Source organism: Niveispirillum sp. KHB5.9, from assembly GCF_048066115.1.
Lineage (GTDB): Bacteria > Pseudomonadota > Alphaproteobacteria > Azospirillales > Azospirillaceae > Niveispirillum.
In genome coordinates this window covers 229,920-287,590 of record NZ_JBLTYX010000001.1, presented here as the reverse complement: position 1 = coordinate 287,590, position 57,671 = coordinate 229,920, and the positions used below count along the sequence as shown (strand labels likewise).

The window sequence follows — 57,671 nt, the reverse complement described above, 5'->3', positions numbered from 1 at the left end:
CCAACGCAGCCTGGGCCTGAAACATTACGACCTGCCCATCCTGGCCGGCATCGGTGCGGGGGCCGACATGGCGTTGGCCATTGCCGGCACGGGCACACCCGCTCTCCTGGGCGGGGTGATCGCGGTGGATGAGGGCAAAGGGGCGGCCCCGCCCCGCCCCCTCTGCACCAATCCGCGGGGCAAAGATGTGCCGGTCACACGGCCCACGGGCGGCGGGCGGCCGGGCGAGCGGCTGGTGGCCGAGCTGGCCCGCCGGTCCGATGCGCGGGGCGCGGACGCGTTGTCCGACCTGCCGCTGACCGAACTGCCGGCCGATGCAACGCATGGCGTGCTGGCCATCGTCTATTCCGGCGATGGCGGCTGGCGTGACCTGGACAAGGATATCGCCGAATATCTCCAGGCCCAGGGTGTGCCGACCGTGGGCGTGGACATGCTGCGCTATTACTGGTCCTGGCGATCGCCGGAGGATAGTGCTGCCGACCTGTCGCGCCTGATCGCCCATTACCGCAAGGAATGGGGGATCGAGAAGGTGGTGCTGGTGGGATATTCCTTTGGGGCCGATGTCATGCCCGCGCTCTACAACCTGCTGCCCGCCGATCAGCGGGCCAGCGTCATGCAGGTCTCCCTGCTTGCCCTGTCGGCACAGGCGAATTTCGAGGTGACGGTGGGCGAGATCCTGACCGCCAACAGCGAAAGCACCCAGCCCACCCGCCCCGACCTGGACCGCATCGACCCGAAACTGCTGCAATGTTTCGAGGGCAAGGAGGATGAGGATGGGGTATGCGAGACGCTGGTGGGGACGGGCATCGAGATCGTCACCACCGAAGGTGGCCACCATTTCGACGGCGAATATGACAAGCTGGCCGAAGCCATCCTGGCCGGTATCGACCGCCGCCTGAAAACCACCCCCAACCCGTAACCGGACGCCATGACCCTTCCCGCCTTCACCCCGCCCGCCCCGATGACCCTGCCCATCCGCGGCGGTGATCGTCACTTCCCCGTGGGCCGCCTGTTCTGCGTCGGCCGCAATTACGCCGCCCATGCCCGTGAAATGGGGTCCAGCGGTCGGGAACCGCCGTTCTTCTTCATGAAGCCGGCCAGCGCCGTGCTGCCCCTTGGTGGCGATCTGGCCTATCCGCCCCTGACGGCGGACCTGCATCATGAGGTCGAACTGGTGGTGGCGCTGGGCGAAGGGGCGGCGATTTTCGGGTATGGCGTCGGCCTGGACCTGACACGCCGCGATTTGCAGGGGGCCGCGAAGAAGGAAGGCAAACCCTGGGACATGGGCAAGGTCTTCGACCATGCTGCCCCCGTCTCCGCCCTGGTCCCCGCCTCACAGGTGCCCGGCATCGACAAGGGCCGCATCGCCCTGTCGGTGAATGGCGAGATGCGCCAGGAAGGCGACCTGTCGGAGATGATCTGGACCGTGCCGGAGATCATCACGGAATTGTCGCGCTATCTCACCCTGCTGCCCGGCGACCTGATCTTCACCGGCACCCCGTCCGGCGTCGGCCCCATCCAGCGTGGCGACCGGCTGGACGGCATGGTCGAAGGCGTGGGGGAGCTGTCGGTGCGGGTGGTGTGAGCCAGTGGTCATCAATGACCACTGGAGGCCGGCGACCGCCGGCCCGGCGCACGTGCGCCGTGAGCCAAGCCCGCGGATGCGGGCGCCCGGCGCCTGAGGGAACGCGGATATAATTGGTGCCCGCTGCCGGACTCGAACCGGCACGCCCCGGAGGACAACAGATTTTAAGTCTGTGGCGTCTACCATTCCGCCAAGCGGGCCCCTATAGGGAAGCGGAACCTAGCCGATGGCGGACCCGGATGGCAAGCCCCTGGTTGTCCGTCGCCAAGCATACACACGTAGTTAGGAAGCGAGCATGCTGATCCGTGATGCGGTCGATGATGATGCCGGCGCCATCGCCGCCATCTATAACGACGCCGTGGCCAATACCACCGCCATCTGGAACGAGGTGACGGTGGATGCGGCCAACCGTATCGCCTGGATGGACGACCGGCGGCGGCTGGGCTATCCGGTGCTGGTGGCGGTGGATGAGGGCGATGGCGCCGTGATCGGCTACGCCTCCTTCGGGGATTGGCGGGCCTTCGACGGCTATCGGCACACGGTGGAACATTCCGTCTATGTGCGCGGTGACCGGCGCGGCGGCGGCATCGGCCGGACGCTGCTGGTCACCCTGGCCGACCGCGCCCGCGCGCTGGGCAAGCATGTCATGGTCGGCGCGATCGAGGCGGGCAATGTCGCCTCCATCGGCCTGCATGAAAGCCTGGGCTTCCAGCGCACGGGCCTGATGCCGCAGGTGGGAATGAAGTTCGGCCGCTGGCTGGACCTGGCCTTCCTGCAACTGATCCTGGACGAAAGGCCCAATCCTTGACGGCAAAGTAAAGGGGCGCCGGCCCCGTCCGGACCGGCGCCCCCGCCTTATCGTGGTTTCCCCCTGCCCTCAGGCCGCGGCGGTCGACTTCCGCCCGGCGCGCACCGCATCATTCTCCAGGATGAAGCGACGCACGCGCGGCTCGATATCCTCGCGCCATTTGCGGCCGTTGAAAATACCGTAATGGCCCACGGCCTTCTGAAGATGCGCATGCTTCTTCGCGGCGGGGATGTTCTTGCACAGGTCGTGGGCGGCGATGGTCTGGCCGGGAGCCGAGATATCGTCCAGTTCGCCTTCCACGGTGAGCAGCGCCGTCTTCTCGATCGCGGAGGGGTCCACCGTCATGCCGCGCCACTTCATGCGACCGGTCGGCAGGGCCCGTTCCTGGAACACCTGGTTCACGGTCTGAAGATAGAATTCCGCCGTCAGATCCATGACCGACAGATACTCGTCATAGAACTTGCGGTGGCCCTCGGCACTCTCGCCGTCGCCGCGCACCAGATGCTTGAACAGCTTCAGGTGCTCGCCCACATGCCGGTCCAGGTTCATCGACATGAAGCCCGTCAGCTGCACGAAGCCCGGATAGACCTGGCGCATGGCGCCCGGATAATAGAAGGGCACGCTGGTGATGACATTGCGTTCGAACCAGCCGATATCCTTGTCCTCAGCCAGTTGGGTCACCACGGTGGGGGCGGCGGCGGTGTTGATCGGCCCGCCCATCAGGGTCATCGAGGCGGGCTGGCACGGATCGTCCAGCTGCGCCATCAGCGCCACGGCGGCCAGCGTCGGCACGGCGGGCTGGCACACGGCCATGACATGGGTGTTGGGACCCAGGTGACGGATGAAATCCATCACATAGTCCATGTAGTCTTCCAGGTCGAAGCGACCGCGGGCCAGCGGGATCAGCTTCGCATCGTGCCAGTCGGTGATATAGACGTCATGGTGCTGCATCAGCGCCTGGACCGTGCCGCGCAGCAGCGTGGCGTAATGGCCCGACATCGGCGCCACCAGCAGCACCTTGGGATCGTCGCGCGGGATCGCGCGTTCGAAATTCACCAGATTGCCGAAGGGCTTTTCCAGCACCACGCGTTCGGTCACCGCCACGTCGCGGCCATTGATGCGGGTGGTGGGCAGGCCGAAATCCGGCTTGCCCCAGCGCCGCGTCGTCCGCTCGATCAGTTCGGCCCCGGCGGCCACGGCGCGGCCGACCTTGGTGTAGGAGGCGGGAAGGAACGGGTTCTGGAAGGTCTGCTGCGTCGCTTCCGCCATCAGGCGCAGGGGCGTCAGTGCGGCATGCTGAAGATCATACAGGTGATAGAGCACTTGGAACGCCCCCTTTCAACCAACCGGGCCCTTCCGAACGGATGAGCCCCTACACGACCAAAGCGGTACCCCTGCGGCACCCTGTCTCAGGCGTAACGTAACCACGCCTGACCAGCTTGCAACAGATAAATCTCGAAACAGTTAAGAACACGCCGGTACGACCAAAGTCGGGGTTGGATGGCGACGGTATCCTGACACCGGTCTCACCTGCTGCCAAGACGGCCCGTTATTGCTAAACACACAAGGGCGATATAACGGATCGTCAGGTGATGGGACAAATGGTGCCTGCCGCCCGCGCGCGGGCGTGGGGCCGGCGCTTCCTTCGATATCAGCGATTGCCGTCGCGGGTTTCCCAAAGGGTGGAGCCGACCACTCTCTTCCGGCGCTCCGGATGGAGCGGAAAATCAGGCTCATAAGTCACATGGTCGATGGCCTGCTCATCACGAGGACCGGCATAGACGATCTCGCTGGACGCGGGTGTGGGGATCACATCCTTGATACGGAATTCGAAATCCACGAAGTCACGGCTGTGGATGCGCTGCAGAATCGGGCTGCGGTCGGAAATCCCGCTTGGATGAACCGCCCTGCCAAGGATGGTGATACGGTTCGGATTCGCGATCGTCCTTATCGCCAGCACTTCAAAGCCCAGCAGCTTCATCAACCCGACCAGGGCCGCTTTTGTCGGAACCGAATAGGTATAATGTTCATCGACCATGGCGGTCTCTGAATTCAGGAAAATGGCTGCCCTTTCCTCATCGGGGTAATAGGCCGTCTCCATGAACAGAAGACCGCCCTCCTTGATGATTTTCCGGGCGGCGATGAAGGCGCTCACCGGATTCAACATGTGATAGATGACGCCCGCGCAGAGGATGAGGTCGAATGTGCCGCTCTCGAATATCCCGCCGAAATCCTTTATCTGCGTCCGGGGATGGTAATTCACATCCAGTTCCAGAACCTCCGCACATCGCCTGAAGGTCTTGTGGTCGCTGGAATCGGTCGCATGGACGGTTTCGGCCCCCATTTTCTTCATGCCGAAGCTTGCCAGGCCGTTGATCGCCCCGATATCGAGAACCGTCATGCCCGACAGATCGATATGCCTCACCATGTCCATGAAGCCGAAAAGGGTGACATTCTGCGCGGAGCCCGGTGGGAAACGACCACTTGTGGCAAAATCCCCCATATCGATCGAATGGAACCAGCGATATTCCGCGAATTCTGTCTCAAGCGCCTGCATTCGGGTCTCCAGTTTCTACGCCAGCCAGGTAGCCTGATGGGAAACGGCCCTGCAGGCGAACAACGCACCCGGCCTTCGCACGACGATAGGCAATCGCTTCCGGCTTCGTCCAGTCCTGATCGTCAGAGGCTGCGGCGCGAGCGGAGTGCCGCCGTCAAGGTGCCGTCGTCCAGATAGTCCAATTCGCCGCCGACGGGCACGCCATGGGCCAGCCGTGACAATTTCACGTCGCACGGCGCCAGACGGTCCGAAAGATAGTGCGCCGTGGTCTGTCCACCCACCGTGGCATTCAGCGCCAGGATCACTTCCCCCACTTCCGGCCGGCTGGCGCGTTCCAGCAGACCGGGGATGGACAGATCGTCCGGCCCGATGCCATCCAGGGCGGACAGGGTGCCACCCAGCACATGATAGCGGCCCTTGAAGGCACCCGTGCGTTCCAGCGCCCAGAGATCGCCCACATCCTCCACCACGCACAGCAGACCGGCATCGCGGCCGCCATCGGCGCAGATATGGCAGGGATCGTGGCTGTCCAGATTGCCGCAGACCGAACAGGTGCGGATGGAGGCGGCGGCGGCGGCCAGCGCATCGCCCAGGGACGCCATCAGGCTTTCGCGCCGCTTGATCAGGTGCAGGGCCACGCGCCGCGCCGACCGGGGGCCAAGGCCCGGCAGCTTGGCCAGCAACTGGATCAGGCGGTCGATATCGGGTCCGATCATGGCCGCGACGCTACAGGATGTTCGCCGAATGTTCCAGAGGAATTGCTTGCGCCCTTAGGGCCGGGCGCCGGCATCACAGCGCCGTGCGCCGCGCCAGTTCGCTGCGCCGTGCCGCCACTTCCGACTGGGCGCGCTGCACCGCCTCCAGTTCCGTGGCAATCAGCAGGTTCTCGATCACCGTGCCCAGATGGTGGTGCATGGCGGCGCGGGCCTTGCGCGGGTCGCGGGTCTTCAGCGCCTCCAGGATCTCGACATGGTCGTCGACCAGGGGACGCACGCCCACGGCCCGGCCGCGGGCCAGCATGTTGCGGCACAGGGGCGATTTGTAGCGCAGGTCCCACAGCGTCTCCACCACCAGCACAATGGCACTGTTGCGGGTGGCACGGGCGATGGCGACATGGAAGCGGCGGTCGGCCTGGTCGCCCGCGATGTCGCGCTCGTTCTCGTCCACCATGTCCTTGAGGATGTCGGACAGTTCCGCCAGTTCCGGCTCCGTGATGGTGGTGGCGGCCAGTGCCACCGCCTCACCCTCGAACATGCGCCGGGCCTCGGTCAGCTCGAACGCGCCGATATCCAGGTCGTCGGGCTGTTCGGCGGGCTTGGAATGGGTGACATAGATGCCCGATCCCTGCCGTGCCTCCACCAGCCCCATGATGTCCAGCGCGATCATCGCCTCGCGGATGGTGGGCCGGCTGACATTGAACTCTTCGGCCAATTCGCGCTCCGGCGGCAGCCGCTGGCCGGGCTGGTAGGTCCCGGCGCGGATGGCCTTGGATATGGCGTTGGCGATCTGCTGATAGAGTTTGCGGCCTTCGGGGACGGTCATCATGTCTGCTGGCGAGGGGGAGGAAGGCGGTTGCACCGGCCGGCCGGGCGGCAGGCGCGACCTGGCCGATGCCATATCCGCCGGGTTGCCTGACCAGGGTGGGTAGTCTAGCACCGACGGCGCCGCTCGCCATATGGAATTGGTCAAGCCTTTGCGTTCTCAGGGGCCGGCAACGCCACTTTGGTGACCAGTGCCGGGTCGCCGATCATGTCCTTCACATATTGGGCCATCGGGTCCCCCTTGGCCATGGCCTGGCGGACCAATGCCATGGCGCCGTCCGCGTCGCGGTCCATCCGCCATTGCAGCTCGGCCAGGATGGTGATGGCCTCCGTCACGCCCGCCATGGCCTGCAGCCGCAGCCGCTCCCGCCACTTCTCCAGCGCCGCACGGTCGTCGGGCCGGTGTTTCAGCAGCATGCGCGCCAGATTGACCTGGGCAGCCACATGGTCCTGCTCGGCGGCGGCGGTGAACAGGTCGATGGCGCGCACCGGATCCTCCGGCACTTCCCGTCCCAGCGTATGGGCATGGGCCATGCGGAACTGGCCCGACGCGCTGCCCAGGTCCGCCGCGGCACCGTAGAAGCACAAGGCCGCGTGCCGGTCCTGGGCCACGCCGTTGCCATGATAGAGCAGCGCACCATAATTATAGGTGGCGTCGGGATGCTTCTGCGCCGCCGCCTTCAGCATATGCTGCGCCGCCAGCTCGGCATTCACCGCCACGCCCCTGCCGTGCAGGTGGCACAGCGCCAGCTGGAACCGGGCCTCCGGATGCTCATCGGCGGCGCGCTCGAAGAAATCGACGGCGCGGGTCGGGTCCCTCACCACGCCCTTGCCGGCCAGATGTGCCAGACCCAGGGCCGTCCTGGCCGGGGCATGCCCCTTGTCCGACGCGGCGACGTACCAGACGATGGCCTCCGCCTGGTTGGGCACGTTGGCCTTGCCGGACGAATGCAGGTCGGCAAGCAATGCCATGCTTTCCGTATCGCCCTTGATCGCCGCGCGTCGGAACCAGGTTTCGGCCTGGCCCATATCCACGGGGACACCGCCCAAACCGCGCAAATGGATCAGGCCCAGGGACCGCATGGCACCCGCCACCCCTTCCTCCGCGGCGCGCAGCAGCCATTTGCAGGCTTCGGCGGGGTCCGGCGCGACCCCGACGCCCTGCTGCAGGCTCACGCCCAGATAATAGAAGGCGGTCTTGTTGTTCAGCACCGCAGCCCGCCGGTACAGTTCATAGGCGTCTTCGGGGCCCTGGCCCGGCACTTCCCCCGCACTGATCAGGCCGGCCAGGCCGACCATGGCCGGGGCGCTGCCCTTCTCCGCGGCGCGGCTGTACCAATCGATAGCCAGACTGATATCCCGCCCCTCCTCCTCCAGGCTGAGCAGCCAGCCCAGCAGGACCTGGGCTTCCATATGCTCCTGCTCGGCCGCCTTCGTTGCCCAGAGGCGGGCCTTGGCCCGGTCGCGCGGCACCACCAGCCGGCTTTCATCCGGCTGTTCGGCCCTCTGCTGATCGGCCGCATCACCGATACCGATGGCGTGAAGGCCGGCAAGCCGCGCCTGTGCGGTCGCCAGGCCGGCGTCGGCCGCCTGCTCGTACCAGCGCATGGCACTTCGCGGATCGCGCAGGACACCCGTGCCCTGCCATAACGCTTCCGCCAGGGACAATTGGCAATCGGCGTCACCGGCGCGTGCGCCCTCAAGCCAGAGGGCGGCGGCCCGGGTCTGGCGCCCGCGCGACGCGGCGCGGCGGCCGCGCGTCAGCGGCGTTCCCAGAATGCCGGTGACGATCCGGTTCCAAAATGATCTCGCAGAAAAGGATTGCACTGTCCACGCCCCTGCCGACGATGCCCGCCCCCCTGATCTAGCCTACCGGTGGCGGCGGGAAAAGCCCGAACCCGCGCCTGAACCCATGGGGATCATCCCGGTGGAAGCGGCAGGCCAAATTCCCGATGCAGCATGCCGGTCCAGGCCGGCAGCGCCACCCGCGTCAGGTCATAGCGATCGATGATCGTCTGCCGGGCCGCCGCCCGCATCCGCATCCGCCGCTCGGCCGGCATGTCCAGCGCCGTCATCAGTCCGGCGGCCACCGCCGCCGGGCTGTGGAAGGGCACCAGCAGACCGTTGACCCCCTGCTCCACCACCTCCGTCACCGGTGCGGTATCGGAGGCGACCAGGGTGACGCCGCAGGCCATCGCCTCCAGCATCGACCAGCTCAGCACGAACGGGTAGGTCAGATAGAGATGGGCGGCGGACAGGCGCATCAGGTTGATGAAATCCGAGTGCCCGACCCGGCCCAGGAAATGCACCCGGTCCAGCGGCAGCCCGTCCCCCACCTCCGCCAGCAGCTTCGCGCGCCAGGAACCGCCCCCGTCGGGGGGCGGCCCATAGGAGACCCCGTCCTCGCCCGCGATCACCAACCGTACGTCTGGCCGGCCGCGCAGCAGGTCGCCCGCGGCCCTCATCAGGATGTGGAAACCACGATAGGGTTCCAGGTGGCGGGCGACATAGGTGACGGTCGGCATTCCCGCCGCCAGCCGGGTCCCATCAGGCAGAACCAGCGGCAGCACCTGGCCGGGGCTGGCGACGCCGGTATCGATGCCCTCATGGATCAGGGCGATCTTGTCCCGGAATTCCGCCGGGTGCAGGTCGCGCTGCCAGCTTGTGGGGCTGACCCCCCTGTCCACGGCAGCCAGGCCCAGCAGGCCGGTGGCGTTCAGGCTGCGCACGCGGGCCAGGTCGCCCAGGTTGACGGCGCCGGGCGGATCGAAGCCGACATCGGCACCGGTACCGTGATAGTAGAACTCGAAATAGCCGACCAGCGGCACATCGGGCCACAGGTCCTTCAGATAGAGGATCTCCCCCCAGCCATTATGGCCGATGATCAGATCCGGCCGGTAGCCGCCCTGCGCAAGCACGGCGCAGTTCGCCAGCACGGCCTGCCCCCGCCACACGGCACGGTCGGCCATATATATATAGGAGTGGGGGCGGCTGTCGGCGGCGATGTCCACCCGATAGGGGTGAAGGGTGACACCCGGCAGGGCGCGCTCCGGATCGCTGGCCAGCGCATCGACCTGCACGCCCGGCAAGGTGGCCAGGAACCGCGCCAGATGCAGGAACTGGCCGGGAAAATCCTTGTGCAGAAACAGAACCTTGAACATGGCCGCCCCGTTCGGGCCCGACGCGCGCGGGTAATGCCGGGCAAGGTGGCGCACTTGTCCCCCACCCGCAAGACAATTGGGTTGCACCCTGCCCCGGGGTGCCTATGGTGGAGCGCACACATCAAGATGATCGGAGCCTCCCCTTGCAGTTCATATGGCCGGACGAAGCCGCCGAACCAGTTGCCTGCCCCTGTCCGGTTTGCGCCCATCCGGGGCCGCACAAGATGGTGCTGACCCTGCCGGAGAGCGGGCCCAAGGGTGCCGACTGGCGCATCGTCGAATGCCCGGACTGCCTGTCCCGGTTCTCCACCGACCGCGCCGGTGCCGATTACCGGGGGGACGAGGTGCCCGATGCCCCGTTCCTGCATTATTATCTGGAACAGGGGGCCGGCCTGCGCTCCATGCTGGAACCGCTGGGCTTCGCGGAACCGGGCGAGCGGCGGATGCTGGAGATCGGCGGCGGGTTCGGCTTCCCCAGCGACTATGTGCAGACCGTTCTGGGTTGGAAGGCCAAATGCTATGACCCGTCCGGGCTGGCGGTGCTGGGACGGCAATATCTGGGCCTGGACATCACCCGCGATTACTGGACCAGCGACACGCCCCTGCCCGAACCCTTCGACGTCGCCTACGCATCCGAGGTCGTCGAGCATATTCCCGAGCCGGCCCCCTTCCTGGCCGCCATGCGGCATGCGGTCGGCGGCACCGGCATCGTCGTGCTGACCACCCCCGACGGGGCGGCCCTGAATCCCGGCACGACACCGGGCATGCTGATCCCCATCGCCAGCCCCGGCCTGCACCTGACCCTGTTCAGTGCCAGGGGGCTGGAGATGGCGCTGCGCGCAGCGGGTTTCATCCAGGTCCGCGTCGAATCGCACGGCACCGCCCTGCGGGCCTTCGCCACCGACCAGACGCTGCCGGAGCCGCGCACGCTGGACGATGACCGGTACCGCACCTATCTGCATCGCCGGATCGCCACGCCGGATCTGGTGCCGGCCTTCCTGTCGGGCCTGCGCTACCGGCTGATGAAGGAACTGGTCAATGGCGGGGAACTGGCCACGGCACTGGCGCTTTATGGAGAGATCGCCGCCTCCATGCGGGACCGGTTCGGCATCGATATCGATCAGCCGCAGACATTGACCGTTCCCGACGCGGCGATCGGCGGCCGGGAATGGCTGTCGGCCCTGCCCGGCAACCTCACCGGCCTGCTCTATTTCCGCGCCGTGCTGGCCAACAATGTCGAGGCCGACGCCCGGCGCGCCGCCCTGTTCGCCGGCGCCGCGGCGCTGATGGGGCCGTCGCTGCGCCGGGCCATCCGCCCCCTGGGCATCGAGGATGGCGAGACCGAAGCCCTGTCCATGGCCGCCCTCCATCTGCACCTGACGGCCGCAATCGGCGCAGGCGCCGATTCGGCAACCCTACTGGCAACGGTTGAGCGGGGCGGCGGCGACGGCGGGTTGCTGCTGCCGGCCCGTTTTCGCGCCCTGCTGCGTGGCCTGGTGGTGGCCGATCTGCGCGCCACCGGCAATAGCCGCATCCTCTGGCAGGGGTTGCGGGTTGCCGAATCGGCATCGGATGACGAGGTGTCACTGTTGCGCGCAAGCGTTGCATCAGGCCTGCCGCCATCACCGGTCACGGGGTTTGAGGGCATCGAAGCCGCAACCGACCCGGCGGAGGTACGGGCCGCGTTCTGGGCGATCTGGACGACGCCCGGCGCGGCGGAGGCACCTGCCACCATCGCCCATGCGCGCAAGCTGACCCTGATCCGGCTGGTGCTGCTGGGGGCTTTCGCCGAGGCGGAGGCGCTGTTCGCGGCCTGGGAAAGCCCGGCCCTGGCCGACGATGCCTCTGTGACAACGGCGCTGTCCATCGCGGCATCCGCGCGGTGATTCTTCACGCGAATGCACGTTGCAATATCTGTCCGATATAGAGATTGTCCAATTCCAGCAAGGACATGGCTATAAGAGGCAAAGGACGGGTGGGGGGAGGTACTACTTTTTATGGAGGCACCCCACCCACCAACGGCGTTGCAACATGTCATCGCGAGTGGTAAATTTATCCTCAATTTGAGGGAAATGGTTGAGCTAAGGGATTGCCCGGACGGGTAGTGTTGAGCTGAGCCGCTAGGCAGATGGGGGATTTGTTATGGCTACGTTGAGTGGTGGCGGCACGATTGCCAGCGTCGGGTTGACCGCATCGGAAAACCAACAGATTTCGAACATTCTGAATTCGGCTATTTTTAGCACCATCACGTCCACGTCGACCATCGTGTCGACGGGTTCGGGGCAGGCGCTGGGTGAGACCCTGCAGCTGGGTACTTTCACGGCGACGAGCCTGCGCACGCTCGAAGTCGGCCCGTCCTCTTCCGGCAGCGCCACGATCGTCGATCTGTCCTCCAGCAGCGGCAGCGGCAGCGGCGGCGTCACGAATGTCGTCGTCAGTGACAATACCCAGGTCCTGTTCATCAGCGGCACCGCCAGTGGTTCGGTGTCTGCCGTGTTCGGCGGCACCGGCACCTCGTTCGTGGTCGGCAGCGCCGGTACGGAATTCGTGGACCTGAGCAAGTCCACCCAGAATGCGACGGTCGTCGCCGGTGTCGGCAATGACTCGGTCCTGGGCGGCGGTGGCAACGATACGGTGCAGCTGGGCGATTCCGGTGTCGCCAATGGCGGTGGCGGCGCCGACACCATCATCGGTGGCCTGGGTGTTGCGACCCTGGGCGGCGGTGGTGGTGCGGATAGCATCGTCGCCTCCTCCGGTGGCGGCGCGCTGATCGGTGAGGCCGGCAACGACACGATGGTTGGTGGCGCTGGCAAGGACGTGTTCATCTTCTCCAACCTGGGCGACCAGGATGTCGTGGCTGGGTTCGATCCGGCGCAGGATACGATCGGTCTTGCCAACTATGGCCAGATCGTGGCCGCCGGCTGGTCGTTGAACGATGTGATCAGCCGCGCCACCGTGTCGGGCAACAGCACGATCATCAACATGCCCGATGGTTCCACCATCACCGTCTCCGGTGTTACGGGCATCAACATCAACTGGTTCACGGTGAAGTAAAACCGACGTCGATCGGGATGATTGAAATGGCGGACTTTTGTCCGCCATTTCTTTTTGGTACCTTCCCCATCCTTATTCTTGCGGAACGAACGTGGTGGATATGTCGATCGCGAATACAGTGGTGCCGGCTGACGAGCGGGATACCGGTAGTGATCGCTTTCGTTCTTCCGCTCAAGTTCTCGCCCTGCCGGAAGGGCTCTATCTCGCCTCCATCAAGCCATCGGGACAGCCGTCCCGGCTGGTCAACGGCGTCAGCTTTCCGGCAACGCAGATTTCCTCCATCCCGCAGCCCGGCACGATCGCCCCGGCCTTCCTTCACAAAGGCACGCTGTCGAACTCCGTCTGGCTGAGCGGGCAGGATGAGGCGGTGATCACCGTCCCGGCGGGATCGGCGCCGTTGCTGATCACCAATTATCTTTTCGGTCCGGAATTCCAGAAATGCCTGGACCTGGAGGTCACGCGGCTGAACCGGGTAGCCTCCACCCCCGCCGTGGGCCTGACGGTGCATGCCCATATCCAGCAGATCGGGGAACAGCGGTTCGCGGCTGGTGAATGGGCGGCGGCGGATGCGCCCTTCTGGATCGAGGCGTTGCGGCTGGAGGTGACGTCCGCCGTCGGGCAGCTGTTGCAGTACCGGGTTCCGGGGAGCAATACGACCGACGGGGCCTGGACCCCGGCACCCGGCAGACTGGGCACGCCCGGCGGCGCGCCGCTGCCCGCCATCGCCTTCCGGCTGCTGCCGCCATTGGCCGACAGTCATCGCGTGGTCTATGCCGCCCGCTTCCTGCGCCATGGCGAGGTCACCGGCGCGGATGGCGAACCCTGCCGGTCACCGCAGGCCCAGGACCCGCTGATCGGCATCAGGGTGGCGATTGTCCCCCGCTGACGATCCCTTGTCCGCCCCGGTGCCGGTCCCGCTGTCCGGCCGGGCGGCGATCAGGGCGCAGCTTTTCAAGGCCCTGGCCAACCAGGATTTCGATCTCGCGGTGCAGGCCGGTATCCGCCTGTCGCGGCTGGAGCCGCACCATCCCGACGATCTGGCTGTGGCCGCCATGGCCTGGATCGGCCGGGGCGAGCCGGAGCAGGCCACCCGCCTGCTGGACCAGGCCCTGCGGATCGATCCCCGCCATGCGCTGACCGCCAAGGCCATGGCCGGGCTGGGGCCCCTGCCGGCGCAAGCGGTGGAAGCCCTGCGCTGGCACGCGGAAACCGATCCCGAAGCCGCCACAGCCCTGATCGCCCATGTCCAGGCCACGGGTGCCCCCCAAGCCTATCTTTGCGCGCGCAACATCCGTTGCATCCTGCCGCCGGGCACCTGGCAGGTGGGGCTGCGCTGGCGCCACCTGATGCTGGTGGAAGCGATGCTGGAAGCGTCGCAGCAGATGCGGGTCGTGGCACTGGGCGTTCCCGATGCCCTGCGTGGCGCGGTCGATCCCGTCATGGTGGTCAACGGGGCGGACCTGCCCCAGGGGCCGTTTGCGGCGAACCTGCTGGCACCTCCGCGGCTGGCGGCCTTGCTGCATGTGGACAGCGCCTTGCGCTGGGTGGTGCAGGCCACCGACCAGGCCTGTCCCATGCGCCCCGTGGCGTTGCTCCTGCGTGACGCAACCAAGGTCCTGTCACGCCATGTCGCCATTCCGGCCCCCGGCACCGCCCCGGCCGGCCCCGGCGACATGCCGCCAATGCCCATCGACATTCCCGCCGGCACGTCACATCCCAATCTGGTCTTCGAATTGACCGGCGAACCGGCGGCGCCGGCATCGGCGGCGGATGACGGCACCGTGGATGTCATCGTGCCGGTGCATGGCGATCACGACGCGACCCGTGCCTGCCTCGACGCCCTGCTGGGCTGTGATCCGGGCACCGCGATGCGGGTTCTGGCCATCGATGATGCCAGCCCCGATCCCCGCATCAGCCGGATGCTGGACGGGCTGGCTGCGCAGGGACGTATCGAGCTGGTGCGCAATCCCGGCAATCTGGGCTTCGTGCGTTCCGTCAATATCGGCATGGCCCGGCATGCGGGCCGGGATGTGGTGCTGCTGAATGCGGATACGGTCGTGGCAGCCGGCTGGCTGTCCCGTCTGCGGGCCGCGGCCCATGCGCAGGCCGATACCGGAACCGTCACCCCCTGGTCGAACGACGCCACCATCTGCTCCTACCCCACCGCCAACGGCCCGACGCCGCTGGCGGCGGTGGATGTGGCGGCGCTGGATCGGCTGGCCGCCCATACCCTGGCGGGCCGTACCGAGACCATCCCCACGGCCGTCGGCTTCTGCATGTATATCCGGCGCGACTGCCTGGCGCGGACCGGCTGGTTCGATGCGCAAGCCTTCGGCACCGGCTATGGCGAGGAGAATGATTTCTGCCTGCGGGCCACGGAAGCGGGCTGGCGGCACCGTATCGCACTGGACCTGTATGTGGGGCATGTCGGCGGCGGGTCCTTCGGTGCGGCCAAGCAGGCGCGGATCGACAAGGCGCTGGCAGTCCTGGAAAGCCGGTATCCCGGCTATCAGGCCGGTATCCATGCCTTCATCGCGGCCGACCCCTTGCGCACGGCCCGGCGCCTGCTGGACCTGGCGCAGCTGCAAGGCGATGCGGGACGGCCCTTGCTGATCGTCTGCGCCAAGCTGGGCGGCGGCACCGACCGTTTCATCAACCAGGTAATCCGGCAATATCAGGATCAGGGCCGTTCGGCGCTGATCCTGCGGCCCGAACGGCCGACTGATGCGCCGACCCTGCTGCGGCTGGAGGTGCCCGGCCGCCCGGATCTTACCAACCTGATCTATGATGCGGGGAGTGATCTGGACAGGCTGCGCGCCGATCTCGCGGGGCTGGGGGTGGCGGAGATGGAACTGCACCACCCCTCCGGCCTGCCTGCCGGCCTGCTGCCCCTGCTGGCGGGCTGGTTTCCCTTCCGCGCCCATGTCCATGATTATGGCTGGATCTGCCCCCGCTTCACACTGACCGACGGGAACGACCGCTATTGTGGCGAACCGGACGCCGCCACGTGTGACACTTGCATCAAGACCCATGGCGACCCGATGGGGCTGGACCGGCCGGTGGCGGAATGGCGGTCCATGACCCGGCAGGTGCTGGAAAAGGCCGACATCGTCGGCTGTGCCAGCCATGACAGCGCCAACCGCATGCGCCGATACATGCCGGCCGCCAATTTCCAGGTCAGCCCGGCGGAGCCCCCCCTCACGCCCCCGGCAAGCCGTTTTCCGGCACGTTCCCCGCGGGAGGCGTTGCGGGTCGTCGTGCCCGGTGCCATCGGGCCGCCCAAGGGTTTCGGGATTCTGCTGGCCTGCGCCCGGGATGCGGCGGCGCGGAACCTGCCGCTGCAATTCCGGGTGCTGGGCTACAGCATGGATGACGACACCTTGGTGGCGACGGGCCATGTCCAGGTGACAGGCCGCTATGAGGAGGCGGAGGTGCCGGGGCTGCTGGACATCCTGCGCCCCCATGCCGCCTTCCTACCCTCCATCTGGCCGGAAACCTGGTGCTATGCGCTGAGCCATGTGATGGCGGCGGGGTTGCCCGTGGCATCCTTCGACCTTGGGGCACAGGCGGAACGGCTGCGGGCGGGCGGTCATCGCCTGTTGCTGCCAACCACGCTCACGGCGGGCGGGATCAATGATGCGCTGCTGGCGGATTTCGGATGAAGGGAGGTGACGGTTTGGATGCATTGCAGGCCAAGCTTGCGATCCAGGCCCACATCGCCTGCGCAAGGCAGGCGGCCATCCTGGCCGGTGGCCAGGGAACCCGTCCTCCCGGCGGGCCTGCGGGCGATGCGCCGACGCCGTTTTCGCCTGTTGGCGACATTCGGCGACGACCGGCGGCGTTCCTGGACCGGGACGGGGTTCTGAATGTCGATGTCGGCTATGCCCATCGCCCCGATCAGATCGAATGGCTGCCGGGTGCGCGTGAAACGGTCAGGTACCTGAACGAGCATGGCTATTACGTGTTCGTCGTCACCAACCAGGCCGGTGTGGCTCGGGGTTATTATGACGAGGAAGCGGTCCAAGCGCTGCACGCCTGGATGCAGGCCGATCTCGCCCATGCCGGGGCTCATGTCGATGATTGGCGTTACTGCCCCTATCACCCGGACGGCATCGTTCCCCGGTATCGTCGGTCCCATCCCTGGCGCAAGCCCGGACCCGGCATGATCCAGGACCTGCTTGCGAAATGGCCCGTCACCCTGCAGGGCAGTTTCCTGCTGGGTGACAAGGAAAGCGATCTGCAGGCGGCCGCAGCCGCCGGCATCCCGGGGTATCTGGTCGATGGCGCGGACATGCTGGGACAGGTCCGCGCACTTGCCGGATGATGGCGGTCCCGTCCGTTGCCCTTCTCAAGGGACGCGTTGCACTTTAACCAGCGGGCCGACCCCGGTGATGCGCATGCCGATATCGTGGCTGGCGGTCGGCTCCGCCGTGATGACAAGGCTGGACTTGCCGAACAGGCGCTCGGTCAACTCCCCGCCGCCGGCCTGTTCCGGGAACGGCGTGGCGCCGGGTTCGCGTACCGACTGCACTTCCAGGATGCGCAGGTGATCGGGGGTTTTCCCGGCGCTGAAAGTGAAACGGATACCGTCTGCCATGAAGGCCCCCGTGGCGACCCGATCGAACCTGAGGCGCTCCTTGCCTTCCACATCGGTCACGGCATGGAATCCCGCCGCCAGCAGACCGGTCTTCAGGTGGGGACCGTCAGCCGGATTCCCGATGTCGGCGGATGCACAGACATCCAGCAGCCGTTTGAAGCGGGGTTCCGCATATCCGCGGATGCCCGGCTCTTGGGACGCGCGCAGGACGATGCCGGTTTCATCGGCGGTGGCGGTGTACAGGGCCTTGCCGTCAACCTCTCCCCCCATGTCGGGCAGGAAATGCACCCACATCGGCGCGGACGGGGGGGAAACACGGCCTCCCACACGGCGGCGGGCAACGATCTTCGCCATGACATTGGGGCGCAGGAAGGCATTCCCGTTGCCCTCGACCTGGATGACGGGCTCAACCATGGCGATGACGGAACGGAATTGCGGCTCCGGCGACTGCGGCTGCAGCGTCTGGCCCAGGATCATATGGGCCTTCAGGACCTGACTAGTGATCTCTCCCTGGTCGATGGTCTCGGTGCGGATAGGGGCGGGCTTGTGCCCGTCATCCTGGAACGGGTCGACATCGGCGGTCAGGATCGGGTCGTTGCCCACGGCCAGCGCCGCAAGTTTTTCGCCTCCCGATGTCTCCACCTTTTCCACCTCGATGGCGATTTCCAGCTGGTCGTCCAGCCCGCCATCGCCCGCGCCATACATGCCATGGTCCAGGCACAGGCCGATGCCGCCCGCCACCGCCACCTTCTCCCTATCGGCCTGGCCGAACAGGGGGACGGCCACGGATACCCTGGGCGTGGGCAACGGGTCCCGCCGGCGGACGCCGATCGTGAAGGCCCGCCACAGCTCCAGTTCGCGCAACCCTTTCGCCGCTTCCCCCGGGTCCATCCGGGCACTCTCCGACAGGCCCGGCATTCCCAGGCGCAGGTCGGCATAGCGGCTTTTGGCGGTCAGGCGGATGCGCAGATAGTCGGCCCCGCGATTGGGCCTGCCCTCGATCCTGAACAGTTCCGTGGCGGTGCCCACGCCGCATTGACGGTTGGCCGGCGCCCCCTTGTCCAGGCGACCGTCGAACATGTGCCGTTCAAATGCCACATGGCCGGCGGCACGGGTTTCATCCTCGGACATCCCCTCAAGCTGGTTCGCCGCAAGCGCGAATTCCGGCGCGGTGTAGGGGGTGACCGGGCCGCCGTCCCAATGCCAGGTCTGCCAGCGCACGGCCAGATCGCCGATATAGTCGGCATCCGCGGTCGGCGGCGGGACGAACCGGGCCGTGATATTGCCCATATCATCGTCTGGCGTCACATCGATCGCTTTCCACAGATCGGCCGGGCCGGGCAGGTGCCGGACGCCGGGAAGCGCCTCTATCGCCAGACGTGTCACGCCGGCCAGCTTCCGCCCGTCCATCTCCGTCCAGCCCAGCCCCTCGGCGAAGCGCGCATCGCTGCCACCGGACAGGAACCGCTCGTCGCACATGGTGTGGATCTCAAGGATATGGCGCGTTCCCCGGGGAACCTTGACGAGCAAATGATGGGCGGCCAGGTCCGCGGCGTCGGGGTCCGGTGAGTGTGCGCCATCGGTGACGCTGACATCGATGGTGACGGATTGGCCCTGGCCCAGTATCACCGCCACCGGCCGCTCCCAGGCCGCTTCGCTGCCATCCCGGGTGATCTTCAGCAGACGGAAGAATATCCCGCCTTTCCCCGGCTTATGGCCCTCGACCAGGCCAACGACGGCCGGATCCTCCACATGGCTGGTCGTGGGCGCGGCCAGCGGCTGTCCCACCTCACCCCGCCAATGCCGGTCGCGTTCCTGCCAATAGCGCAGGATGCGGCCCGTCGTCACGCCGGTCTTCGGTTCCCCCAGGGCCAGCACCGGCGGCCGCGCGATGAAGCTGAACGTGTGCCGGGCCTGGCTGTCGCCGATGCCGATATCCGGGCGATCCATGAACAGCGTCGGCACGTCGCGCAAGGCGGCGGCTTCCGATGCCTTGCGCGACGGCCAGAACCGCAGATGCTCGCGCCAGAGCGGGCGGACATTCGCCTGTGCGGGCGTTGTAAAGTTGGGGGGCAGGTCGGGATCGGGTCCGGGTGCCGACAGGCGGGGTGCGCCCGGCAGCATGGTACGCCGCACCTGGATACTGTTGACGAAAGGATGGTTGGATTCCAAGCCGTCCAGGGCATCGCATCTGAAGGTCAGGGGGTCGCCGTCCGCGTGGCATAATGCGCCCAACAGTCCGCCCGGCGCCTGGAACCCGCAGACCACATCGATGGAAAGCCCGTAGGCCGGGACAAGATGATCCGTGCGGGCCGGGGTATAGGTCATTTCGATGGGGAAGGCCTCCACCGTTTCCCCCGGTGCCATCCGGTCCCGCGGCGACCAGGGCATCAGCGGCTCACCCTGGTAGGAGGCGGCGCCCGACCGGGTGTCCGTTTCGCGGGCCTCCCCCGCCAGGCCTTCGAAGGTCACTGGCAGCGGTGTGTAGACCATGCCCAGCGTCGTCGTCACCTGCGCCTGCTGCTGCTTTTGATCCGGCTTTAGACCCCGGTATTGGATGGACAGGTTGGCCTGGCTGGCCAGTTCGAACTTGCCCTTCTCCCCGGTCTCGTTCCGCCACCGGACGGCGGCAAGATAGCCGTCCAGGATCGTGTGGATGTCGATCGTCTCTGACGCGGCGCTGAAGATGGTATCGACGCGGAAGGGCACGCCCTCACGCGCGGCGGCATCAACCGTCGTTCCTTCGATATGGAAGACGGCCTTGGCGGCGGCGGTGCCGATGCCGGCATTGTCCTTATCGGCCTGGACCGGGGTCTTGGCCGGGTCCACCAGCTTCAGCTTTGCCATTTCCTCCATGTATGCCGCCAGGAAATGCTCCTGCAACGGCCCCCAATCGTCCTTCTCCTGCCCAACGGCGCGGATCAGGTTGGGCATGAAGCGCTGGCGCGCCAGCGCCTGCGGCAGCAATTCATGCAGGAACCTGTCGGCATTCTCTTGTATCCATTTCCGGACGATCTGGTTCGTCGGCGCGGGTTGTATCGGCAGGGTATCGACCAGTGCCGTCCGGATATCGTCCTGGAAATCCTTCTTCGCCATGACCTGACGGACCGATGGCTGCAGCCCGGTGCCGTTGGTCAGCCGGGCCAGCAGCTGGTTGGTCAGACCATCGATCTGCGCGTTGAAGGCCATCGTCCATGCATTGGCGAAAACATCCAGATCCGCCTCGCCCAGCCCGGCATCCAACCCGGCGATGGAGCGCAGGATGGCACCGATGTCGTCATGTCCGGAGAACAGCTGCCGGAGGATGTGCTCGACATCGTCCTTGCCGATAACGCGTGGCGCCGACGCCCCTTCCTGGATATCGGCCAGGCGCGCCAGGGGACTGATCGCTTTGCCCAGCCGGACCGGCAGCTCGGCCAGCCAATGCGGGCTGCTCTTGTCCTGCGGCGAGGCATGGACCATGCGGGTCTCATGGTCGATCAACCCCTTGCGATCGCCGGTCAGACGATAGATTTTCTCCGTCTCCAGACGGACCTCGATCTTGCCGACGGCGACGGCCGCGTCATCGGTGCTGATCGGATAGCGCTCGCCATCCACCGTGATGGCAAGGATGCGCAACATATCCCCATCCATCGGCGCCGCCGCCACCGGCCAATGGCCGGTGAGATTGAGGGGGCGGGAGAGCTGGTGCCCCAAGCGTCCCCATTGCGCCAGCAGGCCCGGCCAAAGCGGCATCGCCTCATCGGCCGTGTCGGCGGCCAGGTCCAGATATGACCATTCGCCGGCCGCGAAAAGCGCTTCCAGATAGGCATCGGCAGCCTGGCATTCGCCGGGTGCAACCATTTCGGTCACCGGGTCGGCCGGGTTGCCCCACTCGATCGCCTGCCATTGCCAGGGCGACAGCAGCTTCCTCAGCTTGATCGCGTCGTCGGCGCCCATGGGGGGCAGGGCCACCGTGTCCGACAGCGATGTGGTCAGGACGCGGCCGACCCAGCCCTCTTCTCCGGTCGGGCCGAAGGCTTCCAGATGGATGTTCAGCTTGAACGTGGGGTCTGCGGCGACCCTCAATCCGACCTCGGGCATCAGGGGCCTCTTACGGCATGTACCGGATGTTTCGGGAGAATGATTTCTTGAAGAAACGGCTGACCTTAACCGTCACGGATATCGAGCCATAGCCGACGGCGCGGTCATTCTCGTAGGTCAGGCGCAGCGTGACCCCGATGCAGAGGGTCACGAAGCCCCAGGCCGTCACCGATCCCGCAATGACGAACACGGCGGCGATGACCAGCTGCGACCCGCTGGACCCGGAATGGAAATTGGCTTCCAGCCCCAGGAAGATCGTGACCTGGCCGTTCAGCGGGCCGAGGCTGAATCCGGTCCCCGCGCACAGGCCCAGGCTGAGGCGCAGCACCATGTCCGTCCGGCGCGAGGCCGGCAGGTGCACGGCTTCGGCTTCCAGATAGCCGCCGCCGCCCAGGAAGCTCACCGTCATGGCGAAGGGCTGATCGCGGCGGCCGAAATAGGCGAAGCTGCGGATCTCGAACTCGCTGCGCTGGGCCAGCTCGACATGCACGCCCAGGCTGGCATTCATCACCGCGACCGCTCCGGCACCGAAGCTGGTGGCCGGCAGGTCGTACATGCATTTCAACCCGATCGGCAATCCGCTGTCGGGATCGTTGATCACCTCGCGCGTCAGCGGCCCGTCGCTCTTGTTGCCATATTGGTTCAGGGCGGTGGTCAGCAGCTGCAATACGCCCGGGAACTCGATCTTGCTGGGATCCACATCGAAGGTGAGGCCGCCCTTCTGGTCATACTGGATACTGGTGTCCCGGATACGCAGCAGCTTGACGCCGCCTATATGGAGATCCCAGTTCGACTTGAGCGTGGCCCGGACGCTGCGGCTCTCCTCGCCGGCCGATCCGCCCCCTTGCTGGGACGGCCCGATGCCGCCCAGCTTCACGACGCCTTCCAGATGCATGTCGTTGGCGACGATGGCAAAGCCGTCGCTGCGGAACAGATCCTCGTTCCGCGGACCGAATTCCAGCTTCGCTTCCAGCGAGGCGATATTGCGGATCGGGTCCAGGTCGTGGCTGATCTTGATCGCGCGGGCCATATCGGAATCGAACTGCAGGTTCGGCAGCATATCCTTCAGGCCCGCGAAATCCTTCAATATCTCCTGCGCCTTGTATTCGAGATCCTTCAGGGGCAGCTTGGACCGCAGGTCGGCGAAGGCATCGTCTAGCGGGTTCAGCAGCCTCTCCTCCAGCCCCAGCGTGGGCAGGCTGATCCCCAGGCTGCGCAGGGACTGACCAGCTTGGTCCACCAGCGCCGTCATGGGCGTGACGATGACGCGGTTGAGCTTGGAATTGAAATAATAGGCCACCTGTTCCCGGTTGAAGGCCAGCTGCTCGATGATCGGCGGCGCCCCCGCCGCCCGCAGCAGGTTGAGCGCGACAGCCTCCGCCGCGCCCTGGGACGCCGGGCGCGGCAGCTTCTTGAGCTCCGCGTCGATCCTGGCTTCCACGCCGCTGCGCAGATGGTCGATGGTGGCGCTGATGGTGCCCGCCTGCTCGGCGATCCGCTTCAGGACATCATCGATCTGCGTCGCTCCCACGACCGCCGCCTTCAACGCATCGATCTTGCCGCCCCAATGGCCGATCAGGTCGGTGACCGCGTTGTCGGTAAGTTTCGCGCAAATGCTGGTACCGACCTGCTCCAGGGTCACCGCGACCTTATCGGTGAGGGTTATGCAGGCCGTCACCTTCTCCTCGATCGAGGCGGCGATGGCGTCCGCACCGGTTTCGGCCAGACGCAGGTCGATGATCAGGTTGTCGATCAGGCGCAGGGCACGGTCCAGGTCGCGCAACTGCCCTGGCAGGGCCTCACCTGCGGTATCGGTGAGCGCCTTGCTGGCCGCCTTGACCTCCGCGATCAGGGCCGCCTTGTGCTGCTTCCATTGCGCCTCGGCATCGTTGTACGCCTCCTCCCAACCCTCCCGGACTGCGCGGGCCGTGGCGTCGATATGGTTCCTGCAGGCCGCCAGTTCCGCCTTCCAGGCATCGACTGTATCGGACCCGTCGCGCCCGAGGGCTGCCAGCCGGTTGCGGGCGGCGGCCAGCCGCCGCTTTCCCTCCGCCCCGCCCTGCTTCAGAAGGCCGGCCAGCCGGGCCCGGGCCTGTTCAACACGGGTGGCCAGGTCACCCAGGATGCGGTCGGCCGTGGCGGTGCCGTTGCTGAAACGGCTGGCCAGCACCCGCAGCTGCCGCCCGGCATCGGCGAAACCGTCCAGGGCCTTGGACAGCGCCTCCAGCCTGGCATCATAGGTCCGGATCCGATCCGCCAGTTCCCGATCCCAGGTCGCGATGTGGGCCTGGACGCCGGCGGCGGATCCGATGATCCCGTCGATCCCCGTCCGCAGGCGGGAAAGAGCGCTGTCGGTCTGCTCCACGGCGCGTTCGACGGACTCTTTCAGCGACGTCACCGACTTCTCGAATTCGCCGCAGAGGGTTCCCACCGCCTGCACAGCCTCGCCGGAGACAGGGGTGAATATGCGGGAAACCGTCTGGTCGATCGGCAGGATCATGCCGATCATGGCGTGGATGGATTGCAGGACTGCCAGCGCCCCGTCCCGATCCCTTCGCCACAGTTCCCCCAGCCCCTGCACCCGTTTCATTTCACCCGACAGCTTGCGCACCTGTTCGGCCGGCTGGTGGGCCCAGGCGCAAAACTGGCGCTGGGCACCGTCCACATTCGGCAAGGTGATGGTCTTCAACTGGTCCAGGTGGGCGATGGCCTTCGCCCGGACTTCGTCCAGGCCCATGGCCGCACCGGTGGCGTTGCGCGCCAACAGGTCCAGTCCGGCAACGCTGCCGGCGGCCTTCGCCATCTCGGCCAGTTCCGGAGAGGTGGCGGTGGCCTGGGCGGGCTGCGCCGACCGCATCATCACCACGCTGCGCAGGTCGGCCATGACCGGCTTGGTGGCGCGGCCATGCATCAGATTGACAAGCGGGCCGGGCTCCAGCCGCAAGGTGAAGGCCTCCAGCCCCGCCGCGTCCAACGGTGCCGGATCCGTCCGGTTGAAATCATCCTTGTTCAGCGTGCTGCCGTTCGTCGGCATGTCGCCGGCGCGGTCGATATGATCCTGGCCATAGACCAGCGGCCATTCCTCCACATTGCCCGGCGGCCATTCCTTCTCGTCCTCCGCCAGGTCCCGCTGCTTGAGCAAGGCACCGTCCGTGACGGCCTGCGGTTTGAAACCGGTGATGGAATAGAAGCGGAGCCGATCTGGATTCTCCACACGCCGGGCCGATGGTTCACCCTTACCCTGGTCGGCGTCGCCGGCGACCAGCAGTTCCGTGGCGGGGCGGGGATAGAGGCGCTGATCGTCGTCCGGGTTCCAGAGCGGCAGGGAATAGCCCTCTATCCCGCCGGCGGCGAGGGGGGAAGCCCAGGCACCATTGACATTGATGCGTATGGTCCGGAACCGCGCGCCGAGAACCGCGCCGGCGTCAAGCGTCCCGCCGCTGAGCCGGTCCGGATAACGCCGCAGCGGCTGGGTGATCTCGATATATTCCTCGAACTTGCGCACGATGGGGCGGCCGACAAGGTGGTCCTGGGCATGCGCGAACTGCCGGCTGGGCACGAAGGCGCGGCGATAGACGATGACGTGCTTGGCCAGATGATGCAGTCCGGCGATGCGTCCCTTGCGCTCGAAGCGGGCCTCCTGCACGCGGCCCATCTGCACATCGCAGGAGATGACGCTCAGCCCCTTCTGGAAGGATGCCGTCGGCCGCGTCCAGGCGCCCAGCGCCGACAGCTGCAGCCCGTCGATCTCGCCCTCTCCATCCCGGCGCCCCTTCAGGGATTGCAGCACGCTGGGCTGCTCGAACCCGGCGAAGACGCCGCTGGTGATGCCGCCGTCCCTGGGCAGGGTCCAGAACGCATCGTCGGGCGGGGTGGCCGCCAGCGGCCATGCGTATTTCACCTCGTCGCCGGCCTGCTTCGACCGTATCCGATAGCGGACGGGGCTGATGCGCGGACGGACGGTCCTGTCATTGCCGTCGCGCACATCCAGAACCGCCAGGCGGCGCGACCAGGTGATCCGCGCCGCATTCCAGAGCTGCCGGCGCTTATCGTTCTTCTCCCCCTCACCCACCACAGGCGGCAGTTCGCGGGGTTCGCCGCGCCAGCCGGCGATCTCCGCCAGACGCAGCCCCTTCAGCTCACCCGTCCAGGCCTCCAGCCCGTACAGCACCTCCATCCGGCCGATCCGCAGCAGCCGGGAACCGGGCTGGCTGTTCGCGCTGTGCCCCATGATGTGCCGCAGGTTCCACGGGGCCACCGGGTTCTGCGCATGTTCGGCCCCTTCGATGATCAATTGCGTCGTCGGCCCGAACCGCGCCGGCACCGGCTTGCCCTCCGCCACCTGGTCGCGAAGCTGCTCTTGGCCGCTCTTCGCCCTTTCCCAGCCTTCGGCGACGCCCTGCGGCGGCAGGACGATCGTCACCTCGGAATGGCCGTCCCCATCAGGCGGCGTCAGCCGCCAGACCCCTTCGTCCGCCTGCCAGGTGGCCTCCCCCCTGCCCGCCGCGCCGGCGCCGTCCAGCGTATAGGTTCCGACCTGGACCGCCATCATCGGCGAGGGGTCGATGATCACCACCTCGCAGCGTCCCCGTCCCGCCAGGCCCTGGCGGCCGCCGTCGGAGATCAGCTTGAATTTCACCTGCTGCTTCCCGTCCATATCCTGGCGGGCATCGGTAACCTCAAGCTGGCCCGAACCGGACAGCTGTCCCGCCCAGATCAGGGGTTCGTCGCCGAAATTCCGGATCAGGTCCGTGCCGCCGATCATGACATCGCGGACCGGCAGCGAACCTATGACCTTGTAGGCCAGACCGTCGCCGTCGATCGTCACGTTCAGATTGAAATCGATACCATCCGCCGGAAAGCTGAAATCCAGCCCGCCGATGGCAACCGAACTGGCCTTAACGCCCACCGTCGGGCTTGTCACCGACACGCGATCGGGGGTCTTTATTCCATGGGGGGTCTTGAGGTGCCAGGGGCCATTCTGGGGGATTTCGAAACGCAGCAGCCTCTTGCCGTCTTTATCGGGTTCGGGCGTCAAGGTGCAGGTCACGTCGCCGCCGAAGGCCAGGCTCACCGGACCGGCCGGGCCCTGTTCCTTGGTGCGCAGGTCCGCAAACCGCAGCGTCGTGCCGCTAAGCGTCCATGATCCATCCTTATTGATCTGGGTCGGATCAATCGGGGCCAGTTCCGCTCCGGTGACCCGGTAGCGACCCAGCGGTCCCCCCGCGACACCGGTATCTTCATAGTGGAAGGTGAGGCGCCAGCGCCCCATCGCCGCCGTTTCTCGCGTGTCGGCAAATTCGGGAAGCAGGGTGATCGTGCCGAGCCGGTTCTTCGCCGTCCGGCGCAGTTCCTGCAGCACGGTGCGGTTCCACAGATCGGCGACATGGCTGTCGGTCAGCCCCTCGATCGTGATCGTCGTCGGCTGATTACGCACACCCTCGTCCGTCTGGGGCTGGTCGGGCACGGCCTTTCCCCGGACCAGCACAAGGATGGGTGTGGCCAGCGTGGCTTTGTGCACCCCCGCCAGTGCGCCCCATCGCTGCCATTGCAGACCGAAACCGTCCAGGACCATGGCCAGATGGTGATAGGGGTAGGCGCCGGCCACGCCGATGGGCCCTTGCCCCGTCGGGACCGGTGCGGCCCGCAGGCCGGCCACATCCAGGATGGGTAGTTGCGCGGCGACAGGTTGACCCGATGCCTCCAGCCGCGTCAGGGTGATGGGCACCCCACCCCCATCGATCCTCAACCGGCCCAGCGCCTGCGCCAACGTCAGCCGGGCGCTGGCAGGGTCCTGGACCACCATGTCGGGGGTCGATGCCCACCAGAACCCATCACGCAAGGCGGCGACATCGGCGATGCGCTGCGTCCCGTCCGGTATCCTGATATCCTGGAAACCGAAGGCACTGCCCATCACGGCAGGTGCAGAGGCGTTCACCGCGATGGATTCGAATGACGGCCTTCCCCCCTCGCTGCTGAAGCCAAGGCTGAGATAGCTGCGCCGCCGCTGCCGGAAATCGCGCATCTCGGCGGCGGCGGGCAGCAGCCCGACCCGTCGCAGCGTGTCGATATCCGGGGGATCGCCAAATCCCGTCCGCGCCGCGGTCAGCACATCCGCCGGCAGGATGATGTCATCCAACACGGCCCGGTCCAGCAATGTCCCGTCCAGCAGGTCCAGCCGCAGGGTGAGCCATTGCCGCCCCCCCGGCCCCACGCGGGTCAAGCGGACGAAGCTGCAGGGCATGGCACAGGCCTGCAGCATCCGGACATAGGCGCGCCGCGTCTCATTTCCGTCCAGGGCCAAGGGCAGGAAGCCATCCGTCAGCAAGCCCGGCGACGGCACATCGGCAAGGCCGGACAGCGTGAGCGGGGCCGCGCCGGCGCCGAACAGCAGTCCCTGAAGCGTCACCGAGCTGACGCCCAGCAGGGTGATGGCTTCGACACCCCCGACCCCGGGGGGAAGCCGACCCGCATCCTTTTCCTTGCGGAATTCGAGCCTTGTATTGCCGTAATAGAATAAGAAGCCAAAATTATTGCCGGACTCGTGATTGAAATGGACATGGATATCGGATGACGCCGTGGACGTTTCTATATTTTTACTGATTAAATTTGTTGCCTGGATAACAAATACCAACTTTCCAAGTTTCTGATCAATCCCGTTGACTTTCGGCATGGCACGTCCCTTTCCTTGTACGGGATCGACACTTGCATTCGTCTTCTTGTATGGGGGTTATATGCCACTTCGATTATCTGTCGAAGTCCATTCAGTCACGCAAACAACCTCACGGCAATCATGCCGTGTCGGCGCCAACGACTGGAGATATTTAATTATTGGTTAATATGACATATGTCTTTTAAATGTAAATGGAGAAATTTCCTTAATTTTTGTAAGAAAATTACTCAACCCACAACGAAGCGCTAACACGATCATAAAGCGCGTTATATATTTTTCTTCTACCATAAAGGAATATAAGTTATAGAATCGATCCGTCCCATTCCGATTGGACGTCAAGCGTGGACGGAGCGATCTCCTGGGGTGCGGTTCTGGTCGGGGCTGTGTCCGGCTTCATTCTGACCGACCGCATCGCCATCTGGCGGCACTCCGGCCGGGTGTCGAACATCGGGCTGTGGATTTGGGGTGGTGCACTGGTGGCGGGTACCACCGCCGGTGCAGTCCTGGCTGCCGGCTTGTTCGCGGGCCTGTGGAGCCTTCCCGGCCTGCTTTCGGGCATGGCCGGCCACCGGCTGATACGGGCACTGATCCAGGCCCGCCGCTAGACCCGTTTGCGGGTAAGGGAGGGGAACATGGGGTTCACGTTGACCTGGCCGATCACCGGTGCCTTCGCATTCGGACTGATCCTTGGATGGAACGTCTATTTCGTGAACCGCTACCGCAAGGGCGAGGTTACCTTCGGTGACCTCACCACGTTGCTGGGCGTCATCGCGGGCGCCGGTATCCTGCGGCTGTATGAGGAACGTGCCGACCTGTTCGGCGCCTATGGCGTCGGACTGGCTGTGGGTTTCTTCGGCTATTTCACCAGCCTGCTGGTGCTGGTGAAGCGGTCATCGAACTTCGATCCCGACTGGTTCCTGGACGGAAGGCGGAAGAACCCGCCGGACGGTTACGGCTATGGGATGGACACCCGATCGACCGTGGCGCCCATGGCCTTCGACCCCACGCCCAGCCCGTCCGCGCCAACGCCCAATGTGTCCATCGCCTTCCATGGCAGCAATCCCGGGGAGGCGGCGATGATCCGGACCGGTGGACCGGGGGAGACGCACGCGCTGGCGGCGCCCAACCCCGATGCCGCCCGGATTCAGCGCATCTGCGCCGACGTCTGGTCACAGAACGGACCGAACGGGCCATACAAGGATGCCTGCAATTACTTCCTGATCGAGGTGGCCCACCGGCTGGGCATAAGCCTGTCCGGCACGGCCGATCAGATCACGGACAGGCTGAAGCAGGACGGGTCCGGCTGGGCCAGGCTGTCCGACGGGGTTGCCGCCCGCGACGCGGCCCGGCTGGGCAAGCTGGTGGTGGCCGGCATCCTTTCCACCGATTATCAGCCCCCACGCCGCAACGGCCATCTGGCGGTTGTGACCGGTGGCGACATGAATCCGGCCGGGTGGGCACCGGCCGGATATTGGGGCAGCCTCGACCCCCAGATCGCCAAGGATGGTGGCAGGGGGGCTCCGATCAGCCTGTGCTTCGCCGCCGACGTGAAGCAGAAGATCATCTATCGATGCATCCAGATTTGATACCAACGGCCAAAATGTTTGGCCGTTGGTACGGCGGCGACTGCCGCCGCGCGGCACGTGCCGCGTAAGCCCAAGCCCAAGCCCACGGATGTGGGCGCCGGCGATTGAGGCGCATAAATGATTGGCCTCGGGCCAATCATTTATGCTGATGATATGAGAGGCCTGCTATGACCCAGGACCCGGCGGTGGTGCATGACCACCGGAACTGTTTCTGCTCCGTGCTCGCGGATCCCGGCTTCCAGCCGGTCCATGCCCAGAACCTGACCGAACGTGCGGTATTGCTGAACAATGCCTTCTGGGGTCGCGGGGTGAGGCTGCGTGTCGCCTTCATGCAGGGGGATGGCGCCCTGCACCACCGCGTCGCGGAACTGGCGCAGGCCTGGCCGCGGGAAACCGGCGCCAATTTCAGCTTCGAATTCTGGATCGACAGCGGCCACGACCCCGCCGATGCCGACATACGCGTGAGTTTCGAGCCCGACAAGGGCAGCTTCTCGCATCTGGGGCGGTATGCCCAGGCGGTGGATCGCCGGGAGCGGACCATGAACCTGGGCTGGATGTCCACCAGCCTGCCGGAGGACGAGGCGCGGGCCGTGGTGCTGCATGAATTCGGCCATGCCCTGGGGCTTCTCCATGAACATATGAACCCCGCCCGACCGATCGACTGGAACAGGGGCCGGGTCCGCGCCGACCTGCGCGCCTCCCAGGGGTGGGGCGACGACGTCATCGATGCGAACATGTTCAGCCGCTACGATCCGGGCCAGGTTTTCGGTACGGATGTCGATCCGGCGTCGATCATGATGTACCCGATCCCCCCGGAATGGACGCGCGACGGCTTCACCGTCGGCTTCAACACAAAGCTCAGCCCGATCGACATCGCCCTGGTCCAGCGGGCGTACGGGCGGCGACCGATATTCGGGGGCTGAGGCGTGGACCAAGCCCTGGTCATCGGCATCGGCCGCTATCCACAGCTGGGCGGCACCGCAAACACCCCCAGACACCTGCCCGGCGCGATCGCCGACGCCCTGGACGTAGCGAAATGGCTGACCGCGGCTGGCGTGAACGTGACGCTGGTGACGTCGGACGGCAGGCCGGGCGAGGTATGGCAGGTTGATGCGCTTCGGCCGCACTCGATGGACATCGCGGATGCCTACAGGCGGTATAACGGCTCCGACCCCACCAACCGGCTCTACATCTACGCGGCGGGCCATGGCATCGCTCCCAAGGCGACATCGCGCAGCCTGATCATGGCGGATGCATGCCCGCCCTTTTGGCTTCCCAATGTGGAATTGCCCGAGATCGTCAACTGGTTCGCCAACCAGGGCTGGTTCGGCGAGCTGGTGCTGTGGATGGATTGCTGCGCGGTCCAGGCGCTGGAATATTCCAGCATCGGGAATGCGGGCCTTCCCAACACCGCCGCGGCCACAACACCATCCAGGATGTTCATGGCCTTCGCCTCCGGCAATGGCAGGGCGGCCTATGAAGGCCCGGTCGGTCCTGACGGAAACGTGCGCGGCCTGTTCACACAGCGCCTGCTGCGGGGATTGCGGGGGGCCGCCGCCGATCAGACCGGGGCGGTAACCTCCCAGTCGCTGGCCAACTTCCTGCGCAATGGCGGCACGGAAGGCCCGGGCATTACGGATGCCGTCGTGCCGCTTTCCGATCCCATGCTCTTCGCCACTTCCGCCCATCCAAGCTTCAGCATCCGCGCCGTGGGCGATGACGGTCAAGCCTGGCCGGACGGAACACCCGTATCCCTGAGCGTTCCACCGGCACCGCCGCTGGGCGGGGCGGCCGTGGCGGGTGGACGGGTCACTTTCACCCTGGGTGTCGGGCTCTACCGGCTCTCCACGCCGACCGGATCGCGGCGGCTGATCGAAATCAGCGCCGCGACCCTGGCCGAGATCGAGTGAGGGAGGGGACGATGCCGCGGTTCCAGGTCCTGACAAATCCGGATGCGGAAATCCTGGTGATGGATGCGGCACTGAGCCGCGTCGCGCGCGGGGTCGGCCGGCTTGTGGTGGAGATGGAACCCGGCCTCTACAAGGTCAAGGTGAACAGGGCGGGCAGCCTGCGGGAGCAACTGGTGGAGTTGCAGGAGGAAGGGACCGAGATCGAGCTGCGGGTCGAAACCTTCCGGGCCGTCGCCCCCGTCGCCGCCATGCTGTCGGACCCGGGCGCGGTGAACGCGCTGGGGTTTCTCGCCACCATGGCCGGACACGATGTCGTGGTCATGACCCGGCAACCGCTGGAATTGTCCCCGCCACGGATACCGCTTGCCGGCATGCGGCTGTTCCGATGGGGCGACACACGCGGCGCGATTGCCTTGGCCCGCTCGGAATATTGGCGCCAACCAGGTCCCTCCACCCAAATAATCGGCGACGAAAGATGGGCGGTGAACGGCATCAGGCTCACGGAAGGCCATGCGGAAACCTTCATCCTGGAAATGCGGCGGGGTGGCCGGGTCTCCCGCCAGCCGGTCCTGGTCAGCCCCGACTGGCAAACCCGGATATTCATCGGCATTGGGGGCAAGAAACGAACGGGGCCGTCCTCCGTATCCATCCAGATGGCCCGCCCCCATTCGCCCCTTGTCTATCAGCGCGGCGACCAGTCGGCGGAGGTCACGCGCATCGCCCTGACCAAGGGCCGGACCATCTTCCTGGGTCACGACTTGCTGGAAATGCTGCTCAGCGGAAAATTCGAGCACCCGCTCATGGGCATTGCCGGACTGCACCTTTTCCTTGACGCGGTGGAACGCCGGAAGGCGGGCGACACATCCTACGACCCGGAAGGCGTGGCGAAGTATTTCGACCATACGCCCTGCGAGTTGATCGATCAGGTGCTGATCAACATGACGCGCCTGCTTCACCCGGACCGGCCGGCGCAGGCCGGCAAGGATCTGGTGTTTGCCGATCCGGACCAGCCGGAATCGGCCGACCTTACCGCCCTGCGCGTCAGGGCGGGCCGGATCGCGGGGCGTGTCCGCATCGCCACCCCACCGATGTTCAGAGCCAGTTGGGACGCGCTGGTGGCCGCCGCCGCCCATGACGACAGGGTGTGGATCGAACGCAGCCTCTGGCGCGTGGTCGGCCAGGCCGGCGCCATCGCCCCCTACCTGGCCTGGTCCCCCGGCAAACGGTCGGTGGGTGCGATGCTGACGGCGATCGGGAAACAGGTGAATCTCAGGATCGAGTTCAGCCAAACCCTGTCCAAGGCAGCGGCACAATTGGCACCGTTCATCAACCCCGCCGACCCGGCCAGCTGGCCGTCCAGCCTCACCGAAAAGCTGCTGCTGCCGAAATCCATCCTCGGCGGCAATCCACCGGCAAGGCCAACATCGCGACGACGGTAAGTCCCGATCTGTCAGCGGTTACCGACGCGCAGGATTTCCGCGGCCAGCATGTCCAGCGGCAGCACACGGTCGGCGGCACCCAGGGCGATCGCCTCCTTCGGCATGCCGAACACCACGGAACTGGCTTCGTCCTGGGCAATGGTATGGGCGCCGGCCTTGCGCATCTCCAGCAATCCCCGCGCGCCATCATCGCCCATACCGGTCATGATGATGCCCACGGCATTGGGGCCGGCATGGCTGGCGGCGGACCGGAACAGCACATCGACCGACGGGCGGTGGCGGGACACCAGCGGCCCTTCCTTGATGGCGACGTAATAGCGGGCACCGCTGCGCTGAAGCAGCATATGGTGGTTGCCGGGCGCGATCAGCACGCGGCCGCGCATGGCGGTGTCGCCATCCTCCGCCTCCTTCACCTCCATCTCGCACAGCCCGTTCAGGCGGCGGGCGAAGGCTTCGGTGAATTTCTCCGGCATATGCTGGACGATGACGATGGCGGGGGCCGCCGCCGGCAGGACCTGCAACACCTGGCGCAGGGATTCCGTGCCGCCAGTGGAGGCGCCGATGCAGATGACCGGTTCCGTCGTGCGGGCCATGGCGTTGTGGCCGACCAGCGGCGGCGGCATCATGGCATCGGCCGTCAGCTTCTTCTCCGGCTCGCGCGGCACCGGCCGGCCGGTGAACTGCCGCAGCCGGGCATGCGCCGCCGCCTTGACCACATCGCAGATGCGGATACGCGATTCCTGCAGGAACTGCACCGTGCCCAGGCGCGGTTTCAGGATGACCTCCACCGCGCCCGCTTCCCACGCCTGGGCGGCCGTCTCCGTCCCCGCTTCGGCCAGCGAGGAACAGATGATGACGGGCACGGGCCGCTGGGCCATCAGCTTGCGCAAGAAGGTGATGCCGTCCATGCGCGGCATCTCCACATCCAGGGTGATGACGTCGGGCACCTCCTGCTGGATGCGGCGCGCGGCGACATAGGGATCGGACGCCGTCCCCATCACCTCGATCGCCGGGTCGCTCTCCAATATCTCCGTCATCGCCTGACGGACGGAGGCGCTGTCGTCGACGATCAGGACGCGGATTTTGCCCGGCATGGATCACACGCGCCGGAAGACGGTGGTGGCCACCGCCTTCACCGGCAGGCCGAAGCCGGCCAGCGATTCCGAATGGCCCAGGAACAAATATCCGCCCGGCCGCAGATGCTCGCACAGGCGCGACAGCACCGCCTGCTGTGTCGGCTTGTCGAAATAGATCAGGATGTTGCGGCAGAAGATGATGTCCATGTCGCACGGTGCCGGATAGGAGGCATCCATCAGGTTCAGCCGCCCGAACTGCACCTGGCGGCGCAGTTCCGGGGCGATGCGGACCAGCCCACGCTCCCGCTGCCTGGAGCGCAGCAGGTGGCGTTGGCGCATGTCCAGAGGCACGGGATCGATCATCTCCTCCGGATATATCGCCATGGCGGCGGTTTCCAGCACGCGGGTGGAGATGTCGGTGGCCAGCACACTGGACCGGAAGCCGCCCAGCCGCGCGCCGGCATCGGCCATCACCATGGCCAACGTATAGGGTTCGGCCCCGATGGAACTGGCCGCACTCCAGCATTTGATCAGCGTCTGCGGCCCGGCCCGGCGCATCTCGGCCAGTTCCGGCAGGGCTGTGTCCGCCAGATAGCGGAAATGCTCCGGTTCGCGGAAGAATTCCGTCTTGTTGGTGGTGACCACATCGATCAGCGACACCGTCTCCGTCTCCAGCCCGCCCTCATCGAACAGATAGCGGCAATAGGCGGTCAGGTCGGTGCAGCCGGTGGCGGCCAGCCGCTTGCGCAGCCGCCCTTCCACCATGGTCTTCTTGGCATCGGGCATCTTGATGCCGCTGTAATCCTGGATGAACCGGGCCAGACGGCGGAAATCCCGGGCGCTCAGCCGACCCTGGCCTTCCATGCCCGCATCCATCATCGCCGCCATCCCGCTCATGCCCCACCTCGGATAATTCTGGAAATCACCGCCGCAGCACTATGCCGGCACGGCAAGCGCGCCCTGGCCCAGCAAGGTGGCATCGTCGGTGGAGAACAGCCGGGCCAGGTCCAGGATGATGACGAAGCCATCCCCCCGGCGGCCCACGCCGCTGATGTAATCCGACCGCCAGGTGACGCCGATATCGGGTGGAGCGTCCGGTTTGCCCAGCGGCGCCACCTCGAACACCCGGTCGGCGATCAGGCCCAGCACGAGGCGCCGGGCGGCGACGGGAACTTCCACCACCAGGATGCGTGTATTCTCCGTCGCTGCCGATGCCGACAGGCCAAACTTCATCCGCAGATCGATCACCGGCACGCCCCGGCCGCGCACATCGATCAGGCCGGCGCAATAGGCCGGCATCTCCGGCACGCGGAAGACCGGCTGCATGGCCAGGATTTCAACGACGGCCGCCACCGGCACCGCGAACACCTCACGCTCGATGCCCAGCGTGACGAACTGGGCACCATTGGCGACTTCCGACTTCTGCGCGGCCATGTCGCCCCCTCAATAACGTTCGAATTCGGCGTCATGCGCATCGCCCTTGCCCATGTCGAGGGCAAAGCCGGCGGCGGCGGCGTTACGCAGATGGCCATTGCGCAGACCCGCCGACGGCTTCAGCAGCTTCGCCGACGCCGGCTTTGCCGCCGGGGCGGGACGCTTGGCCGGGGCGGCCACAGGACGGCGCATCGGCGCGGCGGTGCGACCGCCATGGTCGAAGCGGAAATAGGCGATGGAGCTTTGCAGCTGGTCGGACTGGGCGGCCAGTTCCTCCGACGTCGCCGACATCTCTTCCGACGCGCTGGCATTCTGCTGGGTGACCTTGTCCAGCTGCTGGATCGCCTGGTTGATCTGTTCCCCGCCGATATCCTGCTCCCGGCAGGCGGCACTGATCTCCGCCACCAGTTCGGCCACCTTGCGGATGTCCGGCACCAGACGGGTCAGCATGTCGCCGGCCTCCTGTGCCGCGCGCACGGTCTGGGACGACATGGTGCCGATCTCCGCCGCCGCCGTCTGGCTGCGTTCGGCCAGCTTGCGCACTTCCGACGCCACCACGGCGAAGCCACGGCCATGCTCCCCGGCCCGTGCCGCCTCCACCGCGGCGTTCAGGGCCAGAAGGTCGGTCTGACGCGCGATCTCCTGCACGATCATGATCTTTTCGGCGATGGTCTGCATGGCCGACACCGCACGGGCCACGGCCTGACCGCTGGCTTGGGCATCGATGGCCGATTGCTGGGCGATCTTCTCCGTCTGGCCGGCATTGTCGGCATTCTGCTTGATGTTGGCCGCCATCTCCTCCATCGACGCCGAGGCCTGTTCGGCGGCCGACGCCTGTTCCGTGGCGCCCTGCGACAGTTCCTCGGCCGTGGCCGACAGTTCCTGGCTGCCCGACGACACATTCTCCGACGCGCCCAGCGCCTCCCCCACCACCTCGCGCAGCTTGGCCACCATGGCGTTGATATGGCCGATCAGGTCACCGACCTCGTCCGACGGGGCATTGTCGATGGTGCGCGACAGGTCGCCCGAGGCCACGGCCTGGGCCAGCCCGCCGGCCTGGTTCAGGCCCCGGCTGATGCCGATGGAAATCCAGGCACCGGCCCCGACCGCGATGACCAGCGAGGCGATGATGGCCGCCATCAGCAGGGTGCGGGCATTCTCGTAATCATCCATGGCGTCGGTGCGGGCCTGATGCATCTGGGCATTGGACAGGTCGACCAGATCGCCGATCTGGCGCTCCGCCTCCGTCACCAATTGTAGCCCCTGGCCCAGGGCCAGTTCCTGCGCCTTGTCCTTGTCACCGCGCTTAATCAGGTCGCGCATCCGGTCATCGATGGCGGCGAACTGGTTCCAGGTGGCGCGGAACGCCTCCCATTTCGGCCGCCCCTCGGCACTGGCCAGCGACAGGGCCTTCTCCATTCCCTCGTTCAGCTTCTGACGGTTCTGCACGATGATGCGGTCGAAATGCTCGACCTGATCCGGCGTGGCGGCCAGGATCATGTTCTTCTGGGCGCGGATGACCTGAAGAACATCGATGAACAGCTCCTCGGCCAGTTGCAGCCGCTGGGCGGGACCGTCCACCAGCTTCTGCAAGGAACCGTTCAGGGAAGCCAGGCCGGAAATACCCATGCCGGCGGTGATGGTGGACAGCAGGATGATGACCGCGAAGGTCAGTCCCAGCTTCAGCTTGATGGTCATACGCATTGGGGCTGCTCCTAGGCGGCGGTGAGACGGGGCTGGCTGTCGGCCGACAGGATGCGGCCGATATCCAGGACGATGATGAAGTCGGGCCCGCGCTTGCCCACGCAGGTGATGTAATCGGGGCGCCAGCGCATGCCGATGCGCGGCGTTTCCTCCAGCGAGGCGGCGGCCATCTCGGCGATCTCGTGCACCTTGTCGGCCAGGATGGCGACGATGACGGGATCGCCATCGACCATGGCCTCGATGACGACGAAGCGCGTATCGATGGTGGCCGGACGCTGCGACATGCCGAATTTCAGGCGGATATCGGCCAGCGGCACGACCTTGCCGCGGACATTGATCAGGCCGCCGACATGCGGGGCGCTGTTGGGCACCTCCGTCACCGGGCCGGGATCCAGGATCTCACGCACATGCGTGGCTTCCAGCGCGAAGACCTCGCCTTCCAGTTCGAAGGTCAGGACGATCAGCGGGCGGTTGCCGTTCCATTGGGCCATCTGTCTCTCCCCTGCCCCTCAGCCCGCCGCCTTCAGCCGGTCTTCATTCGACTGGCCGAGCTTGACGAGATGGGCGATGTCCAGGATCAGGGCCACGCCGCCATCGCCCAGGATCGTGGCACCCGAGAAGGTCTCGATACCGGCATGCAGCTTGGACAGTGACTTGATCACCGTCTGGTGGTTGCCGATCACCTGATCCACGACCAGACCGACCCGCAGATCGCCGAAGGAAACGATGACCACCTTCTGGTACCGGTCGGCCGGCGTGGTGGCATTGAACAGCTCACGCAGGCGCAGGAACGGCACCAGCTCGCCCCTTATATTGAGGAAGCTGCGGCCGCGCGAACGGGCATCCTCCTCCGCCGTCAGCTCCACGCATTCCTCCACCGCCGACAGCGGCAGGATGTAGCGGCCCTTGCCCACCCGGACCAGCAAGCCGTCGATGATGGCCAGGGTCAGCGGCAGGCGCAGGGTCAGTTCGGTGCCGGTGCCATGCGTGCTGGCGATGTCGATCTTGCCGCGCAGCCCCTCGATCGTACGCTTGACCACATCCATGCCAACCCCGCGACCGGACAGGCTGGTCACGGTCTTTGCCGTTGAAAAGCCGGGCTGGAAGATCAGCTGGAACAGGTCCGCTTCCGACAGGCGGGCATCGCGGGGGATGATCCCGTTTTCCTCCGCCCGCGCCTGGATGCGGGCCTTGTCCAGGCCCTTGCCATCGTCGGTGATGGAGACCAGCACCTCCGCCCCCGCATGGCGGGCCGACAGGGTGATGCGGCCGGCAGCCGGCTTGCCGGCGGCACGGCGGCCGTCGGGGCCTTCCAGCCCATGATCGATGGCATTGCGGATCAGGTGGATCAGCGGGTCGTTCAGCCGTTCGATGACGGTCTTGTCCAGTTCGGTCTCCTCCCCCACCGTCACCAGCTCGATCTCCTTGCCCAGTTCATGCGCCAGATCGTGGATCAGGCGGCGGAAACGGCCGAACAGCGAGCTGATGGGCACCGTGCGGATGCCCATGGTCTTTTCCCGCAGCTCATGGGCCAGACGCTCCAGTTCCTCCGCCACGGCCTTGACCTGTGGGTCGCCACTGGCGGCGGCCACCTGGGCCAGGCGCGACTGGGCGATGACCAGTTCGCCGACGCGGTCCATCAGCTCGTCCAGCCGTTCGGCCGGCACGCGGATGCTGTCGACGGTTTTGGCCTTCTGCTGCGCCTCGGCCCGTACATGCTGCTGTTCGGCCAGGGCGGCACTGAGGCGTTCCGGCGATACCGATCCGGACTTCACCAGCAGGCTGCCCAGCGGCAGCTGGTCGGCCAGGGCGGCATCGATCATCTTCTGGTCCACATCGCCGCGTTCGACCAGGATTTCGCCGATGCGCTTGTCCTTCCCCTCCTCCACCGGTTCGATGGACAGTTCCATGTCGTCGATGACGAACATGAACACATCCTCGATGGCGGAGACGGGCTTGTCCGTGGTCAGCACCACGTCCCAGGCCAGATGGCAGTCGGTGGGGACCAGTTCATCCAGCGGCGGCACCGCATCGCTCCGCGCCACGATGGTGGCCAGCCCCAGTTCCCGTAGCTCATCCAGCAGCAGCAGCGGATTGGTGCCCATGGCCATGGCGTCGCGCGCCAGACGGAAACGGACCCGCCAGGTGGCGGCCCCCGCCGGCACCGGCACTGCTGCCGGGCCGGACGCCCCGTCCACAATGGCCTTCAGGTCGCGCAGGATGGCGTCGCCGCCCTCATCGACCAGATCCGGCTGTTCGATCAGCAGGCGCATACGGTCCTTGGCGGCCAGCGTCACGGCGATCAGGGCGCGGTTGGGCGCCACCTTGCCCTTGCGGACCAGGTCGAAGGCGGTTTCGACATGGTGGGTGAAGGCAGCCACGGCATCGAACCCGAACATCGCGCCCGATCCCTTGATCGTATGCAGTGCCCGGAAGGCACTGTCGATCAGGCCGGCATCGCCGGGCGCATGCTCCAGGTCCAGCAGGGTCTGCTCCAGCACCTCCAGCAGTTCCTGCGCCTCCTGGCGGAAGATGTCGGATGGGGCCGTGTTCATGCGCCGATGACCTTGCGCACGACGGTCAACAGCTGCTCCTGCTGGAACGGCTTGGTGATCCAGCCGGTGGCACCCGCGGCCTTCGCTTCGGCCTTCATGGCCGCATCGGATTCCGTGGTCAGGAACAGGATCGGCACGCCCTTGTAGGCGGGCAGCTTGCGCAGCGCGCGGATGAGATCCAGCCCGTTCATCACCGGCATGTTCAGGTCGGTGACCACCAGATCGACCGGTGCCTCCTGGGCCTTGACCAGCCCCTCCGCCCCATCGCCGGCCTGGACGACGTTGTAGCCGGCCCCGCCCAGCGTGAGCTTCACCATCTGGCGCACGCTGGCGCTGTCATCGACGCTAAGAACGGTCTTGCTCATGTCACATCCTCAATTGGGCAGCCAGAAGGCCAGATCGGTATTGGTGGCGGTCAGGAAACCGCCCCGGTGCAGCGTGTCATGCAGGGCGCCGGTGGCGGATTGCGCCAGCCGCAGCGTGTGTCCGGCCCGCCGCGCACTTTCTCGCGCGGCTAGCAGTAACTGGACAAAGCTGAGGTCTGCCTCCTCCACGGCGCTGCAGTCGATTTCCAGTACAGAATGATCGGCAACCGCCCGGGTCAGGAGGGCATGCATGTCCTCCGCCGTCCGGACGGTACAGGAATTTCCAAGAATCAACCTTTCGGCCGTAGAGTCTTCCTGACTATTCATCCCCACACCTCCTAAGACGTGTATGTAAAATCGGCAATGAACAGCACTGAATAACATCGTATGCAGACTAATCGTCGGTATTTTCAATAATATGTAAAATGCAATACTCCGTAAGTCTGTCCGAAAACCGCACTTTTGGCTAGGTATCATGGACTCGTTTACGAATCGTAAACGATCATCTGTCGAAATGGGGGCCTGGAACGAAGGTGTTTTCGTAGGTTTCCCCAAGGCGGACAACGCCTTTCAGCCTTCGGAAAGTAGAAAGCCCGAAGAGAGTTTTATATCGATATGATATGAAACGAATATGTTCATAAGGATAGTCGGCCGGATGAAGACCGTCGGAAGGGTCGTTATGCAGTTCGATGAAGGGGTCAGCGCGATCACCGGCACGATCGGGGCCGCCGCCATGGAGGTCGAAAAACACTTCCTCGATATCGGCGGACGGCTGGAAAGGGCAGTGGAAACCCTGACCCGTTTGACCGGCACGTTCGAGCGGCTGTCGGGGGAGATGCAGGGCCAGACCCTGCATCTGGCCACGCGTGATCTGGCACAGGTGGCCGAGGGCGTGGCGGCGCTGGCCCCGGCGCGGGGCGGAGACATGGCCGCCTTCACCCGCCTGCTGGGCCTGACCGGTGCCATCGGCACGCGGATCGCCAATATGGAACGGGCGGTGAAGGGGGTGGGCACGCTGGCCGTCAATGCCAAGATCGCCGCCGCCCATATCGGCGGTGAAACGGGCGTGGATTTCATCAGCTTCGCCGCCGAGATCAACCGTACCCTGGCGCTGGCGGAACGGAGCCTTGAACGGTTCGGCACCGAACTTACGGAAATGAATCAGAATCTCCGCCAGGCGGTGACCAGCCAGGTGGAACTGGAGGCACGCCAGGCCGATGCCGTGGAAACCATTCCCCGGCGGCTGCGCGCCAGCGTCGAGGCCGTCGCCGCCCACGGCAACCGGAATGCGGCCCTGGCGGTCGGCGTGGGCCAGGGCACGCAGCGCATCGGACAGCGGGTCAGCGATATCGTCATGGCCCTGCAGATCAGCGACATCACCCGCCAGCGCATCGAACATGTCGGTCTGGCCCTGGACCTGGCTCCCCCATCGGCCGCGGATGATGACGCCGCCTTCCTGGCCTTCTGCTGGCGCCTGCAGGCCGACCAACTGGACGACACGGCCGATGAACTGGACCGGGAGGTGGAACGGATCAAACGGTCACTGCTGGAACTGGCCGGAGAGGCTGGCGACATCCTGCGCCAAGGCGAAGGCGCCTTCGGTGCCGCCGGCACGGGGCGGGGAAGCTTCGTCGGCGCGCTGGAGGCGGAGGTGGCGCTGGTGGACAGCCTGTTCGCCGGCTTCCGTGCGGCCCGGGAGGATGGCGACCGCGTGGCCGCCATCGTGTCCGATGCAGCGACCCGGCTTGTCCAGCACATGCGCACCATCCGGTCGCTGGAGACGGATATCCGCATCATGGGCCTGAACACGACGCTGAAATGCAACCGGCTGGGCACCGTGGGCCGGCCCCTGGCCATCATCGCTCAGGAACTGCGCCTCTATGCCAACGAGATCGCGGCACAGGCCGCAGAGGTGATGGGCGATATCGATCAGGTCGCCGCCGCGGCCACCGACCTGTCGGGCGATGCCCGCGCACATCAGGCGACCGATATCGCCACCATCACCGACAGCATGGGCAGGTCCATGGCCCATCTCTCGGCCGCCGGCCGCATCCTGGACGATGCCTTCGCCCAGCTCGGTCATGACGGGCGCATCGTTGCCGATCTTCTGCAGCAGACAGCGGCCGGCACCGACATCCGGGAACGGGCCGGCAGCCTGCTGCGCCGGGAAGCCGCGCGGCTGACCTCCCTGGTGCCGGCGGATGTCGGTGCGGTCCCGACCCTGCGGCCGCGGGACGAGGAACTGGCCACCCGCATGCTGCGCAGTTACACGATGGAACGGGAACGCGTGGTGTTCGACCGGCACGCCCCCGACACGCTGCGCCGCAGCGGCGGGGAAGAAGCGGCGGCCGATATGGATGACATCTTCTTTTGACCCATCCGCAAGCCGAACCGGTCGCGCCGCGCCCGGGATCGCGATAGGGTCCACATCTCCCGATTGTCCACCGCCACGACAGATGAGGGGCGCGACCGTGGGTAGCGACCCAGTGGGCGATCATGGCCGTGCAATCTGCCGTGCCGCTACCTTAACCAGAACACTCCAATATGTTGTTCCCGCTATCACATTGATATTCCTGTATATACGACTATTGCGATAGATTTTTATCCGCCAGCCAGCACTTGCTTGACACAAGGCATATTACTAAGGATAACCTGTAAGGGTCGTTCAGATGCCGCTGCCGTCGTCATGATCACCGTCCGTGATAGGCATCCGTTGGAGCATGAAGATGGATGCCATCCGCAATGTCCTGGAACTTGTGGCACGGGGCGCGGAAACCTATCTGCAGAATGCGAACAGCCGGCACGACCCATGGCTAACCCTTTCGGCCCCCCTCAACACCGACGGCTCCGTCAACGAGGCGGCGCGGGACCGGGTGGTCATGTGCGTCTACAACCTGACGCGTGAAACCACCATCAGCACCCAGGCCGCCGCCCAGCCGGGCGCGGGGGGAAGCGGCAGCTACTACCAGGCGGCACCGCCGCTCTATATCAACATCCACCTGATGTGCATGGCCAATTTCGGTGGCGCCGCCTATACCGCCGGGCTTGGTGTCCTGTCGCAGGTGATCAGCTACTTCCAGCAGAACCCGACGGTGAACCACGCCACCGCGCCGGACCTGGACCCGTCCATCGAAAAGGTCAGCCTGGAACTGGCCAGCCTGAACAGTTCGGAACTGAACCATGTCATGGGGCTGTTCGGCGGACGGTATTTTCCGGCCGTCTTCTACAAGCTGCGGTTGATCCGGTTCGCCGCCACGGCCATGCAGGCGATCGTGCCCCCGGCCCGCGGCGGGGGCATTGCCGAACAGGGGCGCATGGCATGACCCGCACCCCGCCGGCGCAGACCAGCCGCTTCGACTATCGCACCAGCCGCCCCGGCACGGGGCGGGGCGCCATCTATGGTGTGCTTTTCGACGTCCGGGTCCGGCACGGCTATTATGATTCCGCCGACGGGCGCTGCCCGGACCTGAGCACGCGGCCGACCCCGGAAACCCTCGACCTGATCCGCGACCTGGGTTTGGTGTTCAAATCCCGCCCGGACGGCTTCACCCTGTTCTACAGCCCGCAGCGATTGCAGGGCATGATCAGCTGGCTGCGGTCCCAGATCGTCGAAGACGGTGAGGGGGCGGGATGCTGGGCCCGGCTGCGCTTCCAGATGGCGATGGCGAACAAGGATTTCGTCGGCCTCACGCAGATGCCGATCGACACCAGCCCCTTCAACGCCAACTTCTTCCTGTGCAACAGCGACGCACATGGGGTGGAAACGGCGGCGCAAGGCACCGTCGCCCGTCTCTGTCCCGGCACGCATGTGCAGACGGACGACTTCGTCCCCGTCGTCACGGGTTCCCTTACGGTCACCGTGCCGGCAAACGGTGAACGCGTGCTGATCCGCGACCTGTCCGGCGCCGTGGTGCTGACCCGGGATGTGTCCGTGGCGGACAATGGGCGGGTTGTCGTCGGTTTCGACACGCTCGCCTGCGATCGCTACGACATCTCGGTCCAGACGGCGACGGGAGAGGTCCCTGCCATCCCGCCGCAGGTCGTCTATTCGCTGGCCAGTCCCCAGCCGCTGGGCCTGGTCGACATGCTCTTCACCCCGCCCCTGCCCGGGATGCCCGGCATATACCCGCTGTCGATCTGGCCCGACGGGTCGGAAACGGAGCCCACGGGCGACCTGACCTATCTGCTGCCGTTCCAGACGCGATCGACGATCTGGCAGTATTTCGTGGTGAATGCCGGCAACGGCGGGTTCAAGCATCTGGCCATCACCGGCGACGGCGCCGATTTCGCGCCGCCGCAGCCGGACCTGCTGCCCACCGGACAGCCGGCCATCCGCTTCGATGCCCAGGCCCCCCTGCCGCTGCGCCGCATCCCGCCGGAACGGTTCCGGCTGTCCGGGACCCGCATCCTGGCCGATGGCGTACAGCAGGACGTCCAGGTGGATGTCCTGCCGACCGCCCCGGCCTCTCCCGTCTGGCCCGGCGGTCCGGACGGGCAATGCCTGTCGCAAATGTACGTCTATGTCTGACCCGCGAACGATCCGTCCCACCCGGCATCCTGAAGGAGCCCCTCAATGGCGACATCCTACCTGAACCGTAAGACACCCGGTGTGTATGTGACCGAACTGGCCGCCTTCTCCACCTCCATCGTGGGGGTGGAGACGGCGATACCGATCTTCATCGGCTATACGCAGACGGCCAAGGATCCGGCCGCGAAGAACCAGGTCTACATGCGGGCCATCGAGATCAACTCCCTGGCCGATTTCGAAAGCTATTTCGGCGTCGGGTACGACACGGTCTATGACGTCGTGGAGGTCAAGAAGGACGAGACCGCCAACGACACGCCGGATTATGATTTCCAGGCGGTCAAGGCGGCGAACACCATCGGCCTCTACGCGATCACAGCCCACGCCAGCGCTGATGGCAGCATCCCGCGCTTCAATCTCTACACCGCCGTCCGGCTTTTCTATGCCAATGGCGGCGGCACGGCCTATGTGGTGTCGGTATCGAACTACTGGGGCAGCCAGGATGTCGTGCCGCCGACGGACAAGACCGCGACGAGCATCGATTCCACCTTGCTGGTCAAGGGGCTGGATGTGGCTGCCAACGTCATCAACCCGACCATGGTGGTCGTGCCGGACGCCTGCCTGCTCTACAAGGCGGGCGTGAGCGGAGCGGCGGCGACGGCGACGGGTTATGACGACGTCATCACCGGCATGGTCGCGCAGTCGGCACAGAACCAGGACCGCGTGGCCATCATCGACCTTCCGGGCGCCGTCGACCCGACCACCTGGACCAGCGCCGGCCTGGAAGAAGCCCAAGCCCTGCTGAACGACGCCCTCAACAAGGTGGAAAGCGCCGTCACGACCGCCGGTCTCAGCTACGGCGCGGCCTATGCGCCGGCCCTGGAAATCTCCATCCTGCTGCGCAGCGACGTGGACTACACCAACCTCTACGGCGCCGACAACAGCGGCTCCTTCCCCAGCATCGTGCTGATGAACACCCTGCTGACGCAGCAGGCCACGGACACCTATGCCGGCTCCAAGCTCGACGAGGTGAAGGCCGCGGTCGAGAAGGCCTATCCCGCCGCCGGGACCAAGCCCACCGACCAGACCGCCAACGACATCCTGAGCCTCAACAACTACCTGATCAACGCCCTGCCCCTGATGAGCCAGACGCTGGACATCCTGGTGGGTAAGCTCAACGTGGCGCCGCCCAGCGGCATCATGGCGGGCATCTGGACGCGCAACGACGACCAGCGCGGCGTGTGGAACGCGCCCGCCAATTATGTGCCGGCCTCCGTTGTGGCGCCCAAGGTGCTGCTGACCGACAAGGACCAGGAGGATTACAACGTCCCCCTGAACGGCCGGTCCATCTGCATCATGCGCAAATTCCAGGGCCGCGGCACCGTGGTCTGGGGCGCGCGCACCCTGGACGGCAACAGCCAGGACTGGCGCTACATCCAGGTTCGCCGCACCCTCAACTATATCGAGCAGTCCATCAAGAACGCCATCGAGCCCTTCGTCTTCGCGCCCAACACGGGGCAGACCTGGGCAACGGTAACCAGCATGATCTCCAACTTCCTGACCGGCCTGTGGTCCCAGGGCGGGCTGGTCGGGGACAAGGCCTCCGATGCCTTCACGGTTCAATGCGGCCTCGGCTCCACCATGACCAGCAACGATGTGCTCGACGGCTACATGATCGTTGCGGTCACCCTCCAGATGGTCCGCCCGGCCGAATTCATCGAGCTGACCTTCAAGCAGTCGATGCAGTCCAGCTGAGTTATCCCCCATCCGCAAATGAGAGCAGGAGATTGCCATGGCAGATGATGGTTCCGCACAGAACGCAATATGGCCTTTGCCGAAATTCTACTTCTCCGTGAAGATCGGCGACGCGTCGGTGAGCTTCCAGGAAGTGACGGGGCTGGATTCCGAAGCCCGGCCCATCGAATACCGGCACGGTGACAGCCCGATCTTCTATCCCATCAAGATGCCGGGCCTGGGCAAGGTCAGCAATGTCACCATGCGCAAGGGCATTTTTGCCAATGACAATGCCATGTGGGACTGGTTCAACCAGATCAAGATGAACACCATCGCCCGCCAGACGGTGGTCATCAGCCTGCTGGATCAGACCGGGGCGCCCAAGATGACCTGGACGCTGAACAATGCCTGGCCGACCAAGGTCACGGGCACCGACCTGAAATCCGAAGGCAACGAGGTGGCCGTGGAAAGCGTGGAAGTGGCCTACGAAACACTGGTCATCGCCACGAGCTGATATCCATGGTCTCCACATCCGTCTACTACCCGCCGCCCTGTTTCAGCTTCGCCGTCTCGGTGGGCAGCGACAAGGCGGCGGCGCAGAGTGCCGCCGATGCCAGCTTCCAGGAGGTTTCCGGCCTGGATGCGCGCATCGAGGTCGAGCCCTACCAGGAGGGCGGCGAGAACCGCTACATGCACCAGCTGCCGAAGACCACCCGCTTCAGCAACCTGGTGCTGAAACGGGGCTACGTCGTCTCATCCTCCTATCTGGCGGAATGGACGGCGGGCACGGTGGGATCGACCTTCGCGGCCGGCATCGAGACCAATACGCTGGTGATCACCCTGCTGGGGCCCGACCATCAGCCGCTGGTGGTGTGGAATATCGACCGGGCCTGGCCCGTGCGGTGGGAAGCCGGCCCCCTGGACGCGCAGAAGAACGAGATCCTGACGGAGACCATGGAATTCTCCTACGCGACCATGACCCGCAGCCTTCCCGCCGGGGGCGGGGCATCCCGGTCCTGAGCAGGGGGAAGACATGCCGCTGGTGATCAACGAGATCGCGATCCGCATGGCCGTGGGCGAGGCGACCCCCGCCGCGGCCGGCCCCGCGGCCGGCGATGGGCCGGGCCGGGCCGGAACCGACCAGGCGGCGATGGACGAGATCGTCGAACGCTGCGTCGCGCGGGTCCTGGCCGCCTTGCGGACTGAAAGGGAGCGGTGACATGGCCGGCCTTGAGAAGATGGTGGTCACCGCCTATTCCGACGCGAATTTCACCACGCAGGTGGGATCGCCCTACACGGTGTGGATCAATCCGACCAGCTACGGCTACAAGTACGGCATCCTCTATAATGACCGCCAGGCGCAGGGCAGCAACGGCCCCTCGCCCGACTTCAACAAGGTCGGGCCGGACAGCGTCACCTTCGAGCTGATGTTCGACGCCACCGGCGTGGTGCCCAGCCCCATCGCCGGCAAGTCGGCGGCACCGCCCGACGGCGTCTATGGCCAGATCGAAGATTTCAAGGCCCTGGTCCTGTCCTTCAACGGCAAGATCCACAGCCCCAACTACGTGATCCTGTCCTGGGCGCAGCTCCAGTTCCGTTGCCGTCTCCAGTCCATGGATCTCTCCTATACGCTGTTCCGTCCCGATGGCACCCCCATCCGGGCACGCATGTCGCTGGGTTTCCTGGGTTTCAACAGCGAGCAGACACTGGCCAAGCAGGCGCAGAAGGCCTCGCCGGACATGACGCATGTGGTGACCGTCACGGCCGGGGACAGCCTTCCCACCCTTTGCAAGGACATATATGGCAGCAGCCTCTATTATCTGCGCGTCGCGGCCTTCAACAACCTGGACGGTTTCAAGCAGCTTGTGCCAGGAACACGCCTGAGCTTCCCGCCCCTGCCCAAGAGTGCCCCATGACCGCCCCATCGCCCACCACCACGGCCGGTGCACGGGCCAGCTTCACCATCCTGTCCAACGGCAAGGCCATCGACACGGCCTGGCAGGTGGAAAGCGTGGAACTGTCGGCGGGCGTGAACAAGATACCCAAGGCACGGCTGGTGCTGTTCGATGGCAGCCCCGCGGCGGAGGATTTCCCCATCGCCGATTCCACCGCCCTGATCCCCGGCGTCGCCCTGACGGTCAATCTGGGATATGATGATGTGGATGCGACGGCCTTCACCGGCGTCATCTACCGCCAGGGGATCGATATCTCGGAAAGCGGCCCCGCACGGCTGGTGGTGGAGGCGTCGGGCAAGGCCATGGTCATGACGCTGGCCCGCCACAACGCCGTCTATGCCCAGATGACGGACAGCGACGCCATCGCCGCCGCCATCCGCCAGTCCGGCCTGACGCCGAAGGTGGAGGGAACGGGCGGCGGCAAGACCACGCTGGTGCAATATGACTGCACCGACTGGGATTTCGCCGTGATGCGGGCGCAGGTGAACGGGATGGTGGTTCTGGCCGAGGGTGATACGGTCACGGTGTCGGCCCCCGACAGCGCGGCCGCCCCCGTGCTGACCCTGACCTACGGCCAGTCGCTTCTGCGCTTCCAGGCGGACATGGACGCCGCCACGCAGTTCGCCGCCGCCGCGATCAAGAGCGTGGCCTGGGATCCGGCCACGCAGGCGCTGGCCAATTCGGGCACGGCATCGGCATCGGTGCAGGAACCCGGCAACATCTCCTCCGCCGAACTGGCGAAGGTGTTCAATGTCAGCGCCTATGTGCAGCAATCCGCGGGAGAGATCGACAAGACGGCGCTGACCGCCTGGTCATCCGCCGATCTTCTCAAGAACAAGCTGGCCAAGATCCGCGGCCGCGCCGTCTTCCAGGGCAGCACCCTGGCCAAGCCCGGCAGCATGGTGACCCTGGCCGGCGTCGGCGGACGCTACAACGGGAACTATTATGTCTCCGCCGTGCGCCAGACCATGCGCGACGGCTTCTGGCAGACGGAGGTCGAACTGGGCCTTCCCGCCAGCTGGTTCAGCCAGACGGCCCCGGATATCGACGCCCCGGCGGCTGCCGGCCAGCTGCCTGCCATCCCCCATCTCCAGACCGGCATCGTCAAGGCCGTGGCGGGCGATCCCGATGGCGAGTTCCGGGTGCAGGTGGAGATGCCCCTGCTGCAGGCCGGGACCAAGGGAATGGTCTGGGCGCGGCTGGCCAGCTTCTATGCCTTCTCCGGCATCGGCGGGGAATTCTATCCGGAGGTGGGGGAGGAGGTGGTGCTGGCCTTCATGAACAACGACCCGCGCTATCCCGTGATCCTGGGCAGCCTGTGGAGCAAGAAGAATCCGCCGCCCGTGACGCCCGAGGACAAGAACGACCAGAAATGCGTGGTGACACGCTCCAAGCTGCGCCTGGATTTCTACGAGGAGCGCAAGGCGGTGGAGATCAGCACGCCGGGCGGGCAGTCGGTGCTTCTGGACGATCAGGCCAAGAAGGTGACCGTAAAGGACATGAACGGCAATCAGATGACCATGGCCGCCGACAGTGTCACCATCGACAGCGCCAAGAAGCTGGTCCTGAAGGCCGGAACGGAGATGCAGCTGTCGGCCGGCACCGCGCTGTCCTTGAAGGCCGGCACCAATGTCGATGTGTCGGGGGTGAATATCGAGCACAAGGCATCGGCCAAATTCGCCGCCGAGGGGGCGGCCCAGGCCGAACTCAAGGCCGGCGGCATCCTGACCATCCAGGGTGCCCTGGTGAAGATCAACTGAGCCTGGAAGGACGGACCATGCCCCCCGCCGCGCGCGTGACCGACATGCACACCTGCCCCATGATGAACCCCACCGTCCCGCCGACGCCGCATGTCGGCGGCCCCGTCACCGGGCCCGGCGCGCCGACGGTGCTGATCGGCGGCATGCCCGCCGCCAAGCTGGGCGACATGGCCGTCTGCGTGGGCCAGCCGGACGTGATCGTCAAGGGATCGGCCACCGTCATGATCATGGGCATGCCCGCGGCCCGCATGGGCGACACCACCGCCCATGGCGGCACAATCACCATGGGTTTCCCCACCGTGCAGATCGGGGGATAGCCGGCCGTGAGCTATACAGACGACGCGGACTTCCTGGGCAAGGGCTGGACCTTTCCCCCCACCTTCGACCTGCTGGCACGCAGCGTCGTGATCAGCCGCGATCTGGAGAATATCCGCCAGTGCCTGACCGTGCTGATGGGAACCGCCCTGGGGGAGCGGCTGATGCTGCCCACCTATGGCAGCCAGCTGGACGAGAAGGTGTTCCGGGCCTTGAGCACGACGCTGGCCAACCAGATCCGCGCGCTGGTGGAACAGGCCATCCTGGATTGGGAACCGCGCATCGCCACCCAGGCGGTCGAGGTGCGGCAGGTGGATGCCACCGCCGGCCTGCTGGAGATCGTGGTCGAGTTCCTGGTGCGCCAGACCAATGTGCGCAGCAACTTCGTCTATCCGTTCTACCTCCTGGAGGCCACCCTGTCCCCGCCATCGCCATGAGGGGAAGGTGATGAGCATCCTTTCGGCCACGGACCCGACCTTCACCCTCAACGGCGCGATGACGCAGGCCGACCGGCTGGCGCAAGCCCCGAAGCCGGCCACGGCACCCGCCGACGGGCGCAGCACGGAAAGCCTGATCGGCTTTGCCGGCCATTACGGCGCGCTGTTGAACTATTTCGATCTGGACAACCGGGTCCGTGGGGACTGGGTGCCCTTCTTCACCGACGATCCCGGCATCTCCATGGCCATGCTGGCCACGCTGGGTGCGGCGGCGCTGGAACGGGAACTGCGCCCGCATCTGGCGCTGGTCCGGCACCGGCGGGCGGGCGATGACAGGCCCTTGCTGGACCTGATCCCGCTGGCCCGGCGCCTGGCGCGGACGCTTGCCGATGCCTATCGCAGCCTGGCCACGCCCCGGACGCCGCTGGCCGACCGCGTCCGCACCGTGATCGAGGCGGAGATGGGTCCCCGCCTGCGGTTGCTGGAAGCCGTGGGCGGCCGGGAGGACGGGCCCGCGTCATGGACCCGGCTGGCCCGTGACTTGGGACTGGGTGCGGCGGCGGAGCGCGAGGAGACGGCCGGGGCGCTGGAAACCCTGCTGGAGGCCATGACCGAGACCGGCACCCGCCTGCTGGACGAGGCAGCACCCGCCCTGGCCGCGGCCCTCCAGGCGGACGACCATGCGCCCCAGGCCGCGTTGTGGACGGCCTTCGCCCGGACCTTCCGGCACGCGCAGGATACGCTGAACACCTTTCCCGCGCGTCTCGTCGATTTCTACCATGACGAGGTGCTGCACCAGCTGACACGGCAGGGTGCCGCGGGAGAGGCGATCATCTGCTTCACGCCGCGGCAGGGGATCGTCCGCACGTCGGTTCCGGCCGGCACGCTGATCGGTGCCGGAAAGGATGATGACGGGCTGGCGGTGGAATTCAGCACACGCCAGTCCCTGGATGTCCTGGCCGCGCAACTGACCGGGATCCGCACCCTGCTGCGGGCCGCGTCCCCTGCCGCCCTCCTGGATGCGGGCACGGTCACCTGCGGCGAGGCCACCCTTGATCAGGGCGCGCTGGCCGCACCCATCCCGCTGTTCGGCACGGCGCGGTCCGGCACGAATGGGGGATTGACCAGCCGGCCCGCCAGTCTCGGCTTCTGCCTGGCGGGGCCGGTGCTGCTGTTGCGGGGCGGCAGCCGTACCACGACGGTGACCCTGGCCTTCGTCCCGCCCGACGATCCGTCCGTCACCGCCGCCGACATCGCGGACACGATCCGCCGGTCGTTCGCCTTCTTCCGCACGGTGGCGACCGGCTGGCTGGCGGTCACGCCCCCCGACCTGGCCGTCGATGCGGCCGACACGGCGTCGGTGACCATCACCTTGCATCTGGATGCCGACGCGACGCCCCTTGTCGCCATCGATCCCAGCCAGGCGGACGACGCCACCATGCCGGAGGGGCTGGCGGGCCTGGCCGGCACGCTGGGCGGCCAGCCGGCCGTCGCCGCCCGGCTGCTACCCGGACAGGCGGCATCGCCCCTGCTGTCCTCGCTGCTGCTGACCGGGCTGTCGGTGGCGGTGGAAGTGTGCGGCCTGCAGGATTTCAGCCTGTCCACCTCCATCGGCCCGGTCAGCGGCGACGGCTCCTTCCCCGTGTTCGGCGCGCCACCGGTCCTGGGTTCCTGGCTCGGCCTGTCGGACAGCGAGATTTTCGGCAAGCGGCTGACCAGCCTGAGCCTGAGCCTGCCATGGTACGCCCTGCCGCAGACCAGCACCGGCTTCAAGGGCTGGTACCAGGGCTACACGGTCAACCAGAACGGCAAGTCGGTGGAGCCGGGCAGCCTGTTCGACAATGCCTCCTTCACAGCGGACATCAGTGCGGAGAATACCGGCTGGTGGACGCTGGACAATGGCGTGGGCCGCTATCTCTTCGCCACCAATGACAGCGGATCGGCGACCACCGGCGATGACCCCGGCGACGGTGCATCCGGTGCGGACACCGATCCGTCCCAGGAACCGCCCGCCCCCGACTGCCCCGTGGACCCGGTCACCACCTTCGGCGGGTTCGGTTTCACCACCACCACGCCGGCAAAGGGATGGACGGCGGCGGATGCCAGCCTGCGCATCACCCTGACGGCCCCGTCCTACGCCTTCGGCGACACGCTCTATCCCCAGGCCGTCGTTGCCGCAGCCCAGCGCCTGCTGCCCCGGGATTCGGCCTGCGCGGCGGATTGCGCCCGCCGCTGCGCGCCCTGGAGCGAGCTGGTGCGCGCGGCGGGGGTGCTGCAGGTGCTGGAGCGGGTGGATACGGGCAGTGCCGAGGCCCTGTCCGATGCCCTGGACCATGTGCTGTCGGAACTGTCGCGGGTGGCCCTGACGGCGGTGAACGAATTCCTGGACAAGCTGCATCCCGAGGCCGCCATCACCCTGCGCGGCAGCCTGAAGCGGAACCTCAACCCTGCATCGGGCGGCACCTCCGCCCTGGGCCGGCTGTGGCAGCGTCTGCGCAGGGACGATGGCGGGCCGGGGCGGTTCTGCGCCGCCCTCGACGGCTGGCTGGCTTCGGTCCGGGAGCAGGCCGCCGGCGACGGGTCGGACGATCTGGACCGGGCCGCCCTGCTGATGCAGGCCGCCGCCGCCGTCACGAAGGCGGTGGAGGATGCCAAGGCACAGGGCGCCTCGGGCCGGCCGCAGCTGGCCGCCACGTTGAAGGACCAGCGCCGGCTGCTGGCGGACAGCCGCGACCGCCGGCTGAACCGCTGCATCGCGGAGTGCGAGAAGGCCGCCCCCCCCAGCTTCTGGCCCAACCCGCCCTGGCTGCCCACGGCCATGGCGCCGTCGGCCGAATACCATGCCGACGCCGTCCTTCCCGCCGTGGCGGATGCGCCGCCGCTGACCTATTACCACCTGCTGCCCTTCGGCGGCCTGGCAACGGTCGACTGGCCGGACGGCGGCACGGTGCCGTTGACCCAGACGGTGGACCAGCAGGGCAGCCTGTTCCTGGGCCTCAACGGCCTGCCCGTGACGGGGCGGATGGCGCTGTCGCTGCTGTTCGTGCTGGATGGCGGAACGGTCGACCTCGCCACCCTGCCGCCGGCGGTAACCTGGGCGCGGCGGCTGGCGGACGGGACCTGGCGGACGCTGGACAGTCCCGACGGCGTGAAGGTGGACACCACAAGCGGCCTGAGCCGAACCGGGCTCGTGATCCTGCAACTTGACGCACCGGCCACGGGGGAGCTGTGGCTGCGCGCCTCCGTTCAGCAGGACGCCGAACGCTACCCCACCCTGTCCTCCATCCGGACGAACGCGGTGCAGGCGGTCTGGGTCGGGCCCGGCGGTGCCGCCCGGCTGGACACGCCGCTGCCGGCCGGCACCATCGTCACGCTGCCGGCCGATCTGCCCGACATCGACGCGGCGGAACAGCCGGTGCCGTCCCAGGCCGGCCGGTCGGTCGCCAGCGGCCAGGCCTTCCAGGCATGGATGCCGGAACGGCTCAACCACAAGGGCCGGGCCATCCGCGACCCGGACTGGGCCCGGCTGGCCCTGGCCGAATTCCCCGGCCTGTGGCAGGTCGCCGCGCGCGGCCCATCCGACAGCGCGGCGGTGCCCGCGGGCGATGTGCTCATCTATCTGGTTGCCGGGCCGACCGGCACCTCCACCGACGATCCGGCGATCCCGACGGTGGACGCGGACCTGCGGCAGCGGGTCGAGACCTTCCTGGCCGCCCGCAGCAGCGCCTTCATCCGGCTGCGCGCCGGCAACCCGCCCTGGGTGCGCGTGACGGTGACGGCGACCGTCTTCTTCCGGGCCGTCGATGCGGCCGCCGCCCTGGCCGACAGGCTGGCCAAGGAACTCACGACATTCCTGTCGCCCTGGCCGTCCCCCGACCTGGGCCGGCGGCCGGCCCGCTATTGGCTGGAAGGGGCGGTGGCGGAATTCATCCTGGGCCGCCCCTATGTCCTCGGCCTGGACAGGCTGGGCCTTGCCTATGACGGGGACCCGGCGGCGGCGTTCGGTTACTTCACCTCCGCCTTCCGGCACGATGTCAGCGGCGTCCTGGATGCCCTCCAGGGCATGGAAGCCGCGCCATGACGCAGACGCCGGCGACCCTGCCCGAAGCGCCCGCGGATACCGGCACGGACTATATGGCGCTGCGCGCGGAGATGGTCAGGCTCACCCAGCGCCTGTCTGGGCGCGTCTGGACCAACTACAATTTCTCCGACCCCGGCGTCACGATCATCGAACAGCTCTGCTTCGCGTTGACGGAGCTGTCCTACCGGGCCCGGTTCCCGGTCTCCACCCTGCTGGCGCGACCCGGCGAGCATCAGGTGGATTGTCGCCGCCAGGCCCTGTACCGGGCGCCGGTGGTCATGCCGGTCAATCCCGTGACGCCCGCCGATCTGCGCCGCATCCTGCTGGATCGCGTGCGCGGCCTGGGCAATGTCTGGGTGGACCCGATCGACTTCCGCGCACCGGATGCGGCGGGGATCGTGGTCGGCGGGCTGTATGCCGTCCGCCTCTGGCTGGTGCCGGAGGATGATTGCGCCTGCCCCGACCATTCCCGGTTCATCCGCACCGCCGCCCGCGTGGAGGATGTCTATGCCGCCCATCGCGCGTTGGGCGAGGATATCGGCGACCTGCGGCTGCTGCTGCCGTTGCGGTCCACGGTGGGTGCGCGCGTCACCCTCACCGATTGCGCCGATCCGGAGGATGTGATGGCCGGCCTGCTGTTCGCCCTGGAACAGAACCTGGCGCCGACCCCGGCCCGGCGCAGCCTCTGGCAGGAACTGGCGGCGGGCCGAACCACCGCCGACATCCTGGAAGGGCCCCGCATGCTGCGCGGCTTCATCGATGACGCGGCCCTGGGGCCACGGCCGGAAAGCGTGCGGGTCGTGGACCTGCTGCGCGTCATGGAACGCGTGCCCGGGGTGGAACTGGTGCAGGAACTGGCGGTCCGCATCCCGGAAACGGCATCGCCCGCCGGGGTCGATGATACTATCACGCTGCCGCCCGACACGCTGCCCGCCCTGGTCACCGGCACCGTCGGCGGCGGCTGGCCGTTGCGCCTGTGGCAGCGCGGCCTGCCCTGCACCATCGATGAGCGGGAGGTGCAAAGGCGGCTGGCGCGGCTGCGGCGGGCACATGGCCGCACCTTCGACCTGCCGGCCGAATACAGGCGCCATTTCGGCCCGCCGCCTGCCCAGCCACGCGCGCTGGCCGCCTATGGATCCGTGCAGAACCAGTTCCCCTCCGTCTATGGTATCGGCGAGGAGGGTCCGCCCACCGGGATCGGCACCACCCGCGAGGCGCAGATCCGCCAGCTGAAGGGCTATCTGATGGTCTTCGACCAGATGATGGCCGATTATTTCGCCCAGCTGGCTTTCCTGCGCGATCTCTATTCCCTGAACACCGGGGGCGACCGGACCTATGTCTGGCGGTCGTTGCGCACGATCGTACCCGATGCGGCTCCCATCCTGCGTGCCGGCTATGACGAAGGGATGGCGGTGCTGGTGCGGGCGGGCGATCCCGTCCGGCGCAGACAGGCGGACATCCTGGCCTTCCTGCTGTCCGTCTATGGGGAGACCCTGGATCCGGCGGGAAACGGTGCCTGCGGGGCGTCGCCCTTGCGCGAGCCGTCCCCCTGGCTGGTCAGCGGCCGCCGCCGGCTGCTGCGCCGCCTGGTGGGGGCCACGGCCGACAGGGGCCGCGGCATCGATTGGCGCGGCCATCGCGGATCGGGGATGGAGATCAGGGCCGGCATCCAGTTGGACCTGCTGGATGCCGGCATCGACACCGGGTCGTCCGGTGCCGCCGGCGCCCCGCGGATCGACCGCCAGCCGCCGGCCCGGCTGGATGAAAAGATGGCAGCCCTGGTGGCGGAGCGTTTCATCACCCTGGAGACGGTATTGACGGAGGCCGGGTCGCTGGAGGATGCCGACGGCTTCACCGAGCCGGGCTTGCCGCCCTTGCCGCCATCCCTGCTGCCGGCACTGGGCGATCCGTCGCGCTACCGGGTGGGGCTGCATCCGCAAAGCGGCGGCGTGCTGCTGGTCTGCCGGGGTGATGACGGGACCTGGTGGCACCTGGGCGAATATTCCGGTCCCGGTCCGGCGCTGGCCGCCGCGCGGCGCTGGCTCTGTACCGGCGTCTATCAGGCCGAGAAGCTCTATATCGTGGAATATGTGCTGCTGCGTTATGCCCGCGAACTGACGGACCGGCCGGCCGACGACTATACGTTCAGGATCGCCGCCATCATGCGGGCCGACGCGCGCCAGCTCGCCAACCCCGGCTGGCGGGCGGAGGCGGAACGGATCATCCGCGCCAATACGCCGACGCATATCGAGGTGCAGTGCCATTTCCTGGCGCATGCGGCCATGGGGCGCTTCCGCCGGCTTTATCGGGAATGGCGGCACGGCCTGCGCCACGGGGGCCGGCGCCGGGCGGTCACCAGCGCGCGGCTGCAGCGTTTCCTGGAAGATCCCGCCGCCGGCCGGCGGCCGGAGAGGGACGGGGACAGGGACGGGGAATGACGCCGCCCCCCCATCATGTCGGCAGGCTTTCCATCGGTATCGACCTGCCGGACTCCGATCTGGCCTTCACACTGCGGTCCCGGATCGAACGGATGGTGCAGCAATTGCTGCCACCGGTGCTGGAACGGGTGATGGACCGGGTCGCGGAGGGGGCGGGGCACCTGGTCATCGACCGCCTCGACCTCGATCTTGGCCGGTTCAACCCCGACCGGCTGGAGGAGGAGGTGCCGGCGGCATTGGAACGGGCCCTGGCCGACACCCTGGCCCGGCATGCCGCCGGCGGGGCAGCGGCCCCGTC

The 57,671-nt window shown here is 66.5% G+C and carries 43 protein-coding genes and 1 tRNA gene (2 of these 44 cut by a window edge); 27 read left to right on the top strand and 17 right to left on the bottom strand.

Translation table 11 applies throughout. The features are described from left to right. Positions 1-919 carry the 3' portion of a virulence factor family protein gene (locus ACM9HJ_RS01230; RefSeq protein WP_416569847.1) on the top strand. Its footprint begins 347 nt before the window's first position, so 919 of the gene's 1,266 nt are visible here — the last part of the coding sequence; its start codon lies off the left edge, out of view; the stop codon is at positions 917-919. Between the two features lie 9 nt (positions 920-928). Then, positions 929-1,585 (top strand): fumarylacetoacetate hydrolase family protein, encoded by a 657-nt coding sequence (locus ACM9HJ_RS01225; protein ID WP_416569846.1) that lies wholly within the window; start codon positions 929-931, stop codon positions 1,583-1,585. Between the two features lie 114 nt (positions 1,586-1,699). Here the strand turns inward: ACM9HJ_RS01225 and ACM9HJ_RS01220 are convergent. After that, positions 1,700-1,785, bottom strand: a tRNA-Leu gene (locus tag ACM9HJ_RS01220). Between the two features lie 95 nt (positions 1,786-1,880). Here ACM9HJ_RS01220 and ACM9HJ_RS01215 point away from each other — a divergent pair. After that, a complete protein-coding gene (locus ACM9HJ_RS01215) occupies positions 1,881-2,393 on the top strand; it encodes a GNAT family N-acetyltransferase (RefSeq protein ID WP_416569845.1) in 513 nt (170 codons plus the stop codon). Between the two features lie 69 nt (positions 2,394-2,462). Here ACM9HJ_RS01215 and ACM9HJ_RS01210 read toward each other — a convergent pair whose 3' ends face one another. The 6 genes from ACM9HJ_RS01210 to ACM9HJ_RS01185 form a co-directional block, all read right to left on the bottom strand. Continuing rightward, complete coding sequence (locus tag ACM9HJ_RS01210; protein ID WP_416569844.1) at positions 2,463-3,716, bottom strand: polyhydroxyalkanoate depolymerase; 1,254 nt, start codon at positions 3,714-3,716, stop codon at positions 2,463-2,465. 328 nt (positions 3,717-4,044) lie between these two features. Further along, positions 4,045-4,950, bottom strand: a complete 906-nt coding sequence (locus ACM9HJ_RS01205; protein ID WP_416569843.1) for a class I SAM-dependent methyltransferase — start codon at positions 4,948-4,950, stop codon at positions 4,045-4,047. Positions 4,951-5,072: 122 nt separating this feature from the next. Beyond that, the gene (recR, locus tag ACM9HJ_RS01200; RefSeq protein ID WP_416569842.1) at positions 5,073-5,666 is read right to left on the bottom strand and encodes a recombination mediator RecR; all 594 of its coding nucleotides are present in this window, start codon (positions 5,664-5,666) and stop codon (positions 5,073-5,075) included. 73 nt (positions 5,667-5,739) lie between these two features. After that, entirely contained in the window at positions 5,740-6,492 is a 753-nt protein-coding gene (locus tag ACM9HJ_RS01195) for a FadR/GntR family transcriptional regulator (RefSeq protein WP_416569841.1), read from the bottom strand. Positions 6,493-6,635: 143 nt separating this feature from the next. After that, positions 6,636-8,318 (bottom strand): tetratricopeptide repeat protein, encoded by a 1,683-nt coding sequence (locus tag ACM9HJ_RS01190; RefSeq protein WP_416569840.1) that lies wholly within the window; start codon positions 8,316-8,318, stop codon positions 6,636-6,638. A gap of 92 nt (positions 8,319-8,410) precedes the next feature. Next, positions 8,411-9,652: a glycosyltransferase gene (locus tag ACM9HJ_RS01185; protein ID WP_416569839.1), complete on the bottom strand. Its 1,242-nt coding sequence runs from the start codon at positions 9,650-9,652 to the stop codon at positions 8,411-8,413. Between the two features lie 143 nt (positions 9,653-9,795). Between ACM9HJ_RS01185 and ACM9HJ_RS01180 the strand changes: the two genes are divergently transcribed. The 5 genes from ACM9HJ_RS01180 (at position 9,796) to ACM9HJ_RS01160 (ending at position 17,030) form a co-directional block, all read left to right on the top strand. Further along, a complete protein-coding gene (locus tag ACM9HJ_RS01180; RefSeq protein ID WP_416569838.1) occupies positions 9,796-11,538 on the top strand; it encodes a class I SAM-dependent methyltransferase in 1,743 nt (580 codons plus the stop codon). 379 nt (positions 11,539-11,917) lie between these two features. Beyond that, positions 11,918-12,706: a calcium-binding protein gene (locus ACM9HJ_RS01175; protein ID WP_416569837.1), complete on the top strand. Its 789-nt coding sequence runs from the start codon at positions 11,918-11,920 to the stop codon at positions 12,704-12,706. A 100-nt stretch (positions 12,707-12,806) separates the two neighbouring features. Beyond that, a complete protein-coding gene (locus ACM9HJ_RS01170) occupies positions 12,807-13,592 on the top strand; it encodes a hypothetical protein (protein ID WP_416569836.1) in 786 nt (261 codons plus the stop codon). Then, positions 13,579-16,368 (top strand): glycosyltransferase, encoded by a 2,790-nt coding sequence (locus ACM9HJ_RS01165; protein ID WP_416569835.1) that lies wholly within the window; start codon positions 13,579-13,581, stop codon positions 16,366-16,368. Before ACM9HJ_RS01170 ends, ACM9HJ_RS01165 begins: the two co-directional genes overlap by 14 nt. Next, positions 16,365-17,030, top strand: coding sequence for an HAD family hydrolase (locus tag ACM9HJ_RS01160; RefSeq protein ID WP_416569834.1), 666 nt, complete (start codon positions 16,365-16,367; stop codon positions 17,028-17,030). The genes ACM9HJ_RS01165 and ACM9HJ_RS01160 overlap by 4 nt, the downstream gene beginning before the upstream one ends. 24 nt (positions 17,031-17,054) lie before the next feature. Here the strand turns inward: ACM9HJ_RS01160 and ACM9HJ_RS01155 are convergent, their stop codons facing one another. Further along, positions 17,055-21,386, bottom strand: coding sequence for a hypothetical protein (locus tag ACM9HJ_RS01155; protein WP_416569833.1), 4,332 nt, complete (start codon positions 21,384-21,386; stop codon positions 17,055-17,057). A 10-nt stretch (positions 21,387-21,396) separates the two neighbouring features. Then, complete coding sequence (locus ACM9HJ_RS01150; RefSeq protein WP_416569832.1) at positions 21,397-27,795, bottom strand: hypothetical protein; 6,399 nt, start codon at positions 27,793-27,795, stop codon at positions 21,397-21,399. Between the two features lie 605 nt (positions 27,796-28,400). On the opposite strand from ACM9HJ_RS01150, the gene ACM9HJ_RS01145 reads away from it, so the two are divergent. The 5 genes from ACM9HJ_RS01145 (at position 28,401) to ACM9HJ_RS01125 (ending at position 32,994) form a co-directional block, all read left to right on the top strand. After that, positions 28,401-28,664: a hypothetical protein gene (locus tag ACM9HJ_RS01145; protein WP_416569831.1), complete on the top strand. Its 264-nt coding sequence runs from the start codon at positions 28,401-28,403 to the stop codon at positions 28,662-28,664. A 27-nt stretch (positions 28,665-28,691) separates the two neighbouring features. Next, positions 28,692-29,645 carry a hypothetical protein gene (locus tag ACM9HJ_RS01140; RefSeq protein WP_416569830.1) on the top strand — a complete coding sequence of 318 codons (954 nt, stop codon included), beginning with the start codon at positions 28,692-28,694 and terminating at the stop codon, positions 29,643-29,645. A gap of 167 nt (positions 29,646-29,812) precedes the next feature. After that, positions 29,813-30,568 carry a M12 family metallopeptidase gene (locus ACM9HJ_RS01135; RefSeq protein WP_416569829.1) on the top strand — a complete coding sequence of 252 codons (756 nt, stop codon included), beginning with the start codon at positions 29,813-29,815 and terminating at the stop codon, positions 30,566-30,568. Positions 30,569-30,571: 3 nt separating this feature from the next. After that, positions 30,572-31,555 (top strand): caspase family protein, encoded by a 984-nt coding sequence (locus ACM9HJ_RS01130; protein WP_416569828.1) that lies wholly within the window; start codon positions 30,572-30,574, stop codon positions 31,553-31,555. An 11-nt stretch (positions 31,556-31,566) separates the two neighbouring features. Further along, complete coding sequence (locus ACM9HJ_RS01125) at positions 31,567-32,994, top strand: hypothetical protein (RefSeq protein ID WP_416569827.1); 1,428 nt, start codon at positions 31,567-31,569, stop codon at positions 32,992-32,994. Between the two features lie 11 nt (positions 32,995-33,005). Here ACM9HJ_RS01125 and ACM9HJ_RS01120 read toward each other — a convergent pair whose 3' ends face one another. The 8 genes from ACM9HJ_RS01120 to ACM9HJ_RS01085 are packed head-to-tail and all read right to left on the bottom strand — an operon-like array spanning position 33,006 to position 40,455. After that, entirely contained in the window at positions 33,006-34,088 is a 1,083-nt protein-coding gene (locus tag ACM9HJ_RS01120; protein WP_416569826.1) for a protein-glutamate methylesterase/protein-glutamine glutaminase, read from the bottom strand. 3 nt (positions 34,089-34,091) lie between these two features. Next, entirely contained in the window at positions 34,092-34,967 is an 876-nt protein-coding gene (locus ACM9HJ_RS01115) for a CheR family methyltransferase (protein ID WP_416569825.1), read from the bottom strand. 39 nt (positions 34,968-35,006) lie between these two features. Then, positions 35,007-35,504 (bottom strand): chemotaxis protein CheW, encoded by a 498-nt coding sequence (locus ACM9HJ_RS01110; protein WP_416569824.1) that lies wholly within the window; start codon positions 35,502-35,504, stop codon positions 35,007-35,009. Between the two features lie 9 nt (positions 35,505-35,513). Next, a complete protein-coding gene (locus ACM9HJ_RS01105) occupies positions 35,514-37,208 on the bottom strand; it encodes a methyl-accepting chemotaxis protein (protein ID WP_416569823.1) in 1,695 nt (564 codons plus the stop codon). Between the two features lie 11 nt (positions 37,209-37,219). Continuing rightward, the gene (locus ACM9HJ_RS01100) at positions 37,220-37,699 is read right to left on the bottom strand and encodes a chemotaxis protein CheW (protein WP_416569822.1); all 480 of its coding nucleotides are present in this window, start codon (positions 37,697-37,699) and stop codon (positions 37,220-37,222) included. Between the two features lie 18 nt (positions 37,700-37,717). After that, on the bottom strand, positions 37,718-39,763 hold the full coding sequence (locus ACM9HJ_RS01095) for a chemotaxis protein CheW (protein ID WP_416569821.1): 2,046 nt from the start codon (positions 39,761-39,763) through the stop codon (positions 37,718-37,720). Then, positions 39,760-40,128 (bottom strand): response regulator, encoded by a 369-nt coding sequence (locus ACM9HJ_RS01090; RefSeq protein ID WP_416569820.1) that lies wholly within the window; start codon positions 40,126-40,128, stop codon positions 39,760-39,762. The genes ACM9HJ_RS01095 and ACM9HJ_RS01090 overlap by 4 nt, the downstream gene beginning before the upstream one ends. 9 nt (positions 40,129-40,137) lie before the next feature. Next, positions 40,138-40,455 (bottom strand): STAS domain-containing protein, encoded by a 318-nt coding sequence (locus ACM9HJ_RS01085; protein WP_416569819.1) that lies wholly within the window; start codon positions 40,453-40,455, stop codon positions 40,138-40,140. A 352-nt stretch (positions 40,456-40,807) separates the two neighbouring features. Here ACM9HJ_RS01085 and ACM9HJ_RS01080 point away from each other — a divergent pair, with 352 nt between their 5' ends. The 14 genes from ACM9HJ_RS01080 to ACM9HJ_RS01015 form a co-directional block, all read left to right on the top strand. Then, on the top strand, positions 40,808-42,502 hold the full coding sequence (locus ACM9HJ_RS01080; protein ID WP_416569818.1) for a chemotaxis protein: 1,695 nt from the start codon (positions 40,808-40,810) through the stop codon (positions 42,500-42,502). Between the two features lie 352 nt (positions 42,503-42,854). Continuing rightward, the gene (locus tag ACM9HJ_RS01075) at positions 42,855-43,451 is read left to right on the top strand and encodes a DUF4255 domain-containing protein (protein WP_416569817.1); all 597 of its coding nucleotides are present in this window, start codon (positions 42,855-42,857) and stop codon (positions 43,449-43,451) included. Continuing rightward, complete coding sequence (locus ACM9HJ_RS01070) at positions 43,448-44,656, top strand: hypothetical protein (RefSeq protein ID WP_416569816.1); 1,209 nt, start codon at positions 43,448-43,450, stop codon at positions 44,654-44,656. Before ACM9HJ_RS01075 ends, ACM9HJ_RS01070 begins: the two co-directional genes overlap by 4 nt. Before the next feature lie 45 nt (positions 44,657-44,701). Next, the gene (locus ACM9HJ_RS01065) at positions 44,702-46,408 is read left to right on the top strand and encodes a phage tail sheath family protein (protein ID WP_416569815.1); all 1,707 of its coding nucleotides are present in this window, start codon (positions 44,702-44,704) and stop codon (positions 46,406-46,408) included. Positions 46,409-46,445: 37 nt separating this feature from the next. Next, positions 46,446-46,901 carry a phage tail protein gene (locus tag ACM9HJ_RS01060; RefSeq protein WP_416569814.1) on the top strand — a complete coding sequence of 152 codons (456 nt, stop codon included), beginning with the start codon at positions 46,446-46,448 and terminating at the stop codon, positions 46,899-46,901. A gap of 5 nt (positions 46,902-46,906) precedes the next feature. Next, complete coding sequence (locus ACM9HJ_RS01055) at positions 46,907-47,407, top strand: phage tail protein (protein ID WP_416569813.1); 501 nt, start codon at positions 46,907-46,909, stop codon at positions 47,405-47,407. Positions 47,408-47,420: 13 nt separating this feature from the next. Continuing rightward, a complete protein-coding gene (locus ACM9HJ_RS01050) occupies positions 47,421-47,606 on the top strand; it encodes a DUF5908 family protein (RefSeq protein ID WP_416569812.1) in 186 nt (61 codons plus the stop codon). A gap of 1 nt (position 47,607) precedes the next feature. Beyond that, on the top strand, positions 47,608-48,303 hold the full coding sequence (locus ACM9HJ_RS01045) for a hypothetical protein (RefSeq protein ID WP_416569811.1): 696 nt from the start codon (positions 47,608-47,610) through the stop codon (positions 48,301-48,303). Further along, the gene (gene vgrG, locus ACM9HJ_RS01040; RefSeq protein ID WP_416569810.1) at positions 48,300-50,102 is read left to right on the top strand and encodes a type VI secretion system tip protein VgrG; all 1,803 of its coding nucleotides are present in this window, start codon (positions 48,300-48,302) and stop codon (positions 50,100-50,102) included. The genes ACM9HJ_RS01045 and vgrG overlap by 4 nt, the downstream gene beginning before the upstream one ends. 17 nt (positions 50,103-50,119) lie before the next feature. After that, entirely contained in the window at positions 50,120-50,419 is a 300-nt protein-coding gene (locus ACM9HJ_RS01035; RefSeq protein ID WP_416569809.1) for a PAAR domain-containing protein, read from the top strand. A gap of 6 nt (positions 50,420-50,425) precedes the next feature. After that, positions 50,426-50,854, top strand: coding sequence for a GPW/gp25 family protein (locus tag ACM9HJ_RS01030; protein WP_416569808.1), 429 nt, complete (start codon positions 50,426-50,428; stop codon positions 50,852-50,854). Positions 50,855-50,864: 10 nt separating this feature from the next. After that, positions 50,865-54,935 (top strand): hypothetical protein, encoded by a 4,071-nt coding sequence (locus ACM9HJ_RS01025; protein WP_416569807.1) that lies wholly within the window; start codon positions 50,865-50,867, stop codon positions 54,933-54,935. After that, positions 54,932-57,373, top strand: coding sequence for a hypothetical protein (locus tag ACM9HJ_RS01020; protein ID WP_416569806.1), 2,442 nt, complete (start codon positions 54,932-54,934; stop codon positions 57,371-57,373). The genes ACM9HJ_RS01025 and ACM9HJ_RS01020 overlap by 4 nt, the downstream gene beginning before the upstream one ends. Further along, positions 57,370-57,671, top strand: partial view of a contractile injection system tape measure protein gene (locus ACM9HJ_RS01015; RefSeq protein WP_416569805.1) — the 5' portion only. 2,593 nt of this gene lie beyond the right edge of the window; 302 of the gene's 2,895 nt are visible here — the first part of the coding sequence; the start codon lies at positions 57,370-57,372; its stop codon lies beyond the right edge, outside the window. The genes ACM9HJ_RS01020 and ACM9HJ_RS01015 overlap by 4 nt, the downstream gene beginning before the upstream one ends.

What these genes read in the sequence shown, in the direction of transcription:
- ACM9HJ_RS01225 (WP_416569846.1), top strand. Translation starts at nt 929, where the DNA reads ATGACCCTTCCCGCCTTCACCCCGCCCGCCCCGATGACCCTGCCCATC.
- ACM9HJ_RS01050 (WP_416569812.1), top strand. Translation starts at nt 47,421, where the DNA reads ATGCCGCTGGTGATCAACGAGATCGCGATCCGCATGGCCGTGGGCGAG.
- ACM9HJ_RS01160 (WP_416569834.1), top strand. Translation starts at nt 16,365, where the DNA reads ATGAAGGGAGGTGACGGTTTGGATGCATTGCAGGCCAAGCTTGCGATC.
- ACM9HJ_RS01195 (WP_416569841.1), bottom strand. Translation starts at nt 6,492, where the DNA reads ATGACCGTCCCCGAAGGCCGCAAACTCTATCAGCAGATCGCCAACGCC.
- ACM9HJ_RS01115 (WP_416569825.1), bottom strand. Translation starts at nt 34,967, where the DNA reads ATGAGCGGGATGGCGGCGATGATGGATGCGGGCATGGAAGGCCAGGGT.
- ACM9HJ_RS01100 (WP_416569822.1), bottom strand. Translation starts at nt 37,699, where the DNA reads ATGGCCCAATGGAACGGCAACCGCCCGCTGATCGTCCTGACCTTCGAA.
- ACM9HJ_RS01045 (WP_416569811.1), top strand. Translation starts at nt 47,608, where the DNA reads ATGGCCGGCCTTGAGAAGATGGTGGTCACCGCCTATTCCGACGCGAAT.
- ACM9HJ_RS01055 (WP_416569813.1), top strand. Translation starts at nt 46,907, where the DNA reads ATGGTCTCCACATCCGTCTACTACCCGCCGCCCTGTTTCAGCTTCGCC.
- ACM9HJ_RS01035 (WP_416569809.1), top strand. Translation starts at nt 50,120, where the DNA reads ATGCCCCCCGCCGCGCGCGTGACCGACATGCACACCTGCCCCATGATG.
- ACM9HJ_RS01060 (WP_416569814.1), top strand. Translation starts at nt 46,446, where the DNA reads ATGGCAGATGATGGTTCCGCACAGAACGCAATATGGCCTTTGCCGAAA.
- ACM9HJ_RS01070 (WP_416569816.1), top strand. Translation starts at nt 43,448, where the DNA reads ATGACCCGCACCCCGCCGGCGCAGACCAGCCGCTTCGACTATCGCACC.
- ACM9HJ_RS01025 (WP_416569807.1), top strand. Translation starts at nt 50,865, where the DNA reads ATGAGCATCCTTTCGGCCACGGACCCGACCTTCACCCTCAACGGCGCG.
- recR (WP_416569842.1), bottom strand. Translation starts at nt 5,666, where the DNA reads ATGATCGGACCCGATATCGACCGCCTGATCCAGTTGCTGGCCAAGCTG.
- ACM9HJ_RS01170 (WP_416569836.1), top strand. Translation starts at nt 12,807, where the DNA reads ATGTCGATCGCGAATACAGTGGTGCCGGCTGACGAGCGGGATACCGGT.
- ACM9HJ_RS01020 (WP_416569806.1), top strand. Translation starts at nt 54,932, where the DNA reads ATGACGCAGACGCCGGCGACCCTGCCCGAAGCGCCCGCGGATACCGGC.
- ACM9HJ_RS01105 (WP_416569823.1), bottom strand. Translation starts at nt 37,208, where the DNA reads ATGCGTATGACCATCAAGCTGAAGCTGGGACTGACCTTCGCGGTCATC.
- ACM9HJ_RS01135 (WP_416569829.1), top strand. Translation starts at nt 29,813, where the DNA reads ATGACCCAGGACCCGGCGGTGGTGCATGACCACCGGAACTGTTTCTGC.
- ACM9HJ_RS01085 (WP_416569819.1), bottom strand. Translation starts at nt 40,455, where the DNA reads ATGAATAGTCAGGAAGACTCTACGGCCGAAAGGTTGATTCTTGGAAAT.
- ACM9HJ_RS01205 (WP_416569843.1), bottom strand. Translation starts at nt 4,950, where the DNA reads ATGCAGGCGCTTGAGACAGAATTCGCGGAATATCGCTGGTTCCATTCG.
- ACM9HJ_RS01080 (WP_416569818.1), top strand. Translation starts at nt 40,808, where the DNA reads ATGCAGTTCGATGAAGGGGTCAGCGCGATCACCGGCACGATCGGGGCC.
- ACM9HJ_RS01095 (WP_416569821.1), bottom strand. Translation starts at nt 39,763, where the DNA reads ATGAACACGGCCCCATCCGACATCTTCCGCCAGGAGGCGCAGGAACTG.
- ACM9HJ_RS01155 (WP_416569833.1), bottom strand. Translation starts at nt 21,386, where the DNA reads ATGCCCGAGGTCGGATTGAGGGTCGCCGCAGACCCCACGTTCAAGCTG.
- vgrG (WP_416569810.1), top strand. Translation starts at nt 48,300, where the DNA reads ATGACCGCCCCATCGCCCACCACCACGGCCGGTGCACGGGCCAGCTTC.
- ACM9HJ_RS01185 (WP_416569839.1), bottom strand. Translation starts at nt 9,652, where the DNA reads ATGTTCAAGGTTCTGTTTCTGCACAAGGATTTTCCCGGCCAGTTCCTG.
- ACM9HJ_RS01125 (WP_416569827.1), top strand. Translation starts at nt 31,567, where the DNA reads ATGCCGCGGTTCCAGGTCCTGACAAATCCGGATGCGGAAATCCTGGTG.
- ACM9HJ_RS01075 (WP_416569817.1), top strand. Translation starts at nt 42,855, where the DNA reads ATGGATGCCATCCGCAATGTCCTGGAACTTGTGGCACGGGGCGCGGAA.
- ACM9HJ_RS01140 (WP_416569830.1), top strand. Translation starts at nt 28,692, where the DNA reads ATGGGGTTCACGTTGACCTGGCCGATCACCGGTGCCTTCGCATTCGGA.
- ACM9HJ_RS01120 (WP_416569826.1), bottom strand. Translation starts at nt 34,088, where the DNA reads ATGCCGGGCAAAATCCGCGTCCTGATCGTCGACGACAGCGCCTCCGTC.
- ACM9HJ_RS01215 (WP_416569845.1), top strand. Translation starts at nt 1,881, where the DNA reads ATGCTGATCCGTGATGCGGTCGATGATGATGCCGGCGCCATCGCCGCC.
- ACM9HJ_RS01065 (WP_416569815.1), top strand. Translation starts at nt 44,702, where the DNA reads ATGGCGACATCCTACCTGAACCGTAAGACACCCGGTGTGTATGTGACC.
- ACM9HJ_RS01110 (WP_416569824.1), bottom strand. Translation starts at nt 35,504, where the DNA reads ATGGCCGCGCAGAAGTCGGAAGTCGCCAATGGTGCCCAGTTCGTCACG.
- ACM9HJ_RS01090 (WP_416569820.1), bottom strand. Translation starts at nt 40,128, where the DNA reads ATGAGCAAGACCGTTCTTAGCGTCGATGACAGCGCCAGCGTGCGCCAG.